This window comes from Streptomyces hiroshimensis (assembly GCF_014650335.1).
GTDB classification, from domain to species: domain Bacteria; phylum Actinomycetota; class Actinomycetes; order Streptomycetales; family Streptomycetaceae; genus Streptomyces; species Streptomyces hiroshimensis.
In genome coordinates, this window is sequence record NZ_BMUT01000017.1 from 56,601 (window position 1) to 114,271 (window position 57,671).

The 57,671-nt window shown below is 72.1% G+C and carries 44 protein-coding genes and 3 pseudogenes (1 of these 47 only partly in view); 21 read left to right on the forward strand and 26 right to left on the reverse strand.

Going from position 1 to position 57,671, the window contains the following annotated elements:
* Positions 1 to 356 precede the first annotated feature (356 nt).
* The gene (locus IE241_RS29790; protein WP_190025038.1) at positions 357 to 875 is read right to left on the reverse strand and encodes a GNAT family N-acetyltransferase; all 519 of its coding nucleotides are present in this window, start codon (positions 873 to 875) and stop codon (positions 357 to 359) included.
* A gap of 588 nt (positions 876 to 1,463) precedes the next feature.
* Between IE241_RS29790 and IE241_RS29795 the strand changes: the two genes are divergently transcribed.
* Both IE241_RS29795 and IE241_RS29800 read left to right on the forward strand, forming a co-directional pair.
* Positions 1,464 to 2,093 (forward strand): CHAT domain-containing protein, encoded by a 630-nt coding sequence (locus IE241_RS29795; protein WP_190024963.1) that lies wholly within the window; start codon positions 1,464 to 1,466, stop codon positions 2,091 to 2,093.
* 176 nt (positions 2,094 to 2,269) lie between these two features.
* Complete coding sequence (locus IE241_RS29800; protein ID WP_190024964.1) at positions 2,270 to 2,548, forward strand: hypothetical protein; 279 nt, start codon at positions 2,270 to 2,272, stop codon at positions 2,546 to 2,548.
* Positions 2,549 to 2,588: 40 nt separating this feature from the next.
* Here IE241_RS29800 and IE241_RS29805 read toward each other — a convergent pair whose 3' ends face one another.
* Positions 2,589 to 2,846 carry a hypothetical protein gene (locus IE241_RS29805; RefSeq protein WP_190024965.1) on the reverse strand — a complete coding sequence of 86 codons (258 nt, stop codon included), beginning with the start codon at positions 2,844 to 2,846 and terminating at the stop codon, positions 2,589 to 2,591.
* 606 nt (positions 2,847 to 3,452) lie between these two features.
* Here IE241_RS29805 and IE241_RS29810 point away from each other — a divergent pair.
* The 4 genes and pseudogenes from IE241_RS29810 to IE241_RS34440 form a co-directional block, all read left to right on the forward strand.
* The gene (locus IE241_RS29810) at positions 3,453 to 4,325 is read left to right on the forward strand and encodes a hypothetical protein (protein WP_190024966.1); all 873 of its coding nucleotides are present in this window, start codon (positions 3,453 to 3,455) and stop codon (positions 4,323 to 4,325) included.
* The gene (locus IE241_RS29815) at positions 4,309 to 7,773 is read left to right on the forward strand and encodes a WD40 repeat domain-containing protein (RefSeq protein ID WP_190024967.1); all 3,465 of its coding nucleotides are present in this window, start codon (positions 4,309 to 4,311) and stop codon (positions 7,771 to 7,773) included. Before IE241_RS29810 ends, IE241_RS29815 begins: the two co-directional genes overlap by 17 nt.
* Positions 7,742 to 8,224, forward strand: a complete 483-nt coding sequence (locus IE241_RS29820) for a WD40 repeat domain-containing protein (RefSeq protein WP_229900019.1) — start codon at positions 7,742 to 7,744, stop codon at positions 8,222 to 8,224. The genes IE241_RS29815 and IE241_RS29820 overlap by 32 nt, the downstream gene beginning before the upstream one ends.
* 155 nt (positions 8,225 to 8,379) lie before the next feature.
* A pseudogene (locus IE241_RS34440) lies at positions 8,380 to 8,718 on the forward strand (hypothetical protein); the annotation flags it as partial.
* Positions 8,719 to 8,776: 58 nt separating this feature from the next.
* Here the strand turns inward: IE241_RS34440 and IE241_RS34445 are convergent.
* From IE241_RS34445 to IE241_RS29835, 3 genes are all read right to left on the reverse strand, one after another.
* Positions 8,777 to 9,817 (reverse strand): hypothetical protein, encoded by a 1,041-nt coding sequence (locus tag IE241_RS34445; protein ID WP_229900021.1) that lies wholly within the window; start codon positions 9,815 to 9,817, stop codon positions 8,777 to 8,779.
* Positions 9,818 to 9,982: 165 nt separating this feature from the next.
* A complete protein-coding gene (locus IE241_RS29830) occupies positions 9,983 to 10,864 on the reverse strand; it encodes a TIGR03620 family F420-dependent LLM class oxidoreductase (RefSeq protein WP_190024969.1) in 882 nt (293 codons plus the stop codon).
* Positions 10,861 to 11,787 (reverse strand): NmrA family NAD(P)-binding protein, encoded by a 927-nt coding sequence (locus tag IE241_RS29835; RefSeq protein WP_229900023.1) that lies wholly within the window; start codon positions 11,785 to 11,787, stop codon positions 10,861 to 10,863. The genes IE241_RS29830 and IE241_RS29835 overlap by 4 nt, the downstream gene beginning before the upstream one ends.
* Positions 11,788 to 11,908: 121 nt before the next feature.
* On the opposite strand from IE241_RS29835, the gene IE241_RS29840 reads away from it, so the two are divergent.
* A complete protein-coding gene (locus tag IE241_RS29840) occupies positions 11,909 to 12,544 on the forward strand; it encodes a TetR/AcrR family transcriptional regulator (protein WP_308433763.1) in 636 nt (211 codons plus the stop codon).
* Between the two features lie 9 nt (positions 12,545 to 12,553).
* Here IE241_RS29840 and IE241_RS29845 read toward each other — a convergent pair whose 3' ends face one another.
* The 6 genes from IE241_RS29845 to IE241_RS29870 form a co-directional block, all read right to left on the reverse strand.
* Entirely contained in the window at positions 12,554 to 13,027 is a 474-nt protein-coding gene (locus IE241_RS29845; RefSeq protein WP_190024972.1) for a nucleoside deaminase, read from the reverse strand.
* A gap of 76 nt (positions 13,028 to 13,103) precedes the next feature.
* Positions 13,104 to 13,640: a hypothetical protein gene (locus IE241_RS29850; protein WP_190024973.1), complete on the reverse strand. Its 537-nt coding sequence runs from the start codon at positions 13,638 to 13,640 to the stop codon at positions 13,104 to 13,106.
* 299 nt (positions 13,641 to 13,939) lie between these two features.
* Positions 13,940 to 14,704, reverse strand: coding sequence for an acyltransferase (locus tag IE241_RS29855; protein ID WP_190024974.1), 765 nt, complete (start codon positions 14,702 to 14,704; stop codon positions 13,940 to 13,942).
* 91 nt (positions 14,705 to 14,795) lie between these two features.
* Positions 14,796 to 22,559 carry a non-ribosomal peptide synthetase gene (locus tag IE241_RS29860; protein WP_229900025.1) on the reverse strand — a complete coding sequence of 2,588 codons (7,764 nt, stop codon included), beginning with the start codon at positions 22,557 to 22,559 and terminating at the stop codon, positions 14,796 to 14,798.
* The gene (locus IE241_RS29865; RefSeq protein WP_190024975.1) at positions 22,556 to 25,990 is read right to left on the reverse strand and encodes a type I polyketide synthase; all 3,435 of its coding nucleotides are present in this window, start codon (positions 25,988 to 25,990) and stop codon (positions 22,556 to 22,558) included. The genes IE241_RS29860 and IE241_RS29865 overlap by 4 nt, the downstream gene beginning before the upstream one ends.
* Positions 25,987 to 27,321, reverse strand: a complete 1,335-nt coding sequence (locus IE241_RS29870) for an MFS transporter (RefSeq protein ID WP_190024976.1) — start codon at positions 27,319 to 27,321, stop codon at positions 25,987 to 25,989. Before IE241_RS29870 ends, IE241_RS29865 begins: the two co-directional genes overlap by 4 nt.
* A 289-nt stretch (positions 27,322 to 27,610) precedes the next feature.
* Between IE241_RS29870 and IE241_RS29875 the strand changes: the two genes are divergently transcribed.
* Entirely contained in the window at positions 27,611 to 27,832 is a 222-nt protein-coding gene (locus IE241_RS29875; RefSeq protein ID WP_190024977.1) for a response regulator transcription factor, read from the forward strand.
* Between the two features lie 100 nt (positions 27,833 to 27,932).
* Here IE241_RS29875 and IE241_RS29880 read toward each other — a convergent pair whose 3' ends face one another.
* From IE241_RS29880 to IE241_RS29890, 3 genes are all read right to left on the reverse strand, one after another.
* Complete coding sequence (locus IE241_RS29880; RefSeq protein ID WP_190024978.1) at positions 27,933 to 28,595, reverse strand: DedA family protein; 663 nt, start codon at positions 28,593 to 28,595, stop codon at positions 27,933 to 27,935.
* A gap of 214 nt (positions 28,596 to 28,809) precedes the next feature.
* Positions 28,810 to 29,238 (reverse strand): nucleoside deaminase, encoded by a 429-nt coding sequence (locus IE241_RS29885; RefSeq protein ID WP_190024979.1) that lies wholly within the window; start codon positions 29,236 to 29,238, stop codon positions 28,810 to 28,812.
* On the reverse strand, positions 29,235 to 30,110 hold the full coding sequence (locus IE241_RS29890; protein ID WP_190024980.1) for an LLM class flavin-dependent oxidoreductase: 876 nt from the start codon (positions 30,108 to 30,110) through the stop codon (positions 29,235 to 29,237). The genes IE241_RS29885 and IE241_RS29890 overlap by 4 nt, the downstream gene beginning before the upstream one ends.
* 95 nt (positions 30,111 to 30,205) lie before the next feature.
* Between IE241_RS29890 and IE241_RS29895 the strand changes: the two genes are divergently transcribed.
* The gene (locus IE241_RS29895; protein WP_190024981.1) at positions 30,206 to 30,676 is read left to right on the forward strand and encodes an Lrp/AsnC family transcriptional regulator; all 471 of its coding nucleotides are present in this window, start codon (positions 30,206 to 30,208) and stop codon (positions 30,674 to 30,676) included.
* Between the two features lie 168 nt (positions 30,677 to 30,844).
* Here the strand turns inward: IE241_RS29895 and IE241_RS29900 are convergent, their stop codons facing one another.
* Positions 30,845 to 31,300 carry a DUF4442 domain-containing protein gene (locus IE241_RS29900; protein WP_190024982.1) on the reverse strand — a complete coding sequence of 152 codons (456 nt, stop codon included), beginning with the start codon at positions 31,298 to 31,300 and terminating at the stop codon, positions 30,845 to 30,847.
* A gap of 81 nt (positions 31,301 to 31,381) precedes the next feature.
* Between IE241_RS29900 and IE241_RS29905 the strand changes: the two genes are divergently transcribed.
* Complete coding sequence (locus IE241_RS29905; protein ID WP_190024983.1) at positions 31,382 to 32,428, forward strand: DUF8017 domain-containing protein; 1,047 nt, start codon at positions 31,382 to 31,384, stop codon at positions 32,426 to 32,428.
* Positions 32,429 to 32,469: 41 nt separating this feature from the next.
* Here the strand turns inward: IE241_RS29905 and IE241_RS29910 are convergent, their stop codons facing one another.
* Positions 32,470 to 33,315, reverse strand: a complete 846-nt coding sequence (locus tag IE241_RS29910) for a spermidine synthase (protein ID WP_190024984.1) — start codon at positions 33,313 to 33,315, stop codon at positions 32,470 to 32,472.
* A 32-nt stretch (positions 33,316 to 33,347) separates the two neighbouring features.
* Complete coding sequence (locus IE241_RS29915; protein ID WP_190024985.1) at positions 33,348 to 34,532, reverse strand: elongation factor Tu; 1,185 nt, start codon at positions 34,530 to 34,532, stop codon at positions 33,348 to 33,350.
* 285 nt (positions 34,533 to 34,817) lie between these two features.
* On the opposite strand from IE241_RS29915, the gene IE241_RS29920 reads away from it, so the two are divergent.
* From IE241_RS29920 to IE241_RS29950, 7 genes and pseudogenes are all read left to right on the forward strand, one after another.
* Positions 34,818 to 35,525 (forward strand): TVP38/TMEM64 family protein, encoded by a 708-nt coding sequence (locus IE241_RS29920; protein WP_190024986.1) that lies wholly within the window; start codon positions 34,818 to 34,820, stop codon positions 35,523 to 35,525.
* Between the two features lie 112 nt (positions 35,526 to 35,637).
* Complete coding sequence (locus IE241_RS29925; protein ID WP_190024987.1) at positions 35,638 to 35,958, forward strand: nuclear transport factor 2 family protein; 321 nt, start codon at positions 35,638 to 35,640, stop codon at positions 35,956 to 35,958.
* Between the two features lie 258 nt (positions 35,959 to 36,216).
* Positions 36,217 to 36,807 carry a hypothetical protein gene (locus tag IE241_RS29930; protein WP_190024988.1) on the forward strand — a complete coding sequence of 197 codons (591 nt, stop codon included), beginning with the start codon at positions 36,217 to 36,219 and terminating at the stop codon, positions 36,805 to 36,807.
* A 168-nt stretch (positions 36,808 to 36,975) separates the two neighbouring features.
* Positions 36,976 to 37,503 carry a DUF4352 domain-containing protein gene (locus tag IE241_RS29935; RefSeq protein ID WP_190024989.1) on the forward strand — a complete coding sequence of 176 codons (528 nt, stop codon included), beginning with the start codon at positions 36,976 to 36,978 and terminating at the stop codon, positions 37,501 to 37,503.
* A 331-nt stretch (positions 37,504 to 37,834) separates the two neighbouring features.
* A pseudogene (locus tag IE241_RS35145) lies at positions 37,835 to 38,773 on the forward strand (PI-PLC domain-containing protein).
* 140 nt (positions 38,774 to 38,913) lie between these two features.
* A complete protein-coding gene (locus IE241_RS29945; protein WP_229900031.1) occupies positions 38,914 to 39,336 on the forward strand; it encodes a type II toxin-antitoxin system VapC family toxin in 423 nt (140 codons plus the stop codon).
* Between the two features lie 83 nt (positions 39,337 to 39,419).
* Positions 39,420 to 40,466, forward strand: coding sequence for an enoyl-CoA hydratase/isomerase family protein (locus tag IE241_RS29950; RefSeq protein WP_190024991.1), 1,047 nt, complete (start codon positions 39,420 to 39,422; stop codon positions 40,464 to 40,466).
* A 16-nt stretch (positions 40,467 to 40,482) separates the two neighbouring features.
* Here IE241_RS29950 and IE241_RS29955 read toward each other — a convergent pair whose 3' ends face one another.
* The 6 genes from IE241_RS29955 to IE241_RS29980 all read right to left on the reverse strand — a co-directional run bounded on the left by IE241_RS29955 (position 40,483) and on the right by IE241_RS29980 (position 50,311).
* The gene (locus IE241_RS29955) at positions 40,483 to 41,772 is read right to left on the reverse strand and encodes a CAP domain-containing protein (protein WP_190024992.1); all 1,290 of its coding nucleotides are present in this window, start codon (positions 41,770 to 41,772) and stop codon (positions 40,483 to 40,485) included.
* Positions 41,773 to 41,855: 83 nt separating this feature from the next.
* Complete coding sequence (meaB, locus tag IE241_RS29960) at positions 41,856 to 42,851, reverse strand: methylmalonyl Co-A mutase-associated GTPase MeaB (protein ID WP_190024993.1); 996 nt, start codon at positions 42,849 to 42,851, stop codon at positions 41,856 to 41,858.
* A gap of 17 nt (positions 42,852 to 42,868) precedes the next feature.
* On the reverse strand, positions 42,869 to 45,073 hold the full coding sequence (gene scpA / locus IE241_RS29965; protein ID WP_190024994.1) for a methylmalonyl-CoA mutase: 2,205 nt from the start codon (positions 45,071 to 45,073) through the stop codon (positions 42,869 to 42,871).
* Positions 45,073 to 46,962 carry a methylmalonyl-CoA mutase small subunit gene (gene mutA / locus IE241_RS29970; RefSeq protein WP_190024995.1) on the reverse strand — a complete coding sequence of 630 codons (1,890 nt, stop codon included), beginning with the start codon at positions 46,960 to 46,962 and terminating at the stop codon, positions 45,073 to 45,075. The genes scpA and mutA overlap by 1 nt, the downstream gene beginning before the upstream one ends.
* 124 nt (positions 46,963 to 47,086) lie before the next feature.
* Positions 47,087 to 48,085 carry a CinY protein gene (locus IE241_RS29975; protein ID WP_190024996.1) on the reverse strand — a complete coding sequence of 333 codons (999 nt, stop codon included), beginning with the start codon at positions 48,083 to 48,085 and terminating at the stop codon, positions 47,087 to 47,089.
* 132 nt (positions 48,086 to 48,217) lie between these two features.
* Positions 48,218 to 50,311, reverse strand: coding sequence for a SpoIIE family protein phosphatase (locus IE241_RS29980; RefSeq protein ID WP_190024997.1), 2,094 nt, complete (start codon positions 50,309 to 50,311; stop codon positions 48,218 to 48,220).
* A 70-nt stretch (positions 50,312 to 50,381) separates the two neighbouring features.
* Between IE241_RS29980 and IE241_RS29985 the strand changes: the two genes are divergently transcribed.
* On the forward strand, positions 50,382 to 51,812 hold the full coding sequence (locus IE241_RS29985; RefSeq protein WP_190025041.1) for a lipase maturation factor family protein: 1,431 nt from the start codon (positions 50,382 to 50,384) through the stop codon (positions 51,810 to 51,812).
* 48 nt (positions 51,813 to 51,860) lie between these two features.
* On the opposite strand, the gene IE241_RS29990 is transcribed toward IE241_RS29985, so the two are convergent.
* On the reverse strand, positions 51,861 to 53,267 hold the full coding sequence (locus IE241_RS29990; RefSeq protein WP_190024998.1) for an FAD-dependent monooxygenase: 1,407 nt from the start codon (positions 53,265 to 53,267) through the stop codon (positions 51,861 to 51,863).
* A gap of 129 nt (positions 53,268 to 53,396) precedes the next feature.
* On the opposite strand from IE241_RS29990, the gene IE241_RS29995 reads away from it, so the two are divergent.
* Together IE241_RS29995 and ligD (IE241_RS30000) are read left to right on the forward strand one after the other, a co-directional pair.
* Positions 53,397 to 54,416: a PHP domain-containing protein gene (locus IE241_RS29995; protein ID WP_190025042.1), complete on the forward strand. Its 1,020-nt coding sequence runs from the start codon at positions 53,397 to 53,399 to the stop codon at positions 54,414 to 54,416.
* A gap of 10 nt (positions 54,417 to 54,426) precedes the next feature.
* Entirely contained in the window at positions 54,427 to 55,401 is a 975-nt protein-coding gene (gene ligD / locus IE241_RS30000) for a non-homologous end-joining DNA ligase (RefSeq protein WP_190024999.1), read from the forward strand.
* Between the two features lie 67 nt (positions 55,402 to 55,468).
* Here the strand turns inward: ligD (IE241_RS30000) and ligD (IE241_RS30005) are convergent, their stop codons facing one another.
* Entirely contained in the window at positions 55,469 to 56,374 is a 906-nt protein-coding gene (gene ligD, locus IE241_RS30005; RefSeq protein ID WP_190025000.1) for a non-homologous end-joining DNA ligase, read from the reverse strand.
* A 41-nt stretch (positions 56,375 to 56,415) separates the two neighbouring features.
* On the opposite strand from ligD (IE241_RS30005), the gene ku reads away from it, so the two are divergent.
* Positions 56,416 to 57,450 (forward strand): non-homologous end joining protein Ku, encoded by a 1,035-nt coding sequence (gene ku, locus IE241_RS30010; protein ID WP_229900033.1) that lies wholly within the window; start codon positions 56,416 to 56,418, stop codon positions 57,448 to 57,450.
* 18 nt (positions 57,451 to 57,468) lie between these two features.
* Here the strand turns inward: ku and IE241_RS30015 are convergent.
* Positions 57,469 to 57,671 (reverse strand): annotated as a pseudogene (locus tag IE241_RS30015) (ATP-binding protein) (it continues 2,512 nt past the right edge of the window).

Consider the following 57,671-nt stretch of genomic DNA (forward strand, 5'->3'; position numbering starts at 1 on the left):
CCTCAGCGCTCAGCGATATGTTCCCGCCGCGCCTGATGAGTATGCACAGATGGCTCATATAATCCAACAACATCCGGCACTTGTTCCTGATCGCAGGGCCAATGCCAGTAAGCTGTTGCATGAGTTGCTAAGGTGACGGGTTTTCCCTGCGTTTCGCAGGGGTAGTGGCAATTGCTGACATGCAGCCAAAGTGGCATGGCCATCGATCCTGCGCAATTCCCACATCACGCAGTGTGGTTTACCTGACGCGTGATACGTCGGTCCGCTTCACCGTGCGGCGACCAGATCATCTATGGCGTCCGCTGGGGCGGACGCGCACTTGCTGCCGCGGCCTGACCACCGCGTCGGCTCCACGGTCACAGCTCAGCGTTCTGCCGCGAACCTTCCCACCAAGCGGGTGGAGTCCGGCGGACAGGAGCCTCAAAGACGAGTTCGAGGCCGTCCTCCTCATCCCACTGCTCTCCAACCTCAACGAAGTAGAATCCCGAGACCGTGGCCAGGGATGCCACGTTGTCGGGGCTGATCGTCGCCCGCACGGTCGTGACTGCCGTTTCGGCTACTGCCCGGCGAAGCAGCTCGATCAGCGTGGATCGGGCGTATCCCCGGCGACGGAAGTCGGGAGCGACGGAGTAGCCGATCTCGATCATGCCGTCCTCATCGGGCGGTCCGTGGAACCCGGCATGCCCGACGACGAGACCGTTGTCGCCGACGACCGCTTGCCGCACTATCCACCACGCATGGTCGGGATCGGCGGCCATCTGGTCGAGCCGGAACTGCCACAGCCATCGTGCTCTGTCGGTCACGAAGTACTCGGTCAGCGAAACCCCGGCCATCCTGCTGGCCCCGGGCAGGTCTCCATCGAGCAAAGCGGACATCGTCCCGCCGGACAGCTCGACGAAACGGACGCGTTTCGGGCCCCGCGTGAGCGGTCTCTGGTGATCGGCTTCATCTGTCACTTGCGAATACTCGCCGACTAATCCGAAGGGTGTCCAACGATTTCGAAACGGTCCGACAAGCGGCCCGCGGCATCATCCACCACCGCAAGTCCACCCCGGTGAACGTTCTCGGTCACAGCACTAACTTGACCTTTAACCTCGGAGGTCGAATGGCTCATCGAACTTGATCACTCGCTTCGGTAACTGTGTTACACGCAGGCGGCCTTCGGCTGATCATGTGCTCCGACCAAGGAGTGCACGTGCCCAGCACGAAGGCCGTGGGGATGAGCCTGTTGCATCATGCCGTTCCAGTGGAGCCAGTCGCGGAACTGTCACGCTTCCCTACGTTGTTCTGCGGGACGTGGTGAGCCCTTCGTATGGTTGACCCGCCCAGGGGCGTCGGGTGTGGCTTTCACGCTTCTGCCGCTTGTGGCTCTCGCATGTTCCCGCTGCACGCCTCCGGACGTCACGACGGCTCGGGAGAGGCCGTACTCGACCGCGTAGTCTCCTCCTTCACCCCCACAATCGGTGCTCTCCGGTTACGCGCGGCGGCGGCTCGCAGACCTGCCCGGGACCGCACTGATCGTCGCAATGCCAACGACGCCCGGCGTCTCCGGAAAGCTGGCCTTCGTGCCAGCCGAAGCCGCCATCGTCGCCCGGTCCCTGCCCGGCTCCGTCGCCCCGCCCGCCCCGACCGCCGCCGAGGTCCTCGATCTGCTGCCGCACCACGCCGTCGCCCACTTCGCGTGCCACGGTGTCAGCGATCCCGCTGACCCGTCCCACAGCCGCCTGCTGCTGCGTGACCACGCCACCCGGTCACTGACCGTCGCATCGCTCGCGTCGGTCCGGCTAGACCGCGCCCAGCTCGCCTACCTTTCGGCATGCGAGACTGCCCGGTCCGCCGACGCCACCCTGGCCGACGAGTCCATCCACCTCGTCTCTGCCTTCCAACTCGCCGGCTACCCCCACGTGGTGGGCACCCTCTGGCCCGTGGACGACCGGACCGCCACCAGAATGGCCGACCTGTTCTACGCCACCTACGCTCGCCTGGGGCCAACCCGTCCCGCCTCTTCCCTGCATGAAGCTGTCCGGACCCTCCGCACCGACCTCCTCTCAGCCCCCTCCCTCTGGGCCGCCCACCTCCACTCAGGCGCCTGAGCAGCCGCGATAAAGCAGCCACCTGAAGGCGACGTGATCGTGAATACTCAATCGCTACCCACCGCGCCGATCCTTACCGATACCCCCTCACCACCGTGCAGAAGGAAGCGAACGAGCTCGTCTCCCACGAATGCGCGTCGAACGAACACGGCTTCGCCGACCTCAAGAACTGACGTGTGCTCACCAGGCTCCGCCTGAACGCCCGTCATGCCGCCGGGCTGCTGTGGGCCCTGCTCATCCTGACGCTGAGCGACACCAACCGGTCCGCACTCGCGTTCTACCGTGGCAACGTCACCGCGGTGGCCCTCGCCCGGCGCGCGGCGACCTCCAGCGACGGCACCACGGCCGGGGCGCCGGTGCCCGAGCGCACCCATTACCGGGCGCTCGCCACGGAGCTGATACCGCCGGAACGGACGGCGTGGAGGACCGGCACCGACATGGCCCGAGGTGCTTGAGAGTGGGAGGGTCTCTCACCTCTTTGAGACCGATGAGTTCTCACTCGATCCCAGCGAGGTAATAGTCGGCCTGTCGCGCGATGTCGGCCACGCGATCTACAAACTCGATGATAGCGACCAGGATCTTGAGCTCGTTCGTGAGGGGAAGGTTGTCACGCGCATGGAAGCGGTCCTCAGCGGCCAGCACGTCGAGTTGAGACCCCAGTTCGTGGTCCTGGCGTCCGGAGTGGGCGACTATGGCCTGCTGTCGAAGCTGGAGGCGGGCACCAACGAGACCCCGTCCGGAACGCCAGTGCAAGAATCACATGATGGTGCTGCGCGGCGCTCACTTGCCGCTGATGACCGCGGTCTTCCCGATATTTGCCAGCATCGTCCACCAGCCCCGTGGGCGGTCTTGACCAGCCACTGGAACTGCCGCGGGCGAAGTCCGGTGAACACCATTCGACGAACTCACGACGCTGAGCGGAGACCACCTGCACGATCAGACCAACGCAGACCCACCAGCACAGTTACGAGAAGATCTTTGGACTCAAGAGTGTGCGCTGGGAGTTGGGGGACGCTCAACCGCAATCGGGCGTCGGCCAGCTCCCGCATGGTGTGGCTGACGCTGGCGGGGCGGCCCTGCAGGCAAGCTCGATATTCACGGCGATATCAATCACTAATTTCTGTAGGTGGGCCTTCGACTTCCCTCCGTAGCGGCAACGGAGGGAACCGCCTCCTGAGTGAACTCGTTGATGGCGCCCTCCACCCCGGAGCGGCGGCACCCAGGCTGCTGACGCAGTACGGATAATCACAGCCAAGGTGACCGCTCACAGCAGGCACTTGCCGCGGTAACCGCAGCGCAAGTCGTGGACGCCACCAAGCCGAGGATGCACACATATGCCAAGTACGCAACTATAGATATATGGCCATTTTTGTTGGAGTTCATGGAATAGGGCAGCAGTATCGCGGTAAGTATTCCCTCTCCGAGGCTTGGCGGAGCGCCCTGAAGGACGGGCTTTCAGAGGCAGGCCATGACGCGGAGGCAGAGCAGGTAAAACCCGGCGATGTCCGGGTGATGTTCTTCGGAGGTCTGTTCCGGCCGCGTACCGGCGCGATGGCGGCAGAGGATCCGCCGTACTCAGCCGCGGACATCCAGGCAGGACCGGAGAAAGACTTCCTGGAGACGCTCTACGGCGCGGCAGTGAAGCAGGATCCTTCTTCAGGGCCCGGCGAGGGAGCGATGTTCTCTGGCAGCGTTCCCGTGCAGGCGATGCTCACGCACCTGCTGAGCATGCCCCTCTTCGGCGGCATCGCACAGAGAGCCTTCATCGGAAATCTCAAGCAGGTCACCCGCTATCTCGCGGATGAGTCATTGAAGGGGCAAGTATTGGACCGTGTTCACGACGGAATCGGTGACGACACACGGGTGATTATCGGTCACTCCCTGGGTTCGGTCGTCGCCTACGAGTACATGTGCCAGTTCCGGCCGGCATCGGTAAGGCTGCTGCTGACACTCGGATCACCGCCCGGTATCCCCAGGCTGGTGTTCGACCGATTGACTCCCTGCCCGGAGAACGGAAAGGGCGCCTGGGCGGGAAGCGTGCCGACATGGGTCAACGTGGCGGATATCAATGACATTGTCGCAATGCGTAAGAAGCTAGCTGGCCTGTTCCCAGGACCTAACTCTGAGACTGTCGATGATCGGCTGGTCGACAACGGCGGCGATGCGCACTCCATCGAGCGCTATCTCAACGCCCCCCAGACGGGAAGTGCTCTCCATGAAGCGATCAGCTGAACAGGCGGAACCCAAGGTTCCCTGGGCTCTGAGCAAGGTCGTTGAGGCCCTGCGACCCCTGGGTTATGCCACGGTCAGCGGACCGCCCGGCTACGACGTCGACCTCCTGCGCGGGGACCTGTGTGAGAAATTGAGGGAAGCGGCGCATGCGGGCGAGATCCTCATGGTGTACTACACGGGTCACGGCGTCGTTCGGGCCCGCGACTTCTACCATCTGGTTCTCCATGACACCCAAAAAGACGTCTACTGCTCCGCGGTGAACGCCGCGGAGATCCCCGTACTGGTCACGCGCTACCAAGGGGACAACCTCGCTGCGGAGCAACCGAAGGTCCTGCTGATCCTCGACTGCTGCTTCGCCGGTACCGGTGCGACCGAGATCGTCTCCCAGGCATTGCGCGGCGTTGGCAGTGAGAACCTGTGGATCCTGGCCAGTGCCTCGGGATTGGAATTCGCCCAGCAAGGCGTCTTCGCCCAGTGGTTTACCGAAGCGCTCCACAAGCCTCCCCCCTTGGGATGCTCCGCTCCCTGGCTCCCTGTAAACCTCCTCGCTGATGCCATCAACGCAGCCCACCCAAGCGCGCGCCAGGTCGTCCACTACCATCCGCCCGCCACAGGCGACACGGTCACTCCGCCATTCATACCCAACCCTCTCTACCAAGAAGGTGTCGCCGGGCTGACCACCGCCGAACAGCACTGGCTCTCCCGGCTGCGCGGAACTCCGGACACATCGACGACGGGTTTCTACCTCACAGGCAGAACCGGCAGGGTGAAGGCAGCGCAGGATCTCGTGAGATGGCTGACTCACGACCCCAAGGCCAGAGGTCTGGCCGTTGTCACGGGACGTGCAGGAACGGGAAAGTCAGCGCTGTTGTCGCTGCCGACTCTCCTCTGCAGGCCGGGGGGCCGGTCATTCTTCGAAGGGGCCAAGCTAGACCGTTTGATCACGCGGACCGCCGAAGCCCTGCCGGAGGAGACACGCCTCGTGGCTGTCCACGCCCGAGGTCTCAACGGTGACCAAGTTGCCCACGCCATCGCCGTCGAATTGGGCCGCGAGTCTGAAACGGTAAGTACGCTGCTCGAGGATCTCAAGGCGCATCCTGATCCCACCGGCGCCATAGTCGTCGTCGATGCTGTCGATGAAACCGCCCACACCGACACCCTTAGCCAGGCCCTCCTGCAGCCGCTTGCTCGCAGTCTGAAGGTCGTCGTGGCCTGTCGGAGCAACAAGCAGGCACAGGTGGGTCCCAGCGACCTGACCATCGATCTGGATGCCCCTGAGTACGAGGACCCGGAAGCGCTTACCGACTACGTCCGGGAACTGCTGATCGGTTCGCGTGAGAGCGGCATCAGCACGCCGTACCCTGACGACGCCGCGACCGCACAGGTGGCGGAAGAGATAGCCAAGCGCGCCACTGAAGTCAGCGCAGACGGCTCCATGACCCAATCTTTCCTTACCGCGCAGCTGATGGCACGCACGATCCGCGGCCGGTTCGAGCGCGTCGACACGACCGACACCGCATGGAGAAGGTTGCTCCCAGCCGACCTGGGAGAGGCATTCGAAGAAGACCTCCGAGGCCTCGGGGGGCGAGCCGCCTCGACCCGCCCGCTCCTGGAAGCGCTGGCGTGGGCCCGAGGACCGGGAATGCCCTGGGAGAAGCTTTGGGTTCCGGTTGCCCAGGCCCTCGCCGACCGACGACACGTCGGGCTAGAGGACTCCCGCCCCCCGATCACCGACGACGATGTGTCCTGGCTGCTTGAGCACGCGGGGGCCTACATCGTCGAAGACCTGGGCCCTGGAGAGAATTCCGTGTTCAGGCTCTTCCACCACGCGCTCGTCACCCACCTTCGCCGTGAGCCGCAGAACGACTGCCTCTCACCGGCCCCGCAGTGGCGAGGGCATGAAGCTGGCGTCGAACAGGCGGTTACGAACGCTCTCATGGACACCGTGCCACAGGACGTCGCAGGACACAGGGATTGGCTCTCAGCCCACCTCTATCTGCGCACCTATCTCGCCCAGCACGCGGCTACGGCGGGCCCGGACGTCTTCGCACGGCTGATAGAGGAAAACGGATTCCTGGCCGTTGCCGACCCGGTCACTCTGACACCCGTGCTGACCAACCCAGACATGCTGGCCTCGGCTTCCTCGCTGGCCCGTGTCGCGAGGACCTACCGACGAGCCCGCCCTCTGCTCACATCTAACCCGCGTGCGAACGCCGCGTACTTGGAGGAAGCTGCAATGGCTCTCGCTCGGGGAGCCTACACGCGTGAAGATTATTCGGTCCGCCCCTGGTACAGCACACTTCTGGCAACGATCCGCCACGACCAGAGCACATGGACCCTGACAGGACACACCGACAAGGTCAATGCCGTCGCCTTCGGCAGCAGAGCCGACGGCAACCTCCTGCTGGCCGCAGCGAGCGACGATGGAACCGTGCGCCTGTGGAACCCGATCACCAACGCAAGGTACAAAAAGCCGCTGAGGAAACACATCGGAAGCGTCAGCACCGTGGCCTTCGGCACAACAAGCGATGGAACGCTATACCTTGCTTCTGCGGGCTTCCAGTACATACGAGTATGGAAGGTGGCCTCCCAAACCCAGATCCAGCGCATCCCCGCCCACGCCGGGAGGGTGAACTCGGTGGCCTTCGGTACCGCCCGCAACGGCCGACTCCTGCTGGCCTCTGGGGGCGACGACGGCACGGTCGGGCTCTGGAAAGCCCTGCATGGTGAGGATTACCAGGATCCCCTGACGGGCCACACGGGACCGGTGAACTGTGTTGCCATGGGCACGCTCCAGGGCGAGCCCATCCTGGCTTCGGCAGGCGACGACGGAACGGTCCGCCTGTGGAACATCACCACGGGGCAGGAGCTCCGGGACGTGCTGACGAGAGTGACGGGCCCCGTGAACGCGGTGGCCTTCGTCGCGTATCAGGATCGTCTTCTCCTCGCTTCGGCGGGCGAGGACGGAGCCGTCTACATCGACGACGCCAGAACCGGTGAACAGTTCTGCGAGCCCGTCGTCGACCACCACGGTGCCGGGCGGTCACTGGACCTCGACACGTCCTCCGACAGCGAACTCCACCTGTACGCAGCGGACTCCGACCCCTCCGGCAAAGTGCATGTCTGGCGGCTTCCAAGCGGCATCCCGGCGTGTCCTCCGCTGGCGGGTCACGGACTGGCTGTACGTTCGGTGGCCGCAGTGGTCGGCTCTGGTAGCCGGCCCCTTGTGGCGCCCAGACCGGCGGGAACAGACCGGCGAGTTCTCTACCGCCACTGGCCACGCCATCACCACTGCTGCGTTCGGCCTGTCGGCCGAGGATCACTCCGTGCTCGTCCTTGGCGACGACGAAGGGCGCGTGTGGCTGTCGGACGGCGACGGCTGTGCGGTCCAGGAGCTGTATCGCCATCCGCACGCCGTGCGGACGGTAACGTTGGGCACGGGGCCTGACGGAAACACGTTGCTTGCCTCCGGAGGCTATGACGGATCGATCCGGCTCTGGGACTGGCACACGAAGCAGCCCGTTCATAGCCCTCTCAGCGACACACTGCTGCCCCGTGTGTTGGCCTGCGGCACCATCTCCAGCGACCGGTGTCTGGTCGCCACCGGCGACGACCAGGGGTTCGTACGGTTGCTGGACCCAGTATCCGGCGAGCAGTTTGCTGAACTTCCTAGAGGCCGACGCAGCCCGGTCCAGGCCTTGAGCTTTTCCACCACTGCGGACGGCCACCTGCTGATCCTCTCGGCAGGCTCGGTATGGCTGCAACTGTGGGACGTCACGGCGGCGACAACCCCTGTGACTCTGCGCCGCCGCTCAGAGGTCCGGGCAATCGCGGCTGACGGCACTACCTTGGCGATCGGCGACAGCGAAGGCGTCAGCGTCCTCGCCTTCCACGGATGACCATGCTGCGTGCTCGGCTGAGGCGCCGGTGACAGCCTTAGCCACCTGATCGACGCTACTCCGCTCGAGCTGTGCGGGACCTGGACCCTGGAGTGGGCAGGACCAAGTGCTATGGGTGTGGCGAGCCCGGCTCCCTTTAATCGTGCTGGACGCAAATGGTCACGCTCGTCGCCGCCTTCGGTTTCGGCTCCGTGATGGCCCTGATCGCCGAGGCCTCACACAACCTCACCGGCCTCTTCCTCGCTCTGTTCGTCCAGCGCGTGTGCAACGTGGCGGTGGGCGGCGGCGCACTGTACGTCTCCGCACGGCGCGGCGCCCCCGCCCTCCCGGAGAACGGCTGGGACGGCGTCCGCTCGGCCCTCCCCTCACTCGCCTTCGTCGGCCTCGCCGACGTCGCCGCCAACAGCACGTACTCCATCGCCGCGAACAGCGGCCCCGTGACGGTCGCGGCCGTACTCGCCTCGCTCTACCCGGTCGTCACACCCGCACCGGCGCCACGCCCGCGCGCGGGTCCACCGGCGCGCCGACCGGCCGCAAACCGGTTACGCAGCCTCAGCGTGCAGCAGGCCGACTGCGAGTCCGGTCCCAGTACGAGCGCGCGGCCACCGCCAATGCGAGCCCGTACACGGCGAAGGCCGCCATGCCGATCCAGCTGGCCAGGATCGCGTCGTCCGGGGAAGGGAAGTCGCCGCTCCGCATGGTCACCACCCCCGCCGTGGCCAGGGCCGTGTAGCCGAGGCCGATCACCCCGTATGGGGCGAGGGTGGCGGCGCCGATCAGGGCCGGGGCCAGGGGAAGCCAGCGCGGTACCCGACGCCCGCGCAGGAACAGCGTCCAGCGTGGGAAGACCTGGCCCCAGGGGCGGACCAGACCCCAGAGCAGGAAGATGCCGAGCGCGGCCAGCAGTACGGTGACGTCCAGGCCCCAGGACTCCAGGGTGAGCCAGATCCCCGAGGCGCCGTTGCGCTCGGAGACGGCGCGCATCTGCGCACCGGACACCCCGGCGAAGGTACCGCCGGTCACCCAGATCAGCTTCATCACCACGTACGGAAGAAAGGCCGCCGTACCGGCACACGCCGCGAGCAGGACCGGCCGGGGCGCGGCAGAAGGTGCCGGGGCGCAGGCCCCGGCGGGCAGGCGCCGGCCTGTGCGGGCGGTGGACGCGAGCAGGAGCGCCCCGGCCGCCGCCAGCGCGTGGTTCGCGGCCGAGGGCCGGCTGTCCACGCCTTGACCGACCATCAGCGTGATCACATCCATCAGCAGGCCGAAGGCGGCGAGCCCGGCCAGGCCGCACGCCGCCCACAGCAGCGCCCGCAGTGCGGGCCGCAGCCCGTAGCGTGCCACCGCCGCACAGGTGAAGGCCGCCAGCAGCCCCACGACGGTGACCGCCCAGCCTGATGCGGATGCCCACGCCTGGCCGTCAGAGCCGAAGAGCGGGACCCTGTTCACCGCACAGACCAGGCCGAAGCCGGAGTACACCAGTGCCCACACCATCGTCACCCGGCCGGGCCGGTACAGCCCACGCAGCCCACGCAGCCACCGCTGTCTCCCTGTGCTCCAGGACGTCTTCGCCGTGCGTACATCAATGGTCATGTCCTGAACGTCGCATCAGGAGCATCACTCTCGCGTCAGCCGCTTGAAGGAACGCCCTCCCCCTGCCGGTGGAGAGCCGTGAAGACTCACGTATGACTCACGGAACGTGGCCTACAAACCGGTCGTACGCGGGGATTTCGGAGTGGCCGCCGTCCCCGCGCCAGGTCAGGGCAGCAGGTGTGCGGCGAGCTCCTTCCACTGCCTGGTGGGCGGGGTGTGGGGTGTGGTGGTGAGGAGGTGGAGGCTGACGTGGTCGGCCCCGGCGTCGAGGTGCTCATGGACGCGGCGGGCGATGTCCTCGGCGGTGCCGTGGGCCACGACCGCGTCGACGAGCCGGTCGCCGAGCGCGTCCACGTCCTCGTACCCCAGGCCGCCCAGCAGAGCACGACGATTGGGCAGCGCGGCCGCTGCCGTGGTGCGGGCCAGTGCGGCGGTGTGCGAGCGGTCGGGGCCCAGCACGCACAGCTGGGTGACGGCCAGCAGCGCGGCGGGGCCGAGCACGGCTCTGGCGTTGCGGGTGTGCTCGACCGGCATGCCCAACGGGTTTGCGCCCCAGGCCCGTTCGGCGGCGAGTGCGAGCATGCCGGGGTCCAGGGCCGCGAGCACACGGTGCGGCGAGGCCTGCGTGGCGGGCGGCCCGAACGGGGCGGTGTCGAGTGCGTCGAGGTAGGCGCGCATGGTGGGCAGCGGGGGGCCGAAGCGGTGGCCGCGGACGTCTTCGGCGAGGCTGGGGTGGCTGTCCCACAGGCCGAGGAGGAAGCGTCCGGGGAATGCCTCCTCGAGGGTGCGCTGTGCGGCGGCGGTGGTCACGGCGTCGCGCGCGTAGATGTCGGTGCTGCCGGCTGCCACGACGATCCGCCTGGTCTGTGACAGCAGGATCCCGGCCTGTGCCATCGCTTCCCGTCCTGCCGTCTCGGGGAACCACAGGGTGCCGAAGCCGAGGTCCTCGATCGTGGTCACGGCCTCGCGGACACCGGCCGCTGTGCAGTCGTCGAGTTCGCCCGCCCAGATCCCGATGCGCCCGAGGTGGGGCCTTCGGCCGCTCACGCGTCCTGCCCCTCTGCGCGCTGTGCGTCCAGGAACGCCGTGATCTGGGCTGCACCGGTTCGCTCAAGCCAGGTGCGGAAGTCCATCGCGGCGGGGTGGATCCGTCGCGTGGCGGTGATGTCGGCCCGGTAGCCGCGCTGGTTGAGCCACTCGTGCGCGAACGCGAACTGCTCGTTGACGGCGCGGATCGTCTCCATCGGGATCCGGCGGTACGGAAGGGGGCGCCCGATCGCCGTCGCGATGTGCGCGGCGATCTGGACGGGGGTCAGTTCGTCTCCGGCCAGGGCCGTCGCCCGCCCGATCCACTCGCGGGGCCGCGAGAAGGCCAGGGCGGCGATGAAGCCGACGTCGTCCACGGCCGTGATCTGCAGCGGGACATCGGGGGCGATGCCCGAGACCAGGCTGCCGCCTTGGAGGGCGTACTCACCGGTGTAGTTCTCCATGAAGGAGACCGGCCGCAGGATCGTCGCGGGCAGGCCGAGCTTCGCGAGGTGCTGCTCGATGCGCCATTTGCTGATCAGGTTCTGCGGCAGTGCCTCGCTGTCGTGACGGTCCGCGCCGGCGACCGAGCTGAAGACGAGGTGCGCGATGCCGGCGGCTCGGGCGGCCTCTGCGATGTTCATTCCCCAGCGGACCTCGTCCTCGGCGCAGAAGTCCGGGGCGGTACCCGGGGAGCCCACCGTGGGCTGGACGCTGAACAGGCCGTAGGCGCCTTCGGCAGCGTCGATCAGGGAGGAGAGGTCCTCCATCTCCGCGCGGACGATCTCCGCGCCCGCGTGTGCCAGGGCCGCGGCGGACGCCCCGTCCGGATTGCGCGTGAGGGCGCGCACCTGCCAGCCGCTGTCGAGCAAATGCCTGGTCACCGCCCTGCCCTGCAGGCCGGTCGCACCTGTCACCACGATGGTCTTGCCCGTCGGCTCCACTGTCTCTCCTGGAGGTCGCACGCCACGGGGAGGGCCGCCGACGATAAGTGGGGTGGCCCCCCGGTTAACGCTCGGTACGATATGGAGGACCACCCCATTTAGCAAGCCGTCAGGAGTTCCCGTGACCCGAGACGCGACCGTGCCGCCGTCGCCGAAGCGGCCCATGCGTGCCGACGCGCGGCGCAACTACGACCGGATCCTGGCCGCCGCAGGGGCCGCCGTCGCACAGCACGGCGCCGACGCCTCCCTGGAAGAGATCGCCCGGCACGCCGGAGTCGGCTCGGCCACGCTGCACCGGCACTTCCCCTCCCGGCAGGCACTACTGGAGGCCGTCTTCAAAGACCGGGTGGAGACCCTCTGCGCCAAGGCGCACGCCTTGGCCGCCGCGCCCGACCCCGGGTCCGCGCTCGTCACCTGGCTCCGCGCTGTCGGCGCACACGCCGTGACCAACAGGGGCCTGGGAGCAGCCCTGATGCCCGACGCCGGCGGCGATCCGGCACTGGGAGAGACCTGCCACACGTCGATCGTGAACGCCGGCAGCGAACTACTCGCGCGCGCTCACCAGGCGCACGCCGTACGCCCCGACGTCACCATCACCCAGCTGCTCAAACTCGTCGGTGCCATCGCGCTGGCCACCGAGGGCGACCGTGATGGTGCGGCCGAGACCGACCGCCTTCTGACACTCGTCATCGACGGGGTGCGCTCGCGCGGAACGGCGCAGAGAGGATCCTCCGACATGACAGACGAGGACCGGTAGAGCATTTGCCTACACCTTCGGCCCGCGGCGATCGCGCTGCCCGATGTCCTCCAGCCAGAGCTCCGGTCTGGCCTCGATGAAGTCGCGCATCAGCGCCACGCATTCGGGGTCGTCCAGCACCACGATCTGCACCCCGTGCTCCGCGAGCCACGCCCGGCCGCCGTCGAAGGTCCGCGCCTCCCCGATCACCACGCGCGAGATGCCGAACTGGCGCACGAGTCCGCAGCAGTACCAGCACGGGGACAGCGTCGTGACCATGGTCGTCCCGCTGTACGTGCGCTGCCGTCCGGCTGCCCGGAACGCGGCCGTCTCGGCGTGCATGGAGGGATCACCGTCCTGCACACGCCGGTTGCGCCCCCTCCCGAGCAGGGCACCGTCCGCGCCGTACAGCGCGGCCCCGACCGGGATGCCGCCCTCCTCCAGCCCGGCCCGCGCCTCTTCCAGCGCGGCGTCGAGCAGGGCCCGTCCCCGGATGAGATCCATAGCGCCATTGTGCTCTCCGCCGTCCCGGGAGAGCTGCACCGGCCGAGCACCGCTCTTCCGGCGGGTGGGCGGGCGCTCAGCCGGCGGCCTTGGCCGTCGGCGTCCGGCCCAGCTCGGCCTGTTGCAGGCGCTTCGCCTGCGTCTGGGCCAGGGACAGGAGGACCTGGGCGCTGTCCGGGTTCTGTTCCGAGTCCAAGTACGTCATGACGGCGATGACGGTGCCCACGCGTACGGTCATCGCGATACGCGGTTCGGCGTACGGAGCCCGCGGCTCGGCGTAAGCCACGCTTTCATCGCCGACTCTCGGCATGGCGACCTCGGCGGCCCCCTTCGCCCCGCCGCTCTTCCGGTTCTTGAAGGCGGTGCCGGCCACCTTCAGGCTGGGATACGCCGTCAGATACCAGTCCACACCGCCGGAGCCACCGGGTGCCCTGTACTGCACACTGCCGATGCTCCAGTGCCACCAGCAGCCGTCAGGGCCGCCACCGTCTTTCGCGCACCGCTTTTCCCGGGGCACCTCCCGGGCATGCAGTGGCGTCACGCCCGACTTCCAGCCCACCGGCATGCTCTGCAGATCCGGCAGGGCCTTTCTCAGTGCCTCGGCGTCGAGCACCGTGTCAGGGCCGGTTCCGAGGCTTCCTTCCCTCGCGCCACCCACAGGACCGGCCCCTTCATGGGACACCGCCTGGCCGCCACCGCATCCGGTCACCGACAACACCAATCCCGCTGCCAGCACCCCCACGCGAGAGCGTGATCCCCACCAAAGGTGACGCACGAGACCCCTTCCAGTTCTCCGCCTTCACAACGTGAAGGCGAGCATAGAAGGCCCCGGTCTCCGGGAAATGATCAACCCCGTGCAGGGAACGATCAACGGCTGCCGGGCCCCGCTGCAGGTCAGCCCCAGCCCCCTGGCTAAGAACCCTCCGCCAGTGGTGGCGGTTCGGCGAGTGCCTTCAGCTGTTCCGCCGTCATCTCCGACGGGATCGGTACCGGGGGCGCCGTCCGCAGCGGCGGGACCCAGCCGGTCGCCGCCTCCCAGCGCCGTACGACCTTCGCCGGGGCGCCCGCGACCACCGCGTGGTCCGGGACCTCCCCGCGTACGACGGAACCCGCGGCGACCACCACGTTCCGGCCGAGCCGCGCGCCGGGCAGTATCACCGCACCGGTGCCCAGCCAGCTGCCGGAGCCTATGGAGACGGGCGCGCTGCGCGGCCACTGCCTGCCGATGGGCTGGTGCGGATCGTCGTAGGAGTGGTTGTCGCTGGTGACGTAGACGTACGGGCCGCAGAAGACGTCGTCGCCGAAGGTCACCGGCTGCGAGGCCACCACGTGGCTGCCGCGGCCGAGGACCACGCCGTTGCCCAGGCGGAGCACCGGGTCGGGCCCGAGGTCGAGGTCCGGCATCATGCCGGCGGTGAGCGTGACCTGCTCGCCGATGATGCAGTGGTCGCCCAGTTCGATCCAGCGCTCGCCGAAGACCGTGCCGAGCGGGAAGGCCAGCTTCGTCGCAGGGCCGATCCGGCCGAAGCGGTACGGGCCGGGGTGCTCGGCGGTCACCGCGCCGGCCTGCTGGATCCACCGCCAGCCGCGGTGGACCGCGCGGGACGCGGCACGACGCCCCCACGCCCGTAGGGCAGCGGAGGCGTCGGAAGAGAACGCGTTCCTGTTCTTCGGCACCCGGACACGGTAGTCGGCCGGGTGCCGGCCGGCCGCCGGGGTGACCTGTGATCTTCACCCCACCGGCCGGCCGAGCGAACGGGTGGGCGGCTCAGCCCGCGAGGGCCGCCCGGACCTCCTCGCGCAGCAGCTCGACGTAGTCGCGCATCCAGCCCTCGACGGTCTCCCGGTCCCACAGGTCGGACGAGTACTCGACCATCCCGGCGAGCACGTCGCCCGCCGGGACGAGCCCGACGGTGAGCTCGGCCCGGGAGGCCGCGGGCGCGAGGTCCTCGACGGCCGCGGTCAGCCCCGGCATCTCGATGTCGGTCTCCAGCGAGCTCTGGTACGCGAAGCCGACCGCGAGCCGGTCCGGCATGTCCACCCCCTCGCGCTGCATCAGGGGGGCGAGGCGCCGCGGCGGCAGGATCTCGTCGATGCACTCCACCGACGTACGGGCGACGCGGTCCGTCAGCGCCGCGAAGGACGCCCCCTCGCCGTCGCGCACCCGCAGGGCGAACCCGGAGGTCGTGCAGGCCATGAGCGACTCGAACTCGCGCCGCACGCGGTTGGCGTAGGAGATGCTGAACACGACGTCGGACTGCCCGGACTTGCGGGCCATCAGCCGGCCCAGCGCCGCCACGGTGACCACATAGGGCGTGGTGCCCCTGCTCCGCGCCAGGCGCTCCACGTCCGCGCGCACGTCGGCGGGCACCGTGAACATCACGGCACCGCCCCGCCCGCTCGGCTTCTCGGGCCGCGGCCGGTCCAGCGGGAGGTCGATCCCGAAGGGCACGCCCTCCAGCTCGCGCATCCAGAACTTCAGCTTGCGCTCGTCGGCGGCCGGGTCGGCGTGCTCGCGCTGCCAGCGGGCGTACGCGCCCGGCTGGAGCGGGTCGGGTGCCAGCCCGTCGGGCAGGCCCTTCGCCTCGGCGCCGTAGAGCGCGGCCAGCTCCTTCAGCAGCAGGCTGACGGCCCACCCGTCGCACATGGCGTGGTGCAGGACGAACAGCAGCACCCAGGTGCGCTCGCCGGTCCGCAGCAGCCGCAGCCGCGGCCCGGCCCCGACCGCGAGGTCGAACGGGGCCTCGGCGGCCTCGGCGGAGATCCGGTCCAGCCCCGCCTCGCACTCCCCCGCCGGCAGCACGCTCAGATCCTCGACGGGCAGGTCGACGGGGCGGGCCGGCAACACCTCCTGCTGCCAGTCCTCGCCGGCCGGGACGATACGGGTGCGCAGGCCCTCGTGCCGTGCGACGAGCCGGGTCAGGGCGGTGCGCAGCGCGGTCACGTCCAGGTCCCCGGTGAGGGTCAGGCGCATGGCCACGTTGAACACCTGCGGGAGGGCGTGGCCGCGCTGGCCCGTGGCGAAGCGGATCTGCTGCTCGCTGGCGGGGGCCCGGTGCTCGACGGCTTCGCCGAAGACCACTCCCGATTCCGTTTCCGTGTCCGCCGTTCCCGTTTCCGTATCCGCCGTCTCCGCATCCGGTGATCCGGACCGGCCGGACAGGAAGGCGGCCATGGCCCGCAGGGTCGGCTCCTCGTAGAAGCGCACCATCGGGTACTCGGTGCCGAACTCCTCGCGGGTGCGGTTGACCAGCCGGATCGCGGTGATGGAGTGGCCGCCGAGGTCGAAGAACGAGGCGTCGGGCGCAATGCCGGCGGCGTCGGTGCCGAACTCCGCGGCCCACAGGGCCCGCAGCCGCCGCTCGACGTCGTCACCAAGGACGGGCGCGGGCGCTGCGGCGGGGGCCGGGGCCCGGGTGGTGCCGACGGGCGCGGCAGCCACCGACGGTGCCGCGGTGACGAGGTCCGGTGCGGGCAGGCCCGCGCGGTCCAGCTTGCCCGCCCCCGTCACCGGCAGCGCGGCCAGGACCGTCCAGGCACGCGGCACGAGGTACTCGGGCAGCCGCTCGGCCAGGGCGTCGGCCATGAGGTCGGCGAACGCCTGCCGGTCGTCGGCGCCGTCCCCGACCGGGTCGGCGGGGACGGCGAAGGCGGCGAGATAGGCCTCACCGCGGCCGTTGCGGCGCGCCAGGACGACGGCCTCGCGCACCCCGTCCAGGGAGTTGAGCGCACGGGAGACCTCCTCCGGCTCGACGCGGAAGCCGCGGATCTTCACCTGGTCGTCGGTGCGGCCGCGGAACTGCAGCCTGCCGTCGGCGGTCCAGCGCACGAGGTCACCCGTGCGGTAGAGGCGGGCGTCCGGGCCGCCGTCGGGGTCGGGCAGGAAGCGCCCTGCGGACGCCTCGGGCCGGTTCAGGTAGCCGCGGGCCACGCCCGGGCCGCCGACGTACAGCTCCCCCACCGCGCCGACCGGCACCGGTGCGCCCGACTCGTCCAGTACGCGCAGGCGCGCATTGTCGACGGGGCGGCCGATGGCGATCTCCTCGCCTCCGGACTCCTCACCGCCGGACTGCGCGCCCGGGGCGACGCCGGGGGCGACCGTCTCGACGGTGCACAGCACGGTGATCTCGGTGGGTCCGTAGACGTTGACGACCTCGTACGGCGTGCCGGGGCGCGGCCGGGTGCGCATCACGTCGCCGCCCAGGAGCAGGTGGCGCAGCGGCGGCTGGTCGTCCGGCGCGACCTGTAGCACGGTCTCGCCGAGGGCCGTCGGCAGGATGGTGAAGGTGACCCCCTGGGCGGCGTACCAGCGGGCGAGCGCGAGCGGGTCCTTGCGGACGGCGTCGCCGGCGACGGTGACCGAGGCCCCCGCCGTCAGCGCCGGCCAGATCTCCATGACCGAGGCGTCGAAGGCCTGGCTGCAGACGACGGCGCTGCGGTCGGCGGCGGTGAAGCCGAAGCGCCGGTGCTGCCACGCGCACAGGTCGGCGACGGCGCGGTGCGGCACGGCGACGCCCTTGGGCGTACCGGTGCTGCCCGACGTGTAGATGACGTAGCAGAGGGACTCGCCGTCCGTCAGCGACTCACCGTCCGTGGCGGGTGCCGCCGGTGCCGTGCCGGCCGTGGTGCCGGCCGTAGTACCCGCCGGGACGTCGTCGGGGGTAACGACGGTGACGCCGTCCGGGAGGCGGAGGCCGGCCGCCCGGTCGTGCGTGGACACCAGGGTGCGTGCGCCGGACTCGGCGAGCACCGTCTCGGCGCGGTAGCGGCCGAGCGCGGGGTCCAGGGGCACGTACGCGCGGCCGGACTTCAGCGCCGCGAGCATGGCCACGATCAGGTCCGCGGAGCGCGGCAGCCACAGGGCGACGGGCGTGCCGTCGCCGTCCCGCTCCCGGAGCACGGCGGCCAGCGTGTCCGCCCGCTCCTCCAGCTGACGGTAGGTCAGCACGGTGTCGCCGTCGGTCACCGCGGTGGCGCCGGGCGCCGCCGCTGCCTGCCGGGCGACCAGCTCGTGGACGGTGGCGGCCTCCGCGGGCCGCACCGGTCCGTCCTGCCACGCGGCCGGTACGGGATCGCCGGGGGCGGCCGGCGCGGCGAGCCGGGACAGCGGGGCCTCCGGCGCCTCGACGGCGGCCGCGAGCAGGTCCCGGAAGGTGCCGAAGAACCGCTCGACGGTCTCCGGGTCGAACAGGTCGGTGTTGTACTCCAGGTGGCAGCGGATGCCCTGCGGCTGGTCCGTGAAGTAGACGGTGAAGTCCGTCAGGGCCTTGTCCGGGCCCGCGTCCAGCGGCGTGGCCCGCACGCCGGGCAGCTCGAAGCGGAAGGGCTCGCTGCTCTGGAACTCGGCGAGGACCTGGAAGACGGGGGTGCGGTCCAGGACGCGCGGCGGGGCGAGCTCGCGCACCACCTCCTCGAACGGCACGCCCGCGTGGTCGTACGCGTCGAGGGCGCGGCCTCGCACCCGGTCCAGCAGCGTCGCGAAGGACGGGTCTCCGGAGAGGTCGAAACGCAGGGCGAGGGTGTTGACGAAGAACCCGAGCAGGTCCTCGGCGCGCTGCGGCCGGTCGGAGATGGGGGTGCCGATGACGATGTCGTCCTGCCCGGTGACCCGGTGCAGCATGGCCGCGTAGCCCGCGAGCAGGGTCATGAACAGGGTGCCGCGGCGGGCCCGGCTCAGCTCCCGCAGCCGCGTGGAGAGCTCCGGGTCCAGGGTGCGGAAGACGGCCCGGCCGCTGGACGTCATGACCGCCGGACGCGGCCGGTCGGTGGGCAGGTTCAGGTCGGGCAGGTCGCCGCCGAGCGTCTCGCGCCAGTAGGCCAGGTCCGCGGCGGCCTCCGGCCCCTCCAGGGCGGCGGCCTGCTCGCGGGCGTGCTCGGCGTAGCTCCACGTCAGCTCGGGCAGCGCGGGCTCGGTGCCGTCGCGCCGGGACCGGTAGAGCGCGGACAGGTCGCGGGTCAGGACGGTCGCGGAGGCGGCGTCGACCACGATGTGGTGGAGGGAGAGCACCAGGACGTGCGCGTCGTCGGCGAGCTTCACCAGGCGCGTGACGAACAGGGGCCCTTGCGCGAGGTCGAAGCGGCGGGCGCTCTCGGCGGCCAGGATCTCCTGCACCGCGGCGTCCCCGCGCCCCGTGCCGTCCACGACCGCGAAGTCGGGCTCGGCGGGGGCCCGTACGACCTGGCGCGGCTCGTTGCCGATCTCCCGGAAGACGGTCCGCAGGCCTTCGTGGCGCGCCACGAGACCGCGCACCGCCGCGCGCAGGGCCGCCACGTCGAGCGGGCCGTCGAGGCGGATCGCCTTGGTCTCGTTGTAGGCGGTACGGCCCGGCAGCATGCGCTCCAGGAACCAGATCCGCTGCTGGCCGGGCGAGAGCGGGGCGGGCGCGGAGGCGTCCGCCGGGGCCTCCGCGGGAGCGGAGGCGGGGGCGGAGGCGGGGGCGGGGGCCGGGGTGAGGAGTGCGGCGGGCACGGACGCCGGGGCCGGAACCGGAACCGGGGCTTCGGCCGGGGCCTGACCGTGGCGGCGCCGCAGCGCGTCGATGTGGGTGAGGCTCGCGCGCAGCTCGTCGGGCGCGACGCCGAAGTCGACGAGCGAGACGATCTCGTCGGCACCGGCCGCGGTCACCGTGTGCACGACGGGCGAGACGCTGTCGACCGTGCCGATCAGCGCCCGCTGGTCGCAGTAGCGGTCGTACGCGCGGCGGAACACCACGTCGAGGTCGTCCTCGCTGAGCGAGGAGAGGTCCACGTTGTGCCCGAGGCTGTTGGTGACACCGCCGAAGAGCGACAGGGACGCCCGCATGTAGCGCGACAGGGGCTCGTACGCCTCGGCCCGAGCGGTGTCGTGGCGACCGGCGAGGTAGGTGTGCAGCAGGACGGCCACGCGTCCGGCGGCCGGGTCCAGGCCGTGCTGCTCGCGGGTGCGGCGGTACAGCGCGATGTTCTCCGCGAGCTGCTCGACGCTCTGCGTCATCAGGTTGGTGACGATGCCGAGGTCGTGGCGGGCCGCGAGCTCGAACGAGGCCGGGTTGCCGACCACGGCGGTGTACATGGGCGGCGCGTCCTGGACGGGCTGCGGGAAGAGCCGCACCTCCGCCTCGCCGTCACCGCTGGTCCGGCGCAGCGCCTCGCCCCGCCAGAACCGCCGCACCTGCTCCAGCTGCTCGTACATCGCCTCCTTGTGCCGGCCGAACCGCTCGGGGAAGAAGACGAAGTCGTTGGCGTGCCAGCCGCTGGCGATGCCGATGCCGACCCGGCCCCCGGAGAGGTTGTCGACCATCGACCACTCCTCCGCGACCCGGATCGGGTCGTGGAGCGGCAGGACGACGGACCCGGCGTTGAGGCGGATCCGCGACGTCTCGCGGGACAGGGCGGCGGCGAGCACGGCGGGGTTGGGAAAGAGCCCGCCGAAGGAGTGGAAGTGCCGCTCGGGCATCCACAGCGCGTGGAACCCGTTCCGGTCGGCGAACCGCGCGGTCTCCAGGAGCAGCTCGTACTTGCCCTCGCGGGGCGCGGCGCCGGTGCCGGTGCCCTGCGGGTAGTCACCGAAGAAGTAGACGCTGAAGTCGGGCGTACGGGGGGTTGCCTGCGGCGCGGCCGGGGTGACGGCCGCGGCCGCGTTCCAGGCCATGGAGGCGACGCGCGGCCCCTCAAGGCCGGGGACCTGCGCCTTGCCGGGCCCGCTCGGCTCCAGCAGACCGGAAGTCCCTTCTTTTTCAAGCCCGTCCGGCGCTTGAGGACCGGGGTCCGGGGCGGAGCCCCGGGGCGGTACCGCCGGCTCCGGCGACTTCGCGGCGACGGTGACCAGGTCCGCCAAGGCCGCCCCGCCCGCCGCAGGCGCCGGCGCCGGCGCTACCGGACGCCGGGTGCCCGGAAAGAACCCCGCACCGCGAAGCTCCCGCAGAGCGCCCTTCACCGCCTCCGCGATGAACTCGAGGTCACCGTCCGAGTGCGCCGTGGAGAGGAAGAAGTTGCGCCACTCCCACACATGAACGCCGCGCAGCATCAGGTGGTGGTACAGGAGCTCCATGTCCGCACGGTGGTCGAAGCGGAACTGCGAGCCGAAGTGGCTCATCCGCAGCGGGAAGTCCTCCGCCTCGAAGAAGGCGTTGAGCCCCGCGGCCAGCTCGCCGGTGCGGGCGTTGAGCCGCTCCTGCAGCAGCGGGCTGTGCTCCTTCAGGTGCGTCAGGACGGCGCGCGCGGCGACCATCGACACCGGATGCTGGATGTACGTGCCGCCGAAGAACGTCGTGTCCGCGGGCGGGTAGCTGTTGTCGCCGTAGGACCAGTAGCCGCCGTCGACGCCGTCCATGATGTCGGCGCGGCCGGCGATGGCCCCGATGGGGAAGCCGCCGCCGAGCAGCTTGCCGTAGGTGGCGAGGTCGGGGGTGACGCCGTACAGCTCCTGGGCGCCGCGGAGCGCGGGGCGGAATCCGGTCAGCATCTCGTCGAACATCAGGACGATGCCGAGGCGGGCGGTCAGCTCGCGCAGCTTCCGGACGAACTCGACGGGCTGCAGCTCGGGGTGCCGGCTCTGCACGGGCTCGATGATGACCGCGGCGATGTCCCCGGCCTGCTGGGCGATGGCCTCCAGCGAGGCGTCGTTGCCGTACTCCAGGACGATCAGGTCCGAGACGGCGCTGTCCGGGATGCCACGGGAGACCGGCACGGTGATCCGGGCCTCGCCCGGGCCGCCCGAGGAGCGGCCGAGGACGGTGTCGGCGTGGCCGTGGTACGCGCCGAGGAAGGTGACGATCTTGTTGCGGCCGGTGGCGGAGCGGGCGAGGCGGATCGCCGCGGAGTTCGCCTCCGTACCGGAGTTGGCGAACGCCACGCGCTCCATGCCCGTCATCCCGGCCAGCAGCTCGGCGGCCTCGCCGGTCTCGACGTTGCGGGGGCCGAGCTGGACGCCGCGGGAGAGGTGCTCGCGCACCGCCTCGCTGACGAAGGCCGGCTCGTGCCCGAAGAGGAGCACGCCGAAGCCCATGGTGATGTCGACGTACTCGTTGCCGTCGACGTCCTGCAGGCGGGCGCCGCTCGCCCGGCGGCCCGCGATGGGGTAGAGCATCTCCTTCGTGCCGCTGCGGAAGCCCACGACGGCACGGCTGTCGGCGAGGACCCGGCGGTAGCGCTGGGCGATCTGCTTGGAGGTCGGGGTCTTGGCGGTGTAGCGGCGCACGAGGTCGTCGAGGTGGTCCTGCTGGGAGCGCGGGGCGCCGCCCTGGACCATGCCGGAGGCCCGCGAGACGGTCACCCGGGGGCCGTGGACGCGCCGCGGTGCGGCGGCCTGCTCCGCGGGAGCCTGTTCGGCGGCCGCTGTCTCACCCGGGGCTGCCGGCCCGCCTGCGGTCGCCGGTGTCTCCGGGACGGGCGGCCTGTCCGTGACCGCCGGTTTCTCCGTGCCCGGCGGCGTCCCGTCCGGCGGACTGCCCGCCGGCCCGCCGCCGATCTGCTCGGCGATGCGCCGCGAGAGCTCGGTCATGGCGGCGAGGTCCTGTTCGAGGGCCGCGGAAGCGGCGTCCAGGCCGGTCACTGGGCCACCTTGCCGTTGAGACGGACCGTCGCGGCGGCGGTCTGCAGGGACAGCAGCTGGGACAGCTGGGACATCATCTGCAGCTGTATCTGCGATATCTGCTGCAGCTTGTGGGCGAGGTCCTCCAGCTCCCGGCGCGTGGCGTACTCGGGGGCGGCGGCGGACGGGGCCACGGGCTCGGGCGCGGGGGGCGCAGGGAAGGCCGGAGCCGCAGGAGCAACGGGGGCCGACGGGACGACGGGTGCAGGCGCGGCGGGCCACTGCGCGGCGGCGGGCTGCGACGCGGCCGGCTGCTCCGCCACAGGCGCCACAGATGCCACGGGCGCTACGGGCGGCACCGGCGCCACGGGCGGCGCGGCCTGCGCCGCAGCAGGCGCGGCGGGCGCAGCAGACGCAGCCGCCCCAGGGGTCTCCCCCGGAATCCGCCGGACGATGAGCTCCGCGAGCCGCAGCGGCGTCCCGGTCTCCTCGAACAGCTCCCGCATCGAGACCTTGACCCGGTGCTCCTGCTCCAGCTCGCGCAGCACGCTGATCATCTGCAGCGAGTCGGCGCCGAGGTCGAAGAAGGAGGTCTCGCCGGTGATGGCGTCCGGGTCGTGGCTGAGATGCCGGGCGGTCGACTCGATGATGCTTCGGACGACCCGCTCGACCGCTGCCTCGTGCTGTACCACTGTGGCTCCATCTGTCGCTGGTGTTCCGGTTCTTACGGCCGTCAACTGCGGCCCTGTCCAGTAGTCCTTGTGCTGGAAGCGGTATCCCGGCAGCGGGATCCTGCGGCCGCCGCAGCCGGCGAGCAGCGGCTGCCAGTCCGGGTCCGCGCCCGCGCAGTACAGGCCCGCCGCCGCGGCCCAGAGCGTGCCGAGGCCGGTGCCGCGGCGCAGCGAGGGCAGCGCGGGCACCCCGGGCAGGGCCCGGCGCGCCAGGCCGCTGAGCGTGGTGTGCGGCCCGATCTCGACCAGTGCTGCGGGCGCCGTCCCGCCGATCGTGCGCAGTGCCTCGTCGAAGCGGACGGGCTCGCGGGTGTGCCGCAGGAAGTACCCGGTGTCCGGGGTCCAGCCGGCCGGGCGGACGGCTCCGTCGAGCCCGCTGACGAAGGGGACCTCCGTCGGGCGGAACGCGACTGTGTCGAGCACCGCCCGGAAGCCGGCCAGCATCGGTTCCATGAGGGCGGTGTGGAAGGCGCGGTCGACCGGCAGGCGTTCGCCCGGTGTGCCGCGCTCTTCCAGCAGCGCGCACACCGCGTCCACGGCGGTCACGGGCCCGGCGAGCACGTGGGAGCGCTCCCCGTTGGCCACGGACAGCTCGGCGCCGGGGACTTCGGCCGCCAGGGCGAGGGCCGCGTCACGGGCGAGCGGTACGGCGGCCATCGCGCCGGGGGCGCAGAGCCGCTGCATCAGCCGGCCGCGCTCGGCGGTCAGCCGCAGGCCGTCCTCCAGCGAGAGAGCTCCGGCGGCGTGCAGGGCCGCGTACTCACCGACGCTGTGCCCGGTGACGGTCGCGGGGGTGATGCCGGTGTCCCGCCACAGCCTCGTCAGGGCGCACTGCAGCGCGAACAGGGCGGGCTGGGCGGTGTCGGTAGCCCACAAGGCATCCGTTCCCGCGGAACCGGTACCGCCGAGCAACCCGTCGAGAAGAGACCCCCCGGTGAGGTCGCGGTGATGGCGCTCGCAGGCGTCGAGGACGTCGCGTACGGCGGGGAAGCGCTCGTACAGCTCCTTGGCCATGCCCCGGTACGGGCTGGCCTGGCCCGTGAACAGGAAGGCGACGGCGGCGGTGCCTTCGCGGGGCGCCGTCCCGGTCGTCACGGCCGCCGTGCCCGCACCCGTACCCCCGCCCGTACCCGTCCCCGTGCCGTCGAGCCAGGCGTCGAGGGCGTCGGCGAGCGCGGCGGGGCCGGAGCCGCGGGCGGCGAGCCGGTGGCGCCGGTGGGTGCGGCCGAGCGCGGCGGTGGTGACGAGGTCGGCCTGCGGGGTCCCGGGGCGCTGCCGCAGCGCGTCGCGGAAGGCACGGGCGTTGGCGGCCAGCGCCTCCTCGCTGCTGCCGGAGACCAGGAGGACGTCCGGCGGTGCCGCGGCGGCGGCCGGGCGGGGCGCGGGCTCGGGGGCCTGTTCGAGGACGAAGTGGACGTTGGTGCCGCCGATGCCGAGCGACGTCAGGCCCGCGCGGCGCGGGTGGTCCCCCTCGGGCCAGGGCACGGCCGAGCCGGGGATGTAGAAGGGGCTGCCGTCCAGGGCGAGCAGGGGGTTGGGGGTGGTGAAGTTGGCCATGGGCGGGACGACGCCGTGCTTCAGGACCAGCAGCGTCTTGATCAGGCCGGCCAGGCCGGAGGCCACGTCGAGGTGGCCGATGTTGGCCTTGGTCGAGCCGAGGGCGCAGTAGTGGGTCCGGTCGGTGTCCTCGCGGTAGGCGGCCGCGGCGCCGTCGAACTCGATGGGGTCGCCCTTGAGGGTGCCCGTGCCGTGGGTCTCCAGGTAGCCGATGGTGTCCGCGCCGACGCCCGCCCGTTCCAGGGCCCGGCGGATGGCGGCGCACTGGCCGCCGGCGCTGGGGGCGGTGTACGCCTTCTTGTCCGCGCCGTCGTTGGTGACGCCCCAGCCGCGGATGACGCCGTGGACGGTGTCGCCGTCGGCGAGGGCGCGGTCGAGCCGCTTGAGGACGACGGCGGCGACGCCGGTGCCGCCGACGGTGCCGTCCGCGCCCGCGTCGAAGGCGCGCAGGCGGCCGGACTTGGAGAGGATGGAGCCCTTGACGTACTGGTAGCCCAGCACCTGCGGCACGTGGACGGCCGCCGCGCCGGCGAGGGCGATGTCGCAGTCCTCCGCGAGCAGCGCCTGGGCGGCCGTCTGCACGGCCACGAGCGAACTGGAGCAGGCGGTCTGGACGTTGACGGCGGGCCCGGTCAGACCGAGCCGGTAGGCGGCGCGGGTCGCGGTGAAGTCGGGGGCGTTGCCCGTCACGATCTGCATCCCCGCCATCCAGTCGTCGGCGGGCACGCTCGGCAGGACGTTGTTGAGGAGGTAGTTCTCCAGCGTGTAGAGGTGGTAGCCCGTGGTGGCGTAGACGCCCACCCGGGTGCCGTCGCGCTCCCCCGGGTATCCCGCGTTCTCCAGGGCGTGCTGGGCGCATTCGAGGAACATGCGCTGCTGCGGGTCGGTGAGCTGGGCCTCACGGGCGCTCATCCCGAAGTGCTGGGCGTCGAAGCCGGTGAGGTCGTCCAGGATCCCGGAGGCGCCGACGAAGTCGGGCGCCTCGTAGCGCTCCGCGGGCACTCCGGCCGCGGCGAGCTCCTCGTCGGTGAAGCGGGTGATGCAGTCCGTCCCGTCGCGGACGATGCGCCAGAGCTCTTCGGGGGTGTCCGCTCCCGGTAACCGGAAGGCCAGTCCGATGACGGCGATGCCCTGGCCGGTCCGGTCGTGGTGCGTGGATGTCATGAGCTGCGGCCTTCCGCCTTCGATGCCTCCGCCGACACGTCCGCCGAAGCGTTCGCCGGCTCTTCCCGACCGTCCGGGACGTCCCGGACGTCCTGGCCGGTCGGCCGGCCCTCCGTCCGGGTGAGCCTGCCGCCGCGTCTGAGGAGCACGGCGAGCAGGACGACGCACAGGGCGATGGCCAGGCCGTGGAAGGCGGCCACCACCTGCAGCGGCGAGAACGACTCCAGCAGGGCCGCGCTGACGATCATGCCGAGGCCGAAGCCGGTGTTCTCGGCCGAGGCGGACAGCCCGAAGAGCCGGCCGCGCTGGGCGTCGGGGGCGGCCTGGAGCCGGGAGATGTAGACGATCTCCGTGAACCCGTCGGCCATGCCGGCCACCAGCGCGGCGATGATGGCCGGCACGGTGGGCAGGCCGGCGAAGACCACGATGAACGCCGCCGACATCACGCACGCCCCGAGCGCGAACGCCCGCTCGCCGGGAGTGCGGCCGGTCTTCTTGGTGACCCGGCCGAACAGCTGCTGCGCGACGATGTTGCCGATGGCCCAGGTGGCCCAGAACTGGCTGATGAACGTGGCCGGGTGGCCGGGGTCGAGGCTGTCCGAGTAGATGGGCAGGGCCACGTTGTGGGACGAGGAGCCCAGCCCGTCGACGGCCCGGACGACGATCATCACCACGAGCAGCGGCGCCGTGCGCAGCAGCATCCGGGCGAAGCCGCTCGCGGCGCCGGAGGCCTCCTGACCGGCGGCCGCCTCCTCCGCCGCCGGACCGGCCTCGGCCGCCCGGGTCCGTACGGGCAGCAGGAACAGGACGGTCGCGGAGATCACGAAGGTGACGGCGTCCAGCGCGAACGCCGTGGAGTAGCCCAGCTGCGCCACGACCAGGCCGGACGAGGCGAAGCCCGCGATCATGGCCAGGGATCGGCCGGTGACGAGCAGCCCGTTGGCGCGGGCCCGGTGCTCGGCGCCGACGATCTCCGGCACGCTGCTGCGCAGGGCGACCTGGGAGAGCGTCGAGCAGGACCCGGTGATCACCGCCAGGGCGAAGAGCAGCCCGACGCGGGCGCCGTCCGGGGCGAGCAGCAGCGCGACCAGGGCGAGCGCCTGCGTGAGGTCGGCGCCCACCATCAGGCGCTTGCGGTCACAGGTGGAGACGAGGCGCCCGGCCACGAAGCCCGCGAGCACATTGGTCACGAGGCGTACGGCCATGAAGAGGCCGGCGGTCAGCGCGCTGCCGGTGACGTGGTAGATGAAGACGTTCAGCGCCACCATGTTCAGGTAGCTGCCGTACGCCGAGATGCCGTTGCCGACGACGAGCAGACGGAAGTGCCCCATGCGCGGTCCCCCTCCGGTCGCTCTGGGTTGCGGTGCCGCCGCGGTCGGCGGCGCACGCACTCACACTCGCCCGGTTCGAAGCGGGGCTGGAGACGCGGAAGTTGGGGACTTGACAGTCGACTTACCTGCGATTAAGGGGCCATTGACCGGTTGGCCACTATTTTTTGCTTGCATTTAGCCGAGTTCGTGGTTAGATCCATTCAAAGCGTCGCGCGGGGGGAGGAACTTCACCCGCGGCCGGCCGCAGGCCACCCATGCCGCGCGGCTCCGCCAGCCCCATGGAGAACCGATGCCCGCCCTCAGCGTCCAGACGGGACCACCGCGCCTGTCGCCCCGCGAGCGGCAGGTGCTGGCCCACATCGGCGCGGGGCTCACCTACCACCAGACGGCCAGGCGACTCGGTATCAGCGTCCACACCGTCGGCACCTACCTCCGCCGCATCCGCGCCAAACGCCCTGCGCCGACACTGGCGGATCTTGTACGCCTCAGCATCAGCCAGGACGCGGGCTGAGCGACGCCGGGTGGCACCGAGCGCACACCAAAAGCCCCCCGGCCCATTGCGGGACCCGGGGGGCTTTCTGCGAGGTGCGAGGCTCCAAAGAGCCCGCAGGTCAGTCGGCGGTACGGACCGGCTCCGGCTGAGCGGCGTCGTCAGCAGCAGCGCGGGCGGCCTCGGCCTTCTTGGCCTTGATCCGCATGACGACCAGCGAGCCGAGACCGAAGAGCACGGCGGCCAGCAGGCCGAGCCAGGAGAACTTCTTCAGCCACTCCTCGGCGACCTTGCCGACGGAGTAGATCACGGCGACGGTGCCGCCGGCCCAGACGATGCCGCCGAGCACGTTGGCGATCAGGAACTTCCAGTACGGCATCTTCAGCACGCCCGCCAGCGGGCCCGCGAAGATCCGCAGCAGGGCGATGAAACGGCCGACGAAGACCGCCCACATGCCCCACTTCTGGAAGGACCGCTCGGCGGTGGCCACGTGGTGCGGGCCGAAGTGCTTGGGGAACTTCCGGCCGAGCCACTCCAGCAGCGGCTTGCCGCCCTTGCGGCCGATCAGGTAGCCGATGGAGTCACCGATGATGGCGCCCGCGATGGCACACGCGGCCAGCACATACGGATTGATGTGGTCCTGCGTGGCGGCCAGCAGCGTGGCGCTGACGAGGACGATCTCACCGGGAAGCGGAATACCCAGGCTCTCCAGCCCGATGACCCCGCCCACCAAGAGGTAGACGGCGATCGCCGGTACTGTTTCGAGCCACTCCTGGATGTGCAACGCCGGTTCCTCCCGATTTGACGATCTCTTCCCGGCGTGCGCCGCAGGGCGCACGCCGGGAAGCCTACTGGAGGAGAGGACTCCCTCAGGGCCCCGCGGGTTGCGGGAGACCGGCTTTTTGTTCGCTCGCCCACACCCCTCCAGGGCCCGTAGGCGGTCGGACTCGGTGAGGGCGACCACACGCAGCCGCGGCGTACGGAGCTCCGCCCGGCGGTCAGCGGTAGTAGGGCTCGACCGCGGCCCGTACCTCTTCGAGCAGCGCGGGGCCGTCCTGCGGCACGGGCGGTCGGCTGCTGCCCGGCCTGATGTCCAGGAGCTGTTCGTTGGACAGGGCGAACACCACTCGCCCCAGCCCCGCCCATTGAATGACGGCCTCGCACATCCCGCACGGCTGGCAGCTGGTGTACATCGTGGTGCCTGCCGCCGTCTGCGCATCGAGCTCTCTTGCGGCCCACCTCGCCAATTTGAGTTCCGGGTGTGCCGTGACGTCGTTGTCGGTGAGGGTGGTGTTCTGCTCCTCGGCCAGGATCGTCCCGTCCGGTCCTGCCAGCAGAGATCCAAAGGGCGGGTTGCCGCTCGCGCGTGCCTTGGCCGCGAGCGAGATGGCCTGCCGGAGGAGGGTGTGGTCGTCGGATGTGGTCATGACTGCTCCATCGTGGTGCGGGGCGGGGTGCCGGCCCGGGAGAGGTGCGCGGCCACGGTGGCGAGGGCCTGCCAGGCCGCCTGCGGGTGACACGTCGCCCGGGGGGCGCCCTGGTAGGTGTCGAGGACGACGGACTCGGCGCCCAGCAGCCGCAGTTGGTCGAGGTCGTCCATGATCTGGTCGATGGTGCCCTCACCGGCGAGCCGTCCCGCTCCGTCGACCGGTTCCTCGGTAAGCCGGAGGGCGATGCGGGGAGCCAAGGCGGGCACGGGCAAGTGCTGCCCGTCCGCGTACGTCTCCAGCCTGCCTGCGGCTTCGCGCAGCCACGGCACGGTGGGGCGCAGCGGATGCCATGCGTCTCCGAGGAGAACGGCCCGGCGCAGCCCCGCGTCGCTGTTGCCGCCGACCCACACCGGGATCCGGCGGTCTCCGTAGGAGGCGGTGTCCTTCCAGGCGGCCCGGATGTCCCGCAGGTGGTCGTCGGTCAGCTGACCGCGCTGTGAGAACGGGATGCCGAGGGCGGCGAACTCCTGCCGTGCCCAGCCCACTCCCACACCGAGGACCAGCCGGCCGCCGCTCAGCTCATTCAGATTGGCCGCCATTCGGGCGGTGAGCAGCGGGTGCCGGTAGGGAGCGATGAGGACCGTCGTGCCGAGCTGGATACGGGTGGTGAGGCCGGCCAGCCAGGACAAGGTGGTGAAGGGCTCGTAGAAGGGTGCCGGATAGCGCTCGGCGACATCCGGTGTGATGGCTATGTGGTCCGAGATCATCAGTAGGTCGAAGCCCAGGCCCTCCACGGTCCGGGCCCAGCTTCGCAGCACTCCGGGGTCAGTGCCCGGGCCGAAATTGGGGACGTTCACTCCGATCTTCATAGGGCCCAACCCTAGGCAGGACGCATGGGTCGCCAGAAGGGATTCCCGCCTGTTCAGAGGCGGTTCAGCCGTGGATCCGCCCGTAGAATGGGCAGATGACCGAGAGTCTCGACGCGACGGACTGGGCGATCCTGAGAGAAGTCCAACGGGACGGCCGGATCCCGTTCACCGAGCTGGCACGGCGGGTGAACCTGAGCGCGTCGGCGACCAAGGAACGGGTGCGCCGGCTCGAGGAGGCCGAGGTGATCACGGGGTACCGTGCGGAGGTGAATCCGGAGCGGACCGGTTACCCGGTGATGGCGGTGGTCCGGCTCAAGTACCCGGGGCCGGGAACCCGGCACGGGCCGCTGCGCCGGCTGCTGGAGGAGCGCCCGGAGATCCTGGAGTGCCTGCGCACCACCGGGGACGACTGCTACGTCATGAAGGTGGCGGCCACGTCGACGGCCCACCTGGAGGAGATCGTCGACGAGCTGGCCGAGTTCGGGAGCACCACCACCAACCTCGTCCTCAGCCGGACGCTCCCGTTGCGCGGCCCGGGGGTGCCTCGGGTGAGCGCCGTCAGGTAGGCGCTGACGTGGCGCGGACGCCACTCCGTCGCCGGGGCCCGGCCTGCCGCTCAGCAGCGGCGACCGCCCCGAGCGCCCGGGAAAGACCACCGTTGGGCCGCCACGGACCTTATGCGGCCCAAAGGTGTCCTCCGGAAGACGCGGATCAGCGTCTTCCCACGTGGGCGGCTACTTGTTCGGCCGGAGGGTCCAGACGACCGTCATCTCGCCCGTGACGTCGCCGTCCTCGCGGGTGATCGCGATCCGGACGGGGAATTCCGGTCGGCCGCCGGCGTCCAGCTCCGCGACGACCTCGGCGGCCGGGCGGCCGAGCTCGGCGGTGGCCGTGACGGGGCCCATGGCGAGCTTCTTGTAGCCGATCTCGGCGCGGACGGCCAGCGGCACGGCGCGCGAGAGCTGGTCACCGAAGGCGGCCAGCACGATCGCGCCGCTCGCGGACTCGGCCAGGGTGAACATCGCGCCGGCGTGCGGGCCCCCGACATGGTTGTGGTAGTCGGGCTGGTCGGGGAGGCGGACGACGGCGCGCTCGGCGTTCGCCTCCTCGAAGACGAGGTTGAGCGTCTTGGCCATGGGCACGGTGGCCAGGAGCATGTCGCCGATGGACGGCTGGGTGGTCTCAGACATGCCCGCAAGTTACCAGTCGGTAGCAATGGCGGGAAGGGGCGCCCTCACCGAGGTCATCTTCTGCCTCTATGGTTATCGGCCATGTGGCCAGGACAGCAGCCGCCCGGGGGCGAGCAGAACCCGCAGGATTCGAATCCGTACAAGACGCCGGTGCCCCCGTCGGGGCCGCCGTCCGGCGCCCAGCCGGGCTACCCGCAGCCCAACCCGTACCAGCAGCCGCCGACCCTCCAGCAGCCGAATCCGTACCAGCAGCAGCCCGCGGGCCCGCCCACGCCGCCCGCCGGTCAGCAGTGGCACACCCCGGCTCCGGCCGGCGCGCCCGAGCCGCCGCGGGACAACCGCAAGCGGACCACGATCATCGCGATCACCGCGGCGGTCGCGGTGGTGGCCGCGGCCGTGATCACCGGTGTCGTCGTCCTGAAGGACGACGACAAGGAGAACGTGGCGAAGAACGAACCGACGAAGGCGCCGACCGCGGCCCCCTCCTCGGCAGCGCCGTCGCAGAGCGCAAGCGAGTCCCCCGAGGACAACCCGCGGGCGAACGTCGAGGTCAAGCCCGTGATCGACGGCTGGAAGGCGGTCACCAACAGCAAGCGGCACGTCGTCTTCGACGTGCCGCCGGAGTGGAAGGTCGTTCCCCCGGGGACGAGCATCGGCTTCCAGGACGAGGACGACCACTCCTTCCCGCCCAACGGCAAGGGCATCAGCATGACCGGAGTGGCGAAGTTCAACGAGGACCGGTGCGAGAAGAGCGCCAACCCGGTCGCCGCCGGCACCAAGGGCGCCCAGGGCGCCAAGAGCGAGGCCGACGCCGCCGAGAACGAGGCGCTGAACTGGCTCTTCTGGGGCTTCGACCAGAAGAAGACCGGGAAGTTCAACTACTCCAAGGGCAAGGAGTTCAAGAGCGACCACGGCCTGACCGGCACCTCCTCCTCGGCGACGGTCACGGGAATCGCGAACAAGCGCCACTGCGCCTCCAGCGGCAAGTCCGTGACGGTGACGTACAAGGACGTCACCGGCGACCTGGCCACATGGTGCCTCTACAGCGTCACGGGCACCGAGGACGAGGTGCCCGACGACACCATCAAGAAGATCATGAGCTCCCTCAGGCCCCTGAAGACCTCCTGATCCCCCGGTGATCCCCCGCCCCGCCGGGCGCGCGGCCCGCGTCAGCCCACGCTGAACGCCCCGCCCGGCGGCTCGGGGGACCCCACGGCGTCCGCGTCGTCCACCGGCTCCGCCCCGGCCGCGAAGCGCTCCAGCGCCTCCCCGTGCTCGACCCTCGCCGGGAAGGCGTCCCCCGCCGCGCGGCGGGCGAGTGCGGTGACCGGGAGTTCGGAGTGCGAGGCGACGAGGACGGCGTTGCCGAAGCGGCGACCGCGCAGCATCGACGGTTCCGCGATCAGGCACAGGTGGGCGAAGACGGCTCCGAAGGTGGCCACCTGGGAGCGCAGGAAGGTGAAGGGCGTGCCGTCGGCGAGGTTCGCCGCGTAGCAGCCGTGCGGCCGGAGCACCCGGGCGGCGGCGCGCGCGTAGGCGAGCGAGGTGAGGTGGGCCGGCACCCGGGAGCCGCCGAAGACGTCGGCGACGATCACGTCGGCGGAGGCGTCGGCCGCGGCCTCCAGCTCCCTGCGCGCATCCCCGGCGATCACCTCGACGCCCGAGCCGTCCCGCAGCGGCAGGTGCTCGGCGACCAGCGCGAGCAGGCCGCGGTCGGCCTCGACGACGCGCTGCCGCGAGCCCGGGCGGGTGGCGGCGACGTAGCGGGGCAGGGTGAGCGCCCCGCCGCCGAGGTGCAGCACGTCGAGCGGGCGGTCCGGCTCGGCGGCGGCGTCGAGGACGTGGGCGATCCGCTGGGCGTACTCGAATTCGAGGTGGGCGGGGTCGTCCAGGTCGACGTACGACTGGGGCGCGCCGTTCACCGTGAGCAGCCAGGCCCGCGGCCGGTCCACGTCGGGCATCAGCTTGGCGGTGCCCCAGTCCACGTCCCGCATGACGGGTATCGGTTCTTCCACTCCCCTATTGTGCGTTCACGGCGCCTGTGCGTTCACGGCACCGCCGGGGAGACCGTCCCGGTGCCGACCGTGCGGCCTCCCTCGCGGACGACGAAGGCCAGGCCGGTCTCCAGGGGCACGTCCCGGTCGAGGACGACCGTCATCGTGACGCTCTCGCCGGGCAGCGCGACGCCGGGCCCGCCGAGGATGACGGTGCCGGGCACGTCGGCCGTGCGGAGGTGGAACTGCGGCCGGTAGCCCGAGAACAGGGGGGTGTGCCGGCCGCCCTCGTCCGCGGTCAGCAACCGCACGTCCGCGGTGAAGCGGCGCCGCGGTACGACGCTGCCGGGCGCCGCCACCGTGTCGCCCCGGCGAGCGTGTTCGCGGTGGAGCCCGCGCAGCAGCAGGGCGACGCGGTCGCCCGCCTGTGCGTGCCCCAGCGGACGGCCGAAGGCCTCCAGCCCGGTGACGTGCGTGTCGCAGGGGCCGTCCGGCCCCAGGAGCTGGACGTGGTCGCGGAGCCGGACGCTGCCGCGCTCGATGACGCCGGTGACGGCCGTGCCGCGCCGGGGCAGAGTGAGGACCTTGTCCACAGAGAGCAGGAAGGGCGCGTCCGTGTAGCGCATGGGCGTCGGAACGTAGGTGTCGACGGCGTCGAGGAGGGCCTCGATCGCGGCGGTCCAGCGCGGGTCGCCCTGCAGCGCGCGCAGCGCCGAGACGCGGACGGCGGCGGTGTGCTCGCCGTCGTAGCCGTGGGCGGTGAGCAGGGCGCGCACGTCCCGCTCGACCAGGTCGGTCGGCTCCGGTTCGGCCGCGTCCGCCTTGGTGAGGGCGACGACGAGGTGGCGCACGCCCGCCCGGCGGGCGAGCAGCAGGTGCTCGCCCGTCTGCGCCGTGATGCCGTCGACGGCGGAGACGACGAGGACGGCGCCGTCGAGGCGGGCCGTGCCGGCGAGGAGGTTCTTGGCGAACCGGGGGTGGCCGGGCGGGTCGGTGTGGACGTAATGGCGGGTGTCGGTCTCGTAGGCGACGTGGGCGCAGGTGACGGTGCGGCCGTGCGCGATCCCTTCCGGGGCGCGGCCGAGGCGGGCGGGCGGGACGAGGACGGGCCGGCCGCGGGAGCCGAGGAGGCGGGTGACGGCGGCGGTGAGCGTCGTCTTGCCGTGCTGGGCGGGGCCGAGGGTTGCGATGTTGACGTGCGGTTTGTGGCGCGGAAGGCCGGACGTTGGCCGGTGCATGCGCTGATGCTCGCGCACGGTGTACGGGGCGTCGAACGGTTTTCCCCGGCCACGGGCGGAGGACGCACGGAGCACGCACGGAGGACTGCGGAGGACGCACGGAGGACTGCGGAGGACGCACGGAGGACTGCGGAGGACGCACGGAGGACTGCGGAGGACGCACGGAGGACTGCGGAGGACGCACGGAGGATATTCGAGTGAACGTACGGGGAAGGAGTGTTCCGCCGCCACCCCGTCTTTCCGGGATGACGACCGCTTTATATCCCTGTCGGTTAGGCTCCAGCGATGTCCGAACCCGCCACGCCCTCCCCCGGCCCCGCCGAGCTCCACAGGCGTGCCCGGCTGTCCCCGTGGTTCCGCCTGGGCCTGCTCGTGGTGCTGCTGGCCGCCGCAGCAGCCGCGGTGCTCGCGCTGCGCCCGGAGCGGATGCTCGCCGAAGGCTGGCCGCAGCTGTCCGGCGGTGCGGCGGTGGTGCTGTTCTCCGCGGCGTACGGGCTGTGCACCGCGGCGTTCGTGCCGCGCCCGATCCTGAACATCGCCGCAGGGGCGCTCTTCGGCGCCCCTGCGGGGACGGCGGCCGCGGTGGTGGGCACGGTGCTGGGCTCGGCCGCGTCCTTCGGGCTGGGCCGGCTGCTGGGGCAGGAGGCGCTGCGGCCGCTGCTGCGCGGCCGGTGGCTGAAGGCGGCGGACCGGCAGCTGAGCCGGCACGCCTTCCGGTCGATGATGGCGGTCCGGCTCTTCCCCGGCGTGCCCTTCGCCGCCGCGAACTACTGCGCCGCCGTCTCCCGTATGCGCTGGACGCCGTTCCTGCTGGCGACCGCCCTGGGCAGCGCGCCCGCCACGGCCGCCTACGTGATCGCGGGCAGCCATGCCACGGCGCCGACCTCGCCCGCGTTCCTCGGCGCGACGGCGTTCATCGCGGTGACCGGGCTGGCGGCGGTGATCGTGGCGTGGCGCAAGAAGGGCCTGTCGCGGCGGCTGTCCCGGTCGTAGCGGGGCGGCGGTGCGCGGCGGTGCGCGGCCGTCCGCCATCCGGGCGGGCCGGCGCGCGCGGGTGCGGCCGGAGTGCTGTCCTGTCCTGGACACCCCCGAAAGGAGCCCTCCCGTGATCCCCGTCGAACAGCTCTCCGAGCCCGCTGTACGGACGCTGGTGAGCGCCGTCAACGCGGGCGACCGCACCGCCTTCCACGAGTCCCTCGCGCCGGGCGCGACGATGTCCGACGACGGCACCGACCGGGACCTCACCCAGTGGGCCGACCGCGAGGTCTTCGCCTCCAACGGCCACATGGACGTCGAGTCCGAGAGCGACGACGGCCTGGCCCTCGTCGCGCGGTACCGCAACGACACGTGGGGCGAAATGCGCACCAAGTGGTACTTCACCGTCGACGACGGGAAGGTCACCCGGTTCGAGACGGGGCAGGCCTGACGCGTCGTCCGCTGCAGGGCCTGACCCGCAGTCTGCCGCAGCCCCGGATCAAGGACGCGGGCGAGGACCTCGGCCGAGGACGGCGGGTCCGGCTCGTCCCTTTCGGGGCGCCTTAGTAGGACGAAGCGGCCCCACTGCAATACCGGGACGGTAGCGACCTGGTCACGATTGATGCATACGGCCCGTCGGCGGTTGTTACCGAGGGTACGGTTCCCCGGTCCGTTCGTACCTCAAGTAACCCGCACCTCCGGGGGATGTATGCGCACCACAGCCGTCACCGCCTTCTGCCTCGCCACCGTCCTGTCCCTTGCCGCCTGCAGCAGCGAGACGAAGGCCGAGACCGTGAAGTCAGCCGGCTCGTCGCCCTCCGCCGCGGCCGAGGGGCCCGCGGGCGATCCCCTGCCGATGGGGCAGGGCACGGAGACCGTCGGCGCGGGCAGCGGCGGCAAGCTCGAAATCACGCCCATGAGCGTCGTGTACGCGGCCAAGACCGCGACCGACAAGCCCACGCGCGGCCTGTTCGCGGTCGTCACCGTGAAGGAACGCCCGATGACGGACGTGGCCGCCGCGGAGACCACGCCGACCGAGAAGGGCGGCTGGCAGTGGATAGCCGCCGACGGGCAGGCCTCCAACAACGAAGCGAACATCTTCCTGAAGGGCTTCGACTCGGGCGGCCCGATCCGGTCCGGCGCCTCGCAGGTGCGGGCGCGCACCTTCGACATCAGCAACGCCCAGCGCGGCGGCATCCTCCGGTACACCGACGGCGAGGGCAAGACCTTCCGCTGGACGATCCCCGCGCAGGACTCCGGTCCGCAGGCGGACCAGGTCAAGAAGGTCCTGGCCGGCTGACACGGGCCCGGGCGCTGCCGGGAGCCCGGCGGCTCCTGCTCCCCCGCGCTCCGGATGCGTACCGCTGTCCCGCGGCGCACGCTGGTGCACATGGGCACGAGACTGCCGCCCCGTGCGGCGCGCGTTCGGCCTCGGGGCACGGTCCGGCCCGGCGCGGGGAGAGCAGCCGTGGCTTTCGCGGCCGCGGCCGCCGTGGCGACGGCGGGCGTGGCCTGCGGAGGCTCCGGCAAGGTGGGCACGGGGCAGACGATCACGCTGTCCGGCGGCCCCTCGGCCTCCCCCTCGGCGCGGGTGGCCGCCTTCGGTGACACCTACGCGTACCGCAGCGGCCTGAAGGTGACGGTGACGAAGCCGGAACGGTTCACCCCGTCCGGCACCTCCCTGGGCCACACGGCGGGGAACCAGCCGGTGAAGTTCACGGTCGGCGTCACGAACGGCTCCAAGGAGCCCCTCGACACGGCGGGCCTCCTGGTGACCGTCGAATCCGGCGCCAAGGCCGACCGGGCGGCGCAGATCTTCGACACCGCGAGCGGCGTCGGCACCCCCTTCACGGGCACCCTGGAGCCGAAGGCGTCGGGCAAGGCGACACTCGCCTTCGACGTACCGCAGACGGGCCTCGGCCGGGTGGACATCGCCGTACGCCCCGGCTTCGGCCAGGAGTTCGAGACAGTCCACTGGGCGGGCCCGGTCGGCTGACAGCGCGGGACCGCCGCCGCGGCGACCGCACACATGATGCCGGGGTGACCCCGGAGCCTTCCCTTCAGGCGTTCCATTCAGGCGTTCCAGGCGGCTCGCTCCTCCCCTGGTCACAGCTCACTTTCGCGTTCCAGCGTCCCGAAGTGCCCGGCTTTCGTGGCGGCCGGTATGCGCTGCCCCGCACACTCGTGTGGTCCAAGCGCCACATCCGGCGATCCGGTGCGCATGGAGAGATTCGGGGTGCGCCGGACGGCGGCACCGACGTGAAGGAGTAGCTTTCTTGACCACTCACCTTCGGCATGGCACCGGCCCGCGGAGGTTACTGGCGCTGATGGCGGCCCTGTGCGCGATCATCGGCGCCACCGCGCTCGGTACGACCCCGGCGGCGGCAGCCGATCAGCGTCACGCGATCTACGCGATCGCGCACCGGGTCGACACCCTGGACGGCGTGGACGCCGCGCTCGGCCATGGCGCCAACGCCATCGAGATCGACGTCTGCGCCTGGTGGAACCCGAACGAATGGCGCGCCTACCACGACTGTTCCTCGGCCGGTGAGAACCGCCGGGGCCCCAGCTTCGACAGCATGATCGACCGCATCGTCTCCCACGCCAACGCAGGGCGCCGGCTGGCGCTCGTCTGGCTGGACATCAAGGACCCGAACTACTGCGGAGAGGCGCCCAACCGTACGTGCAGCGTCGCCGGACTGCGCGACAAGGCGCAGCGGCTGACCGCTGCCGGGATCCAGGTGCTCTACGGCTTCTACGAGTACCACGGCGGCAGCACCCCGGACGTCGGCGGCAGGGGCTGAAAGAGCCTCGAAGGCAAGCTCGGCAAGCTGGAGGGCATCACGACGACCGGCACCCGCGATCAGGTCCGGGACGCCTTCAACCGGTCCGGTTCCGGATTCCCCGCCGGTCGCCGGGCGATGGACTACGGCGACAGCGACATCACCAAGGGGTTCGGCAACTGCACGGAAGCCGGCCGCAGCACGTGCGCGGAGCTGAAGAAGGGCGCCGCGGACCGTGCCGCCGGACAGCTCGCGGCCACGCTGTCCTGGACGACCACCTACAACGACCCGTGGTACGTCGACAAACTGCTGGGCGACGCGCGTGTGGACGGCATCATCGCGGGCTACGGCGCCTTCACCGGAGTACGCGAGTACGACAACAGCTGGCAGTGCGCCAACGCCGTCAAGCTCGTCCGTGACTGGGTGAACGGCCACAGCGGCACCCACCGCATGGCCACCAGCGCCGACCGCCTGTTCAGGTAGCGGACGACCGCGGGCCGGGGCCGTACCGCCCGCCGGGGAGCCCGGCCGCTCCCGGGCCACGCCGGCACGGCTAGGGTGGCGGCGCGGCGTTCAGCCGCAGCCGCCACAGTAGTCACACGCTGGGAGTCACCTTGATCGTCGTGGACGCCTCCGCACTCGTTCTGGCGCTCGCCGACGACGGACCGCGGGGCGACAGCGCCCGCGCCGCGCTCACGGCGGACGCCGACTGGGCCGCTCCCGAGCACATCCTGGTGGAAGTGATGCAGTCGCTGCGCGGGATGTACCTCGCGGGACAGGTGACCGCCGAGCGGGTGGCCGAAGTCGCCGGGCGGTTGCCCGGTCTGACCCTGCGAAAGGTCGCCGTCGAGCCCCTGCTGGGGCGGATGTGGCAGCTGAAGGACAATCTCACGCCGGACGACGCGGCCTACGTCGCCGTCGCCGAGGAGCTGGGGGCGACGCTCGTGACGGCCGACCTGCGGCTGCTGCGCGCCACGGGCCCGCGCTGCCCGATCCGGGGGATCACCGACGCGGCGGGCACCGCCACCGCGTCCGGCCGCTCCTGACGGAAACACACCCCGCCGCATCCCGCCGCACCCGCCGTGCGCCGCTCGGCCGCCCCGCTCCGCCATCCAGTGAAAGGGGAACGATGACCACCATCGACGACGCCGTACTCCTGCGCCGGGAGGGGCGCGCGGGCCGTATCACCCTCAACCGGCCCCGGACCATCAACGCGCTCACCCACGCCATGGTCCGCCGCATCCACGCCGCCCTGGACGCGTGGGAGCACGACGACGCCGTGACCACGGTCGTGCTCGACGGCGCGGGCGAGCGCGGCCTGTGCGCGGGCGGCGACGTCCGGGCCGTCCACGACGGCGTCCGCGCCGGGCGCAGCGCGGAGGCCAGGGAGTTCTGGCGCGACGAGTACCGGCTCAACGCCCGGATCGCCGCCTACCCCAAGCCGTACGTCGCCCTCATGGACGGCCTCGTGATGGGCGGCGGCGTCGGCCTGTCCGCGCACGGCGGCGTACGGGTCGTCACCGAGCGGTCGGCGGTGGCCATGCCCGAGACGGGCATCGGCTTCACGCCCGACGTCGGCGGCACGTACCTGCTCTCCCGGGCCCCCGGCGAACTGGGCACGCACCTCGCGCTGACGACCTCGCGGATGGGGCCGGGCGACGCCGTACGCGCGGGGTTCGCCGACCACTTCGTCCCGGCGGCGCGACTGGAGGAGTTCGCCGCCGCGCTGGCCGTGTCCGACCCCGCCGAAGCCGTACGGGCCTTCGCCGCCCCGGCCCCCGCCGGCGAACTGGCCGCACAGCAGGAGTGGATCGACCACTGCTACGCGGCCGGCACCGTCGAGGAGATCCTCGACCGGCTCACCGCCAGCGGCGTGACGCAGGCCAAGGAGGCCGCGGAGGCGATCCTGGGCAAGTCGCCCACGGCGCTGAAGGTCACGCTCCGCTCGCTGCGCCGCGCCCGCCGGCTGCCCGGTCTGGCCGAGGTGCTGGAGCAGGAGTACCGCGTGATATGCGCGTCGCTGGCCGACCCCGACCTGCTGGAGGGTATCCGCGCCCAGGTCGTGGACAAGGACCGCTCGCCGCGCTGGGTGCCCGCGCGGCTGGAGGCCGTGACGGACGCCGACGTGGAGCGGCACTTCGCGCCGGCGGACGACGGCGGGCTCGGACTCGCCTGACCCTGCCCGGCCCCGGTCACGTACCGAACAGCTGCGTCCAGTACGTCCCGGCCAGGCTCCCCGTGGCGTAGCCGACCCCTATGTGCGCGAAGTCCGGTTTGAGGATGTTGGCCCGGTGTCCTGGGCTGTTCATCCAGCCCCGGACGACCTCCTGCGCGCTGCGCTGCCCGCACGCGATGTTCTCGCCGATGCCCGGGTGCGGGCACCCCGCCGCCCGCGCCCGGTCCCAGGGCTCGCGCCCCTCCGGTGAGGTGTGGGCGTAGAAGTCGCGGGCGACCATGTCGTCGCTGTGCGCCTGCGCGGCAGCGGCCAGCCGGGGGTCGGCGGCCAGCGGGCGCAGACCGGCCGCGGCGCGCTCGGCGTTGGTGAGGGCGGTGACCTCGGCGGCCAGCCGGGCGAGCCCGCCTGCGGTCAGGGGCGCGGCCCACACGGCGGTCCAGTAGGTGTCCCCGGACAGTGCCGCTGCACGACCCACGCCGACGTGGACGACGGCCGGGTCCCGGAACGGCAGCGCGCGGTCGGCCCCGCCCAGGCAGTAGGCGACGAACTCGTCCGGGGTGCGCGGGCCGGAGACGAGGTGCTCGGTGACGGTCAGGCAACGGTAGCCGGTGGCGGCAATCCGGTGGTAGAGCGACGTCCCGTCCGGGCTCTCGGCGGCGAGGCGGCCCTGCGCGGCCATGGCCGCGGCGTGCGCGCCGGCCGCGGCGGCCAGCCGGGGGTCGCCGGTCACGGGCGGCGATCCGGCCGCGGACCGCTCGGCGTTCACGAGGGCGGCGAAGCCGTCGTCCACCGCGTCCGGCGTGTGCGCCGCGTGCACCCCGTCTCCCTCGTCCGCCACGTCCACGCCGAAGTCCCTGGCCACGCCCGCGAGTCCGTCCGCGTAGCCCTGGCCCAGGGCCCGTATCTTCCAACCGGTGCCGCGCCGGTAGAGCTCGGCGAGCATCAGTACGGTCTCCGGGCCGGGGCGCGGCGGCGCGAACCTGGCCAGGACCCCGCCGCCGCTTCCTGCGACGCTCAGGACGGGCAGGGGCAATGCCCCGAGCCGTGTGCCGGGGTCGGCCGGGCTCACCACGACCGTGACCCGCGCGGCCCCGTGCCGCAGCCCCCGCGGATCGACGGTGACGGTGTCACCGCTGATCCGGGCCCCGGGCGCGGACGGCTGGTTGTAGAAGACGAAGTCCCCGTCCCCTTCGACCCTTCCGTTCTCGCCGGTGATGATGACCGAAAGGTCGAAGGGGCCGGGCACCCGGAGGGTGAGCGGGCCGGCGGGCAACGCCGCGTTGCCTCCGGCGAGCAGGTCGTTCATCACGGCTCCTCCGAACACGGCCGCCTTTCGGCCGGTGCGGTGGAAAACGTGCCGTACGTCCGGGAGGTTCCCCGGGCCGGTGCTCAGTCCGGGGCAGTGGTGCGGAACGCCTCCAGCAACCGCTCCGCCGCCAGGCTCGCCGGCAGCGTGCCCTCGCGCACCTGCCGTTCGATGCCCGGGCCGGCCGCCCGGACCGCTGGGTGGTCGCGCAGTTCGTTCAGGAGCTGTTCGCGGACCATCGTCCAGACCCAGTCGACCTGCTGCTCGCGGCGCCGCGCGGCCAGCGCCCCGGTGCTCTCCTGGACGCGCCGGTGCTGCTCCAGCCGGTCCCAGAGGACGTCCAGGCCGGTGTTCTCGCGGGCGCTGCAGGTCAGCACGGGAGGGTTCCAGGCGGCGTCCGGCGGCTGCAGCAGGCGCAGCGCCCCGGCCAGTTCGCGCGCGGCGGCCTTGGCGTCGCGCTCGTGGGGGCCGTCGGCCTTGTTGACGGCGACGATGTCCGCCAGTTCGAGGACGCCCTTCTTGATGCCCTGGAGCTGGTCGCCGGTACGGGCGAGGGTGAGCATGAGGAAGCTGTCGACCATGTCGGCCACGGCCGTCTCGGACTGGCCGACGCCGACGGTCTCCACCAGCACGACGTCGTAGCCGGCGGCCTCCATGACCACGATGGTCTCGCGGGTGGCGCGGGCCACGCCGCCGAGGGTGCCGGCCGTGGGCGAGGGCCGGACGAAGGCGGCCGGGTCGACGGCGAGGCGCTCCATGCGGGTCTTGTCGCCCAGGATGCTGCCGCCGGTCCGGCTGGAGGACGGGTCGACGGCCAGGACCGCGACGCGGTGGCCGAGGCCGGTCAGCATCGTGCCGAAGGCGTCGATGAAGGTGGACTTGCCGACGCCCGGCACGCCGGTGATGCCGATCCGCCGGGCCGCTCCCGCGTGCGGGAGCAGCTCGGTCAGCATCCGCTGGGCGAGGGCCCGGTGCTCGGCCCGGGTGGACTCGACGAGGGTGATGGCGCGGGCGACGACCGCGCGCTTGCCGTCGAGCACGCCCTTCACGTAGGCGTCGATGTCGATCGTCCGCGCCATGTGTCAGGAACCCCTGCTCACAGTTCGTGGCCGAGGACCCCGGCGAGGGTCTTCAGCAGGTCGTGGGCGGCGTCCGGGATGACCGTGCCGGGCGGGAAGACCGCGGCGGCGCCCATCTCCAGGAGCGTGGGGACGTCCTGCGGCGGGATGACGCCGCCGACGACGATCATGATGTCCTCGCGCCCCTGCTCGGCCAGCTGTTCGCGCAGCGCCGGTACGAGCGTGAGGTGGCCGGCCGCGAGCGAGGAGACGCCGACGATGTGCACGTCGGCCTCCACCGCCTGCCGGGCGACCTCCTCGGGCGTCTGGAAGAGCGGGCCGACGTCGACGTCGAAGCCGAGGTCGGCGAAGGCGGTGGCGATGACCTTCTGGCCGCGGTCGTGGCCGTCCTGGCCCATCTTGGCGACGAGGATGCGCGGGCGGCGCCCGTCCTCCTGCTCGAACGCCTCGACCAGGGCGCGGGTGCGCTCCACGCCGGACGACGGGCCGGCCTCTTCGCGGTACACACCGGAGATCGTACGGATCTGCCCGGCGTGCCGTCCGTAGACCTTCTCCAGTGCGTCGGAGATCTCACCGACGGTCGCCTTGGCGCGGGCGGCGTTCACGGCCAGGGCGAGGAGGTTGCCTTCGAGCCCCTGGCCGGATCCGGCCTCGGCGGCCCTGGTGAGCGCGTGCAGGGCGTCCTGGCAGGCCGTCTCGTCGCGCTCGGCGCGCAGCCGCCGCAGCTTCTCGATCTGCTGGGTGCGCACGGAGGAGTTGTCGACCTTGAGGACCTCGATCTGCTCGTCGCTGTCGACCCGGTACTTGTTGACGCCGATGACGGGCTGGCGCCCGGAGTCGATACGGGCCTGGGTGCGGGCCGCGGCCTCCTCGACGCGCAGCTTGGGGATGCCCGCGTCGATGGCCTGGGCCATGCCGCCCGCGGCCTCGACCTCCTCGATGTGCTGCCAGGCGCGCCGCGCGAGGTCGTGGGTGAGCCGCTCGACGTAGGCGCTGCCGCCCCACGGGTCGATGACCCGGCAGGTCCCGGACTCCTGCTGCAGCAGCAGCTGGGTGTTGCGGGCGATGCGCGCGGAGAAGTCGGTGGGCAGGGCGAGGGCCTCGTCCAGGGCGTTGGTGTGCAGCGACTGGGTGTGCCCCTGGGTCGCGGCCATGGCCTCCACGCACGTACGGGCCACGTTGTTGAAGACGTCCTGCGCGGTCAGCGACCAGCCCGACGTCTGCGAGTGGGTGCGCAGCGACAGCGACTTGGCGTTCTGCGGCTCGAAGCGCTTGACGAGCCGGGCCCACAGCAGGCGGGCCGCGCGCAGCTTGGCGATCTCCATGAAGAAGTTCATGCCGATCGCCCAGAAGAAGGAGAGCCGGGGCGCGAACGCGTCGACGTCCAGGCCCGCTTCGATGCCCGCCTTCAGGTACTCCACTCCGTCGGCGAGGGTGTAGGCGAGCTCCAGGTCGGCCGTGGCCCCGGCCTCCTGGATGTGGTAGCCGGAGATGGAGATGGAGTTGTAGCGCGGCATCTTCTGCGAGGTGTACGCGAAGATGTCGGAGATGATCCGCATCGAGGGCGTCGGCGGATAGATGTAGGTGTTGCGGACCATGAACTCCTTGAGGATGTCGTTCTGGATGGTCCCGGCCAGCTTCTCGGGCGGTACGCCCTGCTCCTCGGCGGCGACGATGTAGAGGGCGAGGACGGGCAGCACGGCGCCGTTCATCGTCATCGACACGCTCATCTTGTCCAGCGGGATGCCGTCGAAGAGCTGCCGCATGTCGTAGATGGAGTCGATGGCCACGCCCGCCATGCCGACGTCGCCGGTGACGCGCGGGTGGTCGCTGTCGTAGCCGCGGTGGGTCGGCAGGTCGAAGGCGACGGACAGGCCCTTCTGACCGGCCGCCAGGTTGCGCCGGTAGAAGGCGTTGGACTCCTCGGCGGTGGAGAATCCGGCGTACTGCCTGATGGTCCAGGGCTGGTTGACGTACATCGTCGGGTACGGGCCGCGCAGGTAGGGCGCGATGCCGGGGTACGTGCCGAGGAAGTCGAGCCCGTGCAGGTCGTCGGCGGTGTAGAGCGGTTTGACGCCGATGCCCTCGGGCGTCTCCCAGACCAGGTCCTCGGCGCTCTTGCCCGTGGCCTCCTTCAGGGCCGCGCGCCACTGGCCGGGGTCGGCCGCCCGGCCGGCGTCCGCCGGGCCCAGCTCGATTCCGGAGAAGTCGGGAACGGGCATCACGCGACTCCGATGCAGTCGAGGACGGAGGAGAGGACGGCGACCGCGTCACCACCGGCGAAGACGAACTCGTCGACCCCCGCCCGCAGATACGCCTCCCGCTGCTCGCCGCCGGGCTTCCCGGCGAGGAACACCCGCTGCGCGCCTGCCGCCTTGAGGGCGGCGGCGACGGCTTCGGCCTGCTCGGCGTAGAGCTTGTCGCTGGAGCACAGGCAGGCCACGCCGGCGCCGCTGCGCGCGAACGCCTCGGCGACGGAGTCCGCGTCGACCGTGGCGGGGTCGTGCACGGGCTCGATGCCGCCGGCCTGGAAGAGGTTGGCGGCGAAGGTGGCCCGGCCGGTGTGGGCGGCGGCGGGGCCGAGCGCGGCGAGGAAGACGCGGGGGCGGGCCCCGGTCGCGGCGAGGTGGGCGTCGGAGCGGGCGCGCAGGGCCTCGTAGGCCTCGTCGCGCCGGACCCGGGGCAGGCCCCCGCCGGGGGCCTCGGGTGCGGGCTCGCGCTGCAGCGGCTGCTCGCCGAGGTGCGGGAACTCGCTGACGCCGGTGACCGGTTCGCGCCGGGTCGCCAGGTCCGCGGAGCGGCGGGCCCAGGTCGCGGCGAGCCGCTCGGCCACCAGGCCGGAGCGCAGCGCAGCGGCCTGGCCGCCGGCGCGCTCCAGCTCCTGGAACCAGGCCCATGCGGCGTGCGCGAGCTCGTCGGTGAGCCGCTCGACGTACCAGGAGCCGCCGGCGGGGTCGATGACCCGGGCCAGGTGGGACTCCTCCAGCAGCACCGAGGAGGTGTTGCGGGCGATGCGGCGGGCGAAGGCGTCGGGCAGGCCGGCGGCGTCGTCGAAGGGCAGGACGGTGACGGCGTCGGCGCCGCCCACGCCCGCGCCGAGACAGGCGACGGTGGTGCGCAGCATGTTCACCCACGGGTCCCGGCGGGTCATCATCACCGTGGAGGTGACGGCGTGCTGGCGCTGGGCGGCGGCCGCGGTGACGGCTCCGCTGACCTCGGCGACGCGGGCCCACAGGCGGCGGGCGGCGCGCAGTTTGGCGATGGTGAGGAACTGGTCGGCGGTGGCCGCGTAGCGGAACTCCAGCTGCGCGCAGGCCTGATCCACCGTCAGCCCGGCGGCGGTGAGCGTACGGAGGTAGGCGACGCCGGTGGCCAGCGAGCAGCCGAGCTCCTGGGCGGCGGACCCGCCGGCCTCGTGGTAGGGCAGGGCGTCGACGGTCAGGGCGCGCAGGCCGGGCCGGCCGTCGGCGCACAGGGCGGCGAGGGCGGCCGCGGCGGCCAGGGGCGCCCCGGGGTCGGCGCCGGTGCCGGTGCGGGCCAGGGTGCCGAGCGGGTCGGCGCCGAGGTTGCCGAGGGCGGCGCGGGGGGCGAGGCCGCGCTCGTCGTACAGGCGCAGCAGTTCCCGGGCGGCCGCCTCGAAGTCCCCGCCCGCGTCGAGGACGACGGGGGCGAGGTCGAGGTAGACGCCGTCGAGGGCGGTGGCGATGCCGTCGACGGGAAGGCCGGCGGGACCGGCGGTCAGCCAGAGGGAGGTGACGCCGTTCTCGAGGTCGGCGAGCACCGCTTCGTTGGCCTGCCGGGGGTCCGGGTGGGCGTGGCGCTGGCGCACGTCCCAGCCGGTCGCGGCCGTCCCCTCGGCCCGTCCGCCGCGGACGAACGGGGCGAACCCCGGGTATCCGGGCGCGGCGGGGGCGTCGTCGGCGGTGTAGAGCGGGCCGGTTACGAGCCCGTCCTGGAGTTCGGTGGCGAGTGCCGCCTCGGCAGCCGGGCCGGATGCGTCAGCCGCGCCCGCTTTGCGCAGTACACCCTCCACCAGGCGCTGCCATTGCTCGCGGGTGGGGTCCGGGAACTCGGCGGCCAGGGGGAAGCCTTCGTCAGGCAGGACCGTCATGGTGGGAAGGCTAGGGGAGCCGGGGCGCCCTGCAGCAGTGGCAACTGCTGTGACCTTGGCCTCTTCGCCCCGGCCCCCGGCTGCCGGGATCGTGATGTACGCGTCGGTTCCGTCCGGAGGGGCGCTAACAGGTACGGGCCGGGTCGTCGTGCGTCAGCACACAGGCGGCGCGCTCGCCGCGCTCCTTGCCGTAGCGGGTGACGAGGGCGGTGCGGAAGTCGGCCCACTGGCGGCGGGTGTCGGTGACGGCGCCCTGGACGGCCCGGTCGAAGTTGCCGCCGGTCTTGCCGCGCGCGGTGCCGGGGCTGCCGGTGGCGCCGGTGACGGGGTCGACGAGACCGCTGTCCTTGTTGAGGTCACCGTGCTGGACGCGGCCGGAGCAGCCGAGCGGTACGAGGGAGAAGCAGCCGGTGGTCAGGCCTGCGGGGACGGCCGTGCTCTGCGGCGGCTGCCCGCCGCCGAGGGCGAACAGCGCGGAGGGTGCGGGGAGGTTCAGCCCGGGCGGGTTGTTCTTGCCGGTGGGGCGGCCGGGGTCGGCCTTGTCGGTCCAGTTGCTGTGGGAGTAGAAGTCCTGGACGCCGTGGAGGGCACGGCCGAATCCCTCGACGGCCTCGCACTTGTTGCGGCCGGGCACGCCGAGGGTGAAGGTGCAGTCCTTGGCGAGGTCGGTCTCGCGGGCGGCGACGCTGCCGTCGGCGCCCAGGGTTCCGCCGGCGGCGGTGACGCCTTCGGCGAAGCGGGCCTGCAGGCGGGCGACGCAGGCGAGCAGCTCCTTGGTCGCCTGGTCGCGGGTGCGGGCGTAGCCGGGCTGCGCGAGGTAGTCGGCGTTGTCGCAGTGCGCGGCCGGGCTGAGGATCTCGTCGGTGTCGGGGGCCCCGACGGCGCCGAAGGTGCCTGCGCGGCCCGCTATCTGGTCCAGGGAGCGGGGCTCGAAGCAGCTGCCGTCGGAGGGGGTGCCGGGCGGGCAGGCCAGGGCCGCGCGCGTGATGTGTTCGTGCTCGGCGTGCTGGCCGAGGGTGTTGACGGTGCCGAACGCCCGGGCGGGCGGCGCCTGGACGGCCATCAGCATCGGTGCGGCCAGGACGGTCGCGCCGAGGAAGACGAAGGGGGTGAGTCTGCGCATGCTCCCGAACCCTTTTCGTGATCTTGGGGGGTGGAGAGCACAGTTGACCCGGAACGGCACGTACTACGCAATTCAGCGTGACTGAGGCAACGATTCCGGTGGCGGCGGCCGACGACGGGAGCCGACGGACCGTCAGGCGGCGTCCTCGGCCACGTCGTGCCGCCCCGGGACCACGAACTCGCACCACACGCACTTGCCCGAGCCGCGGGACTCGACCCCCCACACGTCGGCGAGCCGGTCGACCAGCAGCAGCCCCCGCCCCGACACCCCCGACTCCCCCGGCTCCCGGCGGCGCGGCAGCGTGCTGGACTTGTCCTCGACGTCGACGCGCACCCGCCGTTCGGGGCCGGTGAGGATGCGGATGGTCACCACGGCCGCGCCGTCGGTGTGCAGCAGGGCGTTGGTCACCAGCTCGTCGGCGACCAGCTCGATCTCGTCGGAGCGCTCCCGGGCGCCCCAGGCCCGTACGGCGGCGCGGATCATGTGGCGGGCCGCGGAGAGGGCCTCGGGGTCGGCCGGGGCGATGTGCTGCTGGAGGCGGCCGCCGCCCTGGGTCGCCGCGCCCTGGCGGCGCAGCAGCAGGACGGCCATGTCGTCCTCGCCGACGCGCTCGCCGATCACGTCGCAGAGCCGGTCGGCCAGCTGGTGGAGCTCGTAGGGGCCGGCGCGGACGACCGCGGACAGCCGCTGCATGCCTTCGTCGAGGTCGGAGCCCGGCTGTTCGACGAGGCCGTCGGTGAACATCAGCAGGGTCTCGCCCGGGTCGATCTCCACCGTGGTCACGGGGTAGTCGAGCCGGCCGAACTCGGCCGAGAGGCCGAGCGGCAGCCCGCCGGAGACGGGCAGGCGCCGGCAGGTGCCGTCGGTGTGCCGCAGCAGGGGGTCGATGTGACCCGCGCGCACCAGCTGGACGACGCCGGTGGACAGGTCGGCCTCGGCGTAGGCGCAGGTGGCGAAGCGGTCGGTGTCGAGATCGTGGAGGAAGGAGGAGGCGCGGGCCATGACGGTGGCCGGGGCGTGCCCCTCGGTGGCGTACGCCCGCAGGACGATACGCAGCTGGCCCATGACGGCGGCGGCCTGGGTGTCGTGCCCCTGGACGTCTCCGATGACGGCGCCGACCCGCCCGCCGGGCAGGGGGATCACGTCGTACCAGTCGCCGCCGATGTCGCGTCCCATGCGGGCCGAGCGGTAGCGGACGGCGATCTGCGCGCCGGGGATCTCGGGGATGTGGCGCGGCAGCATGGACTGCTGCAGGCCCTCGGCGAGGTCGTGCTCCTGGTCGTAGAGCATGGCGCGGGCGATGGACTGCGAGAGGCTGCTGGAGAGGGCGATCAGCAGGTTGCGCTCCTGCTGGGTGAAGCCGCGGGTCTCCCGGTAGAGCAGCCCGATGGCGCCGACGGGGCGGGCCTGGGCGATGAGCGGGAGGTAGGCGGCGGAGGAGATGCCGGTGTCCTTGATGCGCTCCCACAGCCAGGGGTAGGAGCCGGCGAACTCCTCGCGGGACTCGATGAAGCGCGGGGCCATCGTGCGGATGACGTCGCTCATGGGGAAGTTGTCGTCGATGCGGGTCCAGCGGGTGCCGGGGACGTAGTGCTCGCCGGGGCCCTCGGCGACCATGTGGATCCGGCCCGCCTCGACGATGCCGAGGACGAGCAGGTCGGAGCCGAGGTGCTGGACCGCCCGGTCGTCGCGGAAGAAGTCGATGACGTCCTGGACGGTGCGCGCGTGGGCGAGGGCGGCGGTGAGGGTCTCCACGATGGTCGTGTGCGTCAGGCGGTTCTCGTCCCGCCTGACGACGGAGTGGCCGAGCTCCTCGGCGGCGTCGCGGACGATGCCGATGATGCGGTGCGGGTGGCCCTCCCCGTCGCGCCGGATCCGGCCCTGGGTGTACGTCCAGTGCAGAGTGCCGTCGGGGGCGCGGATGCGGTAGTAGGCGCTGTAGGTCTCGCGGCCCTCCTTCAGGGCCCGGGTGACCTGCGCGTCGAGGTCGGCGGCGTCGGAGCGCAGGACCTTGCCGGTCAGACCGGAGAGGCGGCCGTTGAACTCCTCGGGCGTCAGGGCGAAGAGCTCCAGGGCGGAGGCGTCCATGTGCAGCACGCCGGTGTCGAGGTCCCAGTCGAAGCCGCCCATGCGGTTGAGGGCGAGCGTGAGCTCCGGGCGAGCGGGCCAGTCGTCCGGCACGGACCCGGCCGGCACGGCGGCAGGCGTCGCTCCCCGATCAACCATAGAGCTACTCTGACACCTTTTGCCCGTTTCTTCGATGCGACTGCGCGCTCCGGAGTGGTACGGATACGCCATGGAGTGGTTCACGGTCTCCGGGTACTGGCTGAGCAGGCTGGTGCTGCAGCGTGCGCTCGCCGGCGTCTACCTGGTGGCCTTCCTGGCGGCGGCCCTCCAGTTCCGCGCCCTCATCGGCGAGCGGGGGATGCTGCCGGTGCCGCGCTTCGTGCGCCACGTGCCCTTCGGCAGGGCTCCCGGCGTCTTCCAGCTGCACTACTCGGACCGGTTCTTCGCGGCATGGGCGTGGGCGGGCGCCGCGCTGGCGGCCGCGGTGGCGGCGGGCGCGGCGGACGCGGTGCCCCTGTGGGCGGCGATGGCGATGTGGGCCGCCCTGTGGGTGATGTACCTGTCGATCGTCAACGTGGGCCAGACCTGGTACGGCTTCGGCTGGGAGTCGCTGCTGCTGGAGGCCGGATTCCTCGCGGTGTTCCTGGGCAACGCCCGCACGGACCCGCCGGTCCTCGTGCTGTGGCTGATGCGCTGGCTGGTCTTCCGCGTCGAGTTCGGCGCAGGGCTGATCAAGATGCGCGGCGACCCCTGCTGGCGGGACCTGACCTGCCTGTACTACCACCACGAGACCCAGCCCATGCCGGGCCCGCTGAGCTGGTTCTTCCACCGTCTGCCGCGGCCGCTGCACCGCGTCGAGACGGCCGCGAACCACATCGCCCAGCTCGTCGTGCCGGTCGCGCTCTTCACCCCGCAGCCCGTCGCGAGCACGGCCGCCGCCGTGATCATCTGCACCCAGCTCTGGCTCGTCGCCTCCGGCAACTTCTCCTGGCTCAACTGGCTGACCATCGTCATGGCCCTCGCCGCGGTCGACGGCTCCGCGGCGGCGGAGCTCTTCGGCCTGCCGGCGCACTCCCCGGCGCCCCCTCCGCCGGGCTGGTACGAGGGCCTCGTCATCGCCGCGACCGCGCTCGTGGCCGTGCTGAGCTGGTGGCCGGTGCGCAACATGCTCTCGCGGCAGCAGCGGATGAACATGTCCTTCAACGCCTTCCACCTGGTCAACACCTACGGGGCGTTCGGCAGCATCAACCGCAGGCGCTACGAGGTGGTGGTCGAGGGCACCGACGAGGAGCGGATCGGGCCGGACACGGTCTGGAAGGAGTACGGCTTCAAGGGCAAGCCCGGCGACCTGCGGCGGCTGCCCCGCCAGTACGCCCCGTACCACCTGCGGCTCGACTGGATGATGTGGTTCGCCGGGATCTCCCCCGCCTACGCCGAGCCGTGGTTCGGCCCCTTCGTGGAGCGACTGCTGACGGGCGACCGGGCCACCCTGCGGCTGCTGCGGCACAACCCCTTCCCCGGCGCCCCGCCGACCCACGTACGGGCTCGGCTCTACCTCTATCGCTTCACCACGTGGCAGGAGCGGCGGGAGTCCGGTGCCTGGTGGCACCGCACGCTGCGGGGCGAGTTCCTGCCGGCGGTGGCGCTGCGGCGCGATTGAGCCTCCGGCGGAATGCGCCGCCGCCGCAACCGGCGTGTGCGTCATGGGTCAGGAGCCGCGCCGCGAGGCCAGCCCGCACAGGGCCAGCTCGGCGGCCGTGATCGACGGCTCGCTGCGCACGGCGCCGCCGGGCCCGCGCAGCACGCCGAGCACGACAGACGGCTTGACCAGGGCCGTCATCGGCGCGGACAGCGTCATCACATCGAAGAGGGAGCGCATGACGACCGGGTTCACGGTCGCGGTGCGCATCAGGCGCTGGACGTAGCCGCGCAGCAGCCGGGCCGCGGCCGGGGGCCGCTCGCCGATCGCGCCGGGGTAGTTGATGTCCTCGCCGGTGGCCAGGTCCCACGGGCTGCCCGCGGTGCGGCCGACCGCGTGCTGGATGCGCCGGGCCAGGCCGGGCGAGCCCAGGCCCTGACCGGCCAGGATGCCGTGGATCGCGACCGCGCTGTGGGCGGCCACGGACATGCCCTGCCCGTAGACGGGGTTGAACGTCGCGACGGCGTCCCCCACCACCGCGAACCCCTCCGGCCAGGCGGACATGCGCTCGAAGTAGCGCCGGCGGTTGACGGTGCTGCGGGTGAGGTGGACGTCGGTCAGCGGCTCGCGGTCCGCGATCAGATCGGCGATCAGGGGGTGGCGCAGGCTGCGTACGAACGGCTCGAACTCCCCGGCCTCCCGCGAGGGTTCGCCGCCGCGCGTGCCGCAGGCCGTCAGCAGCCAGCGACCGCCCTCGACGGGAACCATCGTCGCGCCCTGGCCCGGCTCCCGGCCATGCGGATCCGCCTGGACGCTGACCACGGGGAAGCGCTCGCTGCCGACGGGCGCCCGGAAGATCCGGGTCACGTAGACCATGCCGGTGTCGACGGTCTCCTCGTGCGCGGGGTGCAGCCCGAGCTCGGTGAGGCGGCGCGCGGCCTGGGAGCCGCGCCCGGAGGCGTCGACCACCAGATCCGCCTCCAGCGCCTCCGCGGAGTGACTGCCGGCCGTGCGGACCTTCACGCCGGTGACCCGCTGTGCGCCACCGAGCAGCGCGAGGGCGTCCGTCTCCTCGCGGAGCGTGACGCCGGGCAGGGCCAGGACCTGCTCGCGGACGACCATGTCCAGCAGATCGCGCGTGCAGGCCATCAGGAACTGCGTGCCCGGCCAGCGCGGGTACCAGCCGTGCGGGCCCATCGCCACCAGCCCGGTCCCCAGCGGGATCCGGCGGGCCCCCGCGCGCACCCACCCCTCGATCGTGCCGGGCAGCAGGGACTCCACCGCCCGGGCGCCGCCGGACATCATCAGGTGCGCGTGCCGCGCCTGCGGCAGACCCTTGCGCGGCTCCATCCCCTCGGGCAGCCGGTCGCGCTCCACGATCACGACCTCGCCGGCGTGCCGGGCGAGCGCGGCCGCGGCCAGCATGCCGGCCATGCCCGCGCCGAGGACCACCGCGCGGCCCCTGTTCTCTGTCATGCCCCCACCCTCCCCACCGCGCACGGCGCCTACTCACCGGTTCACCCGAGGGTGCACGCCCCGCGCGGCATGCGCGCGCCCCGCGGATCGCGCACCGTAGGACGTGGGGCGAAGGAGGCGGTGAGCGCGATGGACCCGGTGGAGGCACTGGACCGGATCGCCTTCCTGCTGGAGCGCACGGACGCGCCCACGTACCGGGTCAAGGCGTTCCGTACGGCCTCCGAGGTGATCGCCGGGCTGCCGGAGGAGGACGTACGGCGCAGGGCGGCCGCGGGCACGCTGACCGCCGAGAAGGGCATCGGCCCCAAGACCGCCGGCGTGGTGGCCGAGGCCCTCGCCGGGCGCGTACCCGGGTACCTGGCCAAGCTGGAGGAGGAGGCGGCGCAGGAGCCGCTGGCCGAGGGCGGCGAGACCCTGCGCGCGGCGCTGCGCGGCGACTGCCACCTGCACTCGGACTGGTCCGACGGCGGCAGCCCGATCGAGGCCATGGCCCGCGCGGCGCGCGGCCTCGGACACGAGTGGGCGGTGCTGACCGACCACTCCCCCCGGCTGACCATCGCCCGGGGGCTGACCGCGGAGCGGCTGCGCTCCCAGCTCGGCGTGGTCGCCGAGGTGAACGAGAGGCTCGGCGACGGCTTCCGGCTGCTGCGGGGCATCGAGTGCGACATCCTCGACGACGGCTCGCTCGACCAGGAGCCCGGCCTGCTCGGCGAGCTCGACGTCGTCGTCGCCTCGGTGCACTCCAAGCTGCGCATGGACGCGGACGCCATGACCCGCCGGCTGGTCGGAGCCGTGGCCAACCCCCTGGTGGACATCCTCGGGCACTGCACCGGGCGGCTGCTGGCGGGCCGGGGACGGCCCGAGTCCGCCTTCGACGCGGCCATGGTCTTCGCCGCGTGCGCCCGCTTCGGGACCGCCGTGGAGATCAACTGCCGCCCCGAGCGGCTGGACCCTCCCCGTCGTCTGATCCGCCGGGCGCTGGACGCGGGCGTGCTGTTCTCGATCGACAGCGACGCGCACGCCCCCGGTCAGCTCGACTGGCAGATCCACGGCTGCGCCCGCGCCGAGGAGTGCGGGGTGCCCGCCGAACGCGTCATCACGACGTGGACGGCGCCCCGGCTGCTGGAGTGGGCGCGCGGGAAGCGCTAGGCGGCAGGCGATGGCCCCCACCGCCGCACGCACCCCGGCCGCGCCGCCCGCGATCCGGCCGATGCTGGCGACCCCCGCGCCCCTGCCCCCCGCGGCCGAGGAGGCGGCGTGGGCCTTCGAGGTCAAGTGGGACGGGATCCGCCTGGTCGTGGGCGTGCCCGGGGACGGCACCGCCCGGCCGGTCACCCGCGCCGGCAACGACGCGACCGTGACGTACCCCGAACTGCAGGCCCTGGGAGAGCGGCTGCGCGGCCGGCCCGCGGTCCTCGACGGCGAGGTCGTCGCCCTGGACGGGGCGGGGCGGCCCGACTTCGGGCTGCTCCAGCGCCGCATGGGCGTCACCGACCCGCGGCGGGCGGCCCGCCTCGCGGCGGAGTACCCCGTACGCCTCATGCTGTTCGACCTCATGCACCTCGACGGCCGGTCCCTGCTGGGCCTCCCCTACCGGGAGCGGCGCGCGGTCCTGGAGGGCCTGGGCCTCGCGGGCCCGGCCTGGTCGGTGCCGGCCGCCGTGGAGGGGCACGGGCGGCAGGCCTGGGAGGCCACGCTCGAAGGCGGGTTCGAGGGCGTCGTCGCGAAGAAGCTCACCTCCCTCTACACGCCGGGCGTCCGGTCATCCGAATGGCGCAAGACCAAGCACGTCGTCACCCTCGACGTGGTCATCGGCGGCTGGGCCCAGGGCCGCGGCGCCCTCTCCGGGCTGCCCGGGGCGGTCCTCGTCGGCGTCGAGGAGCCGGAGGGCCTGCGGTACGCCGGCTCCGTCGGATCGGGGCTGTCCGAGCGCGAACGCCGGGACCTCGCCCGCTACCTGTCGGTGATCCCGCGCGCGGACCCGCCGTTCGCCGGTCCCGTCGACGTGCCGGGTGCGCAGTGGGTCGAGCCCCGGCTCGTCGCCGAGGTCGTCTTCTCCGGCTGGACGGCGTCCGGCCGCCTCCGGCACCCTGTCTGGCACCGGCTGCGCCCCGATCTGACGCGGCTCGGCTGACGCAGCCCGGCGACACGGCTTCGCTGACGCCGCCCGACCGGCTCGGCTCGGCCGGCGCCGGGGGGCGTCACGGGAGGGGCGCGCGGGTGGCGTCGCCGGTGAGCGAGGCCAGCAGGTCCCCGTACGTCTCCGCCCGGTCCAGCACCTGCTCGGGGGTGAACGCGAGCTCGTCCGGGTCCCGGCAGGCGGCGACCTCGTCCCAGGTGACCGGGGCGGCCACCCCGGGGCTGCCCTCCCGCAGCCGCACGGTATAGGGCGCGGCGGTGGTCTTGGCGCTCGCGTTCTGCGACCAGTCGATGAGGACCTTCCCCCGGCGTTCGACGCGCGCCATGGAGACCACGACGAGGCCGGGGTGCTCGCCCATCATGCGGGCGGCCAGCGCCTTGGCGTAGCCGCCGGCGTCCCGGCCGGACGCGGCGCGGACCGGCGCGTACAGGTGCAGGCCCTTGGAGCCGGAGACGACGGCGTGGGCGGTGAGCCCGTCGTCCTCCAGGAGCTGACGCAGCCGCTGGGCGACCCGGCAGCAGACCACGAGGTCGGCGCCCGGGCCGGGGTCCAGGTCCAGGACGAGCCGGTCGTGGCCGTCGGGGCCGGCGGTCGCCGTCCACTGCGGGACGTGCACCTCGTACGCGCCGAGGTTGGCCATCGCGACCAGGGCGGCCGTGGTGTCGATGACGACCTGCTCGGTGACGCCCTCGCGGTGCTCCACCGGAACGACCCGCACCCACCCGGGCTTGCCGCCGGGCGGGTTCTTGGCGACCCAGCTCTGCCCGCCCGGACCCTCCGGGGCGCGGACGAAGGAGGCGGGCCGGTCGGCCGTGTGCGCCACCATCACCGGGGCGATGCGTGCGTAGTACTGCAGCACCTGCGCCTTGGTGTGGCCCGATGCCGGGAAGAGCACCCGGTCGAGGTGGGTCAGGGCCAGCCGGTGGCCCCCGATCTCCACCGCCTGCCGCTCCGGGGAGACGGACATAAGGTAGGAATTCCCCGTGGAGGGATAAAACTATGCGGACCATGTGGAAAGGTGCGATTGGCTTCGGGCTGGTGTCCGTGCCCGTCCGGCTGTACGCCGCCACCCAGGAACACGGCCTCAGACTGCACCAGGTCCACGACGAGGACGGCGGCCGGATCCACCTCAAGCGCGTCTGCGAGGCCTGCGGCGAACAGGTCGACTACGAGCACATCGCCAAGGGCTTCCAGGACGACGAGGGACACACCGCCGTCGTCACCCAGGACGAGCTGGCCGGGCTGCCGCTGCCCAGCAAGAAGCTCATCGACGTGCTCGCCTTCGTCGACGCCGACCGGATCGACCCCCTGCAGCTCACCAACGGCTACTACCTGGCGCCCGAGAGCGCGGCGGCGAACAAGCCCTACGTCCTGCTGCGCGAGACCCTCAAGCAGACCGAACGGGTGGCCGTCACCAAGATCGCGCTGCGCACCCGGGAGTCCCTGGCCCTCCTGCGGGTCCACGGCGACCTGCTCACCCTGCACACCATGTACTGGCCGGACGAGATCCGCGACAGCGCCGGCCTCGCCCCGCCCTCCTCGGTCACCGTGCGGCCTCAGGAGCTGAAGATGGCGACGAGCCTGATGGACACCCTCTCCGAGGAGTTCGACCTCGACGAGCTGGAGGACGAGTACGAGATCGCCCTGAGCGAGCTGATCGACGCCCACCTGTCCGACCGGCCGGTCCCCAGGAAGGAGACGGCACCCGCACCGGACAACGTCATCGATCTGATGGCCGCCCTCCAGGCGTCCATCGACAATGCGGCCGGGAAGACGGGGGAGAAAGCGGAGAGAGGCGCCAAGAAGGCGGCCGCATCCGGGAAATCGGCGCGGAGCACCGCAAAGAAATCCGCCGCACCGCGAAAACGCACGGCCGCCAAGAAGACGGCGGCAGCCTCCTCCACCTCCACGGGCAAGAGGGCCGCCGCTTCCTCCTCCAAGAGCGCAACGGCCAAGAGCACCACCGCCAAGAGCACCACGGCCAAGACGGCCAAGGCGGCCAAGAAGACGGCGGCCGGGAAGACCGGCCGCCGCGCTTCCTGAACCCGGCCCGCCCGGGGCTCAGTGCACGGTGTCGCCCGCCGGCTCGGCTCCTTCGCACACCGCCGACGCAAGATCGGCCCGTGCCGTCTCCACGAGCCCGTCCGCCGCGCACTGCTGGGACACTTCCAGTCCCTCGCGCAGCCGCTCGGCCGCCTCGGACAGCCGGTCGGCCCTCAGCAGCGCCGAACCGTGGGCGACGAGGGCCGCCGCGAACTCGTACT

Coding starts and splice junctions, on each gene's coding strand:
- IE241_RS29890 (WP_190024980.1), bottom strand. CDS start 30,110: ATGAAGATCGGAGTGAACGTCCCCAATTTCGGCCCGGGCACTGACCCC.
- IE241_RS29930 (WP_190024988.1), top strand. CDS start 36,217: ATGCGCACCACAGCCGTCACCGCCTTCTGCCTCGCCACCGTCCTGTCC.
- IE241_RS29980 (WP_190024997.1), bottom strand. CDS start 50,311: ATGGTTGATCGGGGAGCGACGCCTGCCGCCGTGCCGGCCGGGTCCGTG.
- meaB (WP_190024993.1), bottom strand. CDS start 42,851: ATGGCGCGGACGATCGACATCGACGCCTACGTGAAGGGCGTGCTCGAC.
- mutA (WP_190024995.1), bottom strand. CDS start 46,962: ATGACGGTCCTGCCTGACGAAGGCTTCCCCCTGGCCGCCGAGTTCCCG.
- IE241_RS29985 (WP_190025041.1), top strand. CDS start 50,382: ATGGAGTGGTTCACGGTCTCCGGGTACTGGCTGAGCAGGCTGGTGCTG.
- IE241_RS29865 (WP_190024975.1), bottom strand. CDS start 25,990: ATGACATCCACGCACCACGACCGGACCGGCCAGGGCATCGCCGTCATC.
- IE241_RS29995 (WP_190025042.1), top strand. CDS start 53,397: ATGGACCCGGTGGAGGCACTGGACCGGATCGCCTTCCTGCTGGAGCGC.
- IE241_RS29885 (WP_190024979.1), bottom strand. CDS start 29,238: ATGACCACATCCGACGACCACACCCTCCTCCGGCAGGCCATCTCGCTC.
- scpA (WP_190024994.1), bottom strand. CDS start 45,073: ATGCCCGTTCCCGACTTCTCCGGAATCGAGCTGGGCCCGGCGGACGCC.
- IE241_RS29895 (WP_190024981.1), top strand. CDS start 30,206: ATGACCGAGAGTCTCGACGCGACGGACTGGGCGATCCTGAGAGAAGTC.
- IE241_RS29915 (WP_190024985.1), bottom strand. CDS start 34,532: ATGCACCGGCCAACGTCCGGCCTTCCGCGCCACAAACCGCACGTCAAC.
- IE241_RS29845 (WP_190024972.1), bottom strand. CDS start 13,027: ATGGATCTCATCCGGGGACGGGCCCTGCTCGACGCCGCGCTGGAAGAG.
- IE241_RS29990 (WP_190024998.1), bottom strand. CDS start 53,267: ATGACAGAGAACAGGGGCCGCGCGGTGGTCCTCGGCGCGGGCATGGCC.
- IE241_RS29810 (WP_190024966.1), top strand. CDS start 3,453: ATGGCCATTTTTGTTGGAGTTCATGGAATAGGGCAGCAGTATCGCGGT.
- IE241_RS29875 (WP_190024977.1), top strand. CDS start 27,611: ATGCCCGCCCTCAGCGTCCAGACGGGACCACCGCGCCTGTCGCCCCGC.
- ligD (WP_190025000.1), bottom strand. CDS start 56,374: ATGTCCGTCTCCCCGGAGCGGCAGGCGGTGGAGATCGGGGGCCACCGG.
- ku (WP_229900033.1), top strand. CDS start 56,416: ATGTGGAAAGGTGCGATTGGCTTCGGGCTGGTGTCCGTGCCCGTCCGG.
- ligD (WP_190024999.1), top strand. CDS start 54,427: ATGGCCCCCACCGCCGCACGCACCCCGGCCGCGCCGCCCGCGATCCGG.
- IE241_RS29905 (WP_190024983.1), top strand. CDS start 31,382: ATGTGGCCAGGACAGCAGCCGCCCGGGGGCGAGCAGAACCCGCAGGAT.
- IE241_RS29900 (WP_190024982.1), bottom strand. CDS start 31,300: ATGTCTGAGACCACCCAGCCGTCCATCGGCGACATGCTCCTGGCCACC.
- IE241_RS29920 (WP_190024986.1), top strand. CDS start 34,818: ATGTCCGAACCCGCCACGCCCTCCCCCGGCCCCGCCGAGCTCCACAGG.
- IE241_RS29955 (WP_190024992.1), bottom strand. CDS start 41,772: ATGAACGACCTGCTCGCCGGAGGCAACGCGGCGTTGCCCGCCGGCCCG.
- IE241_RS29815 (WP_190024967.1), top strand. CDS start 4,309: ATGAAGCGATCAGCTGAACAGGCGGAACCCAAGGTTCCCTGGGCTCTG.
- IE241_RS29975 (WP_190024996.1), bottom strand. CDS start 48,085: ATGCGCAGACTCACCCCCTTCGTCTTCCTCGGCGCGACCGTCCTGGCC.
- IE241_RS34445 (WP_229900021.1), bottom strand. CDS start 9,817: ATGACCATTGATGTACGCACGGCGAAGACGTCCTGGAGCACAGGGAGA.
- IE241_RS29870 (WP_190024976.1), bottom strand. CDS start 27,321: ATGGGGCACTTCCGTCTGCTCGTCGTCGGCAACGGCATCTCGGCGTAC.
- IE241_RS29950 (WP_190024991.1), top strand. CDS start 39,420: ATGACCACCATCGACGACGCCGTACTCCTGCGCCGGGAGGGGCGCGCG.
- IE241_RS29790 (WP_190025038.1), bottom strand. CDS start 875: ATGTCCGCTTTGCTCGATGGAGACCTGCCCGGGGCCAGCAGGATGGCC.